48 protein-coding genes, 1 tRNA gene and 1 other RNA gene (2 of these 50 only partly in view) are annotated in these 57,671 nt (G+C 69.3%); 34 read left to right on the top strand and 16 right to left on the bottom strand.

Translation table 11 applies throughout. The features are described 5' to 3' along the window. From R3A49_06370 to nifJ, 3 genes are all read right to left on the bottom strand, one after another. Positions 1-12, bottom strand: partial view of a wax ester/triacylglycerol synthase family O-acyltransferase gene (locus R3A49_06370; GenBank protein ID MEZ5170353.1) — the 5' end (the start) only. 1,392 nt of this gene lie to the left of the window's left edge; only the first 12 of its 1,404 coding nucleotides appear in the window; it begins with the start codon at positions 10-12; the stop codon falls past the left edge of the window. A gap of 73 nt (positions 13-85) precedes the next feature. Further along, entirely contained in the window at positions 86-1,123 is a 1,038-nt protein-coding gene (locus R3A49_06365; GenBank protein MEZ5170352.1) for a dihydroorotate dehydrogenase-like protein, read from the bottom strand. Further along, on the bottom strand, positions 1,120-4,773 hold the full coding sequence (gene nifJ / locus R3A49_06360; GenBank protein ID MEZ5170351.1) for a pyruvate:ferredoxin (flavodoxin) oxidoreductase: 3,654 nt from the start codon (positions 4,771-4,773) through the stop codon (positions 1,120-1,122). The genes R3A49_06365 and nifJ overlap by 4 nt, the downstream gene beginning before the upstream one ends. Positions 4,774-5,037: 264 nt before the next feature. Here nifJ and ppsA point away from each other — a divergent pair, with 264 nt between their 5' ends. Next, positions 5,038-7,407, top strand: a complete 2,370-nt coding sequence (ppsA, locus tag R3A49_06355; protein ID MEZ5170350.1) for a phosphoenolpyruvate synthase — start codon at positions 5,038-5,040, stop codon at positions 7,405-7,407. Positions 7,408-7,414: 7 nt separating this feature from the next. Here the strand turns inward: ppsA and R3A49_06350 are convergent, their stop codons facing one another. Then, on the bottom strand, positions 7,415-8,911 hold the full coding sequence (locus R3A49_06350) for an AAA family ATPase (protein MEZ5170349.1): 1,497 nt from the start codon (positions 8,909-8,911) through the stop codon (positions 7,415-7,417). Between the two features lie 82 nt (positions 8,912-8,993). Then, entirely contained in the window at positions 8,994-9,803 is an 810-nt protein-coding gene (locus tag R3A49_06345) for a thioesterase family protein (protein ID MEZ5170348.1), read from the bottom strand. A gap of 69 nt (positions 9,804-9,872) precedes the next feature. Here R3A49_06345 and R3A49_06340 point away from each other — a divergent pair, with 69 nt between their 5' ends. Together R3A49_06340 and R3A49_06335 are read left to right on the top strand one after the other, a co-directional pair. Continuing rightward, positions 9,873-10,607, top strand: a complete 735-nt coding sequence (locus R3A49_06340) for a DsbA family protein (GenBank protein ID MEZ5170347.1) — start codon at positions 9,873-9,875, stop codon at positions 10,605-10,607. 80 nt (positions 10,608-10,687) lie between these two features. After that, on the top strand, positions 10,688-11,494 hold the full coding sequence (locus R3A49_06335; protein ID MEZ5170346.1) for a maleylpyruvate isomerase family mycothiol-dependent enzyme: 807 nt from the start codon (positions 10,688-10,690) through the stop codon (positions 11,492-11,494). Positions 11,495-11,550: 56 nt separating this feature from the next. Here the strand turns inward: R3A49_06335 and R3A49_06330 are convergent, their stop codons facing one another. Then, entirely contained in the window at positions 11,551-12,498 is a 948-nt protein-coding gene (locus R3A49_06330) for a calcium/sodium antiporter (GenBank protein ID MEZ5170345.1), read from the bottom strand. Positions 12,499-12,565: 67 nt separating this feature from the next. Between R3A49_06330 and R3A49_06325 the strand changes: the two genes are divergently transcribed. Then, positions 12,566-13,315, top strand: coding sequence for a dihydrofolate reductase family protein (locus R3A49_06325; protein MEZ5170344.1), 750 nt, complete (start codon positions 12,566-12,568; stop codon positions 13,313-13,315). Positions 13,316-13,358: 43 nt separating this feature from the next. Here the strand turns inward: R3A49_06325 and R3A49_06320 are convergent, their stop codons facing one another. Then, positions 13,359-14,588, bottom strand: a complete 1,230-nt coding sequence (locus tag R3A49_06320; GenBank protein MEZ5170343.1) for a cytochrome P450 — start codon at positions 14,586-14,588, stop codon at positions 13,359-13,361. Between the two features lie 95 nt (positions 14,589-14,683). On the opposite strand from R3A49_06320, the gene R3A49_06315 reads away from it, so the two are divergent. Both R3A49_06315 and R3A49_06310 read left to right on the top strand, forming a co-directional pair. Next, positions 14,684-15,577 carry a pirin family protein gene (locus tag R3A49_06315; protein MEZ5170342.1) on the top strand — a complete coding sequence of 298 codons (894 nt, stop codon included), beginning with the start codon at positions 14,684-14,686 and terminating at the stop codon, positions 15,575-15,577. A 58-nt stretch (positions 15,578-15,635) separates the two neighbouring features. Next, complete coding sequence (locus R3A49_06310) at positions 15,636-16,841, top strand: amidohydrolase family protein (GenBank protein ID MEZ5170341.1); 1,206 nt, start codon at positions 15,636-15,638, stop codon at positions 16,839-16,841. Here the strand turns inward: R3A49_06310 and R3A49_06305 are convergent. Further along, positions 16,838-17,668, bottom strand: coding sequence for an alpha/beta hydrolase (locus R3A49_06305; GenBank protein MEZ5170340.1), 831 nt, complete (start codon positions 17,666-17,668; stop codon positions 16,838-16,840). The two genes, R3A49_06310 and R3A49_06305, sit on opposite strands and share 4 nt — an antisense overlap. 453 nt (positions 17,669-18,121) lie before the next feature. Next, positions 18,122-18,724: a YqgE/AlgH family protein gene (locus R3A49_06300; GenBank protein MEZ5170339.1), complete on the bottom strand. Its 603-nt coding sequence runs from the start codon at positions 18,722-18,724 to the stop codon at positions 18,122-18,124. Between the two features lie 71 nt (positions 18,725-18,795). On the opposite strand from R3A49_06300, the gene R3A49_06295 reads away from it, so the two are divergent. From R3A49_06295 to R3A49_06285, 3 genes are all read left to right on the top strand, one after another. Next, positions 18,796-21,201 (top strand): AMP-binding protein, encoded by a 2,406-nt coding sequence (locus R3A49_06295; GenBank protein ID MEZ5170338.1) that lies wholly within the window; start codon positions 18,796-18,798, stop codon positions 21,199-21,201. Positions 21,202-21,223: 22 nt separating this feature from the next. Beyond that, positions 21,224-21,508 carry a hypothetical protein gene (locus R3A49_06290; protein MEZ5170337.1) on the top strand — a complete coding sequence of 95 codons (285 nt, stop codon included), beginning with the start codon at positions 21,224-21,226 and terminating at the stop codon, positions 21,506-21,508. A 168-nt stretch (positions 21,509-21,676) separates the two neighbouring features. Next, positions 21,677-21,877 carry a hypothetical protein gene (locus R3A49_06285; GenBank protein ID MEZ5170336.1) on the top strand — a complete coding sequence of 67 codons (201 nt, stop codon included), beginning with the start codon at positions 21,677-21,679 and terminating at the stop codon, positions 21,875-21,877. Positions 21,878-21,918: 41 nt separating this feature from the next. Here R3A49_06285 and R3A49_06280 read toward each other — a convergent pair whose 3' ends face one another. Further along, the gene (locus R3A49_06280; GenBank protein ID MEZ5170335.1) at positions 21,919-22,296 is read right to left on the bottom strand and encodes a hypothetical protein; all 378 of its coding nucleotides are present in this window, start codon (positions 22,294-22,296) and stop codon (positions 21,919-21,921) included. 247 nt (positions 22,297-22,543) lie between these two features. On the opposite strand from R3A49_06280, the gene R3A49_06275 reads away from it, so the two are divergent. Continuing rightward, positions 22,544-23,203 carry an SRPBCC family protein gene (locus R3A49_06275; protein MEZ5170334.1) on the top strand — a complete coding sequence of 220 codons (660 nt, stop codon included), beginning with the start codon at positions 22,544-22,546 and terminating at the stop codon, positions 23,201-23,203. 212 nt (positions 23,204-23,415) lie between these two features. Here the strand turns inward: R3A49_06275 and ssrA are convergent. Together ssrA and smpB are read right to left on the bottom strand one after the other, a co-directional pair. Further along, positions 23,416-23,771, bottom strand: a transfer-messenger RNA (tmRNA) gene (ssrA, locus tag R3A49_06270). Between the two features lie 109 nt (positions 23,772-23,880). Beyond that, a complete protein-coding gene (smpB, locus tag R3A49_06265) occupies positions 23,881-24,342 on the bottom strand; it encodes an SsrA-binding protein SmpB (protein MEZ5170333.1) in 462 nt (153 codons plus the stop codon). A 208-nt stretch (positions 24,343-24,550) separates the two neighbouring features. On the opposite strand from smpB, the gene R3A49_06260 reads away from it, so the two are divergent. The 14 genes from R3A49_06260 (at position 24,551) to R3A49_06195 (ending at position 39,161) form a co-directional block, all read left to right on the top strand. Further along, the gene (locus R3A49_06260; GenBank protein MEZ5170332.1) at positions 24,551-25,828 is read left to right on the top strand and encodes a DUF222 domain-containing protein; all 1,278 of its coding nucleotides are present in this window, start codon (positions 24,551-24,553) and stop codon (positions 25,826-25,828) included. A 108-nt stretch (positions 25,829-25,936) separates the two neighbouring features. Then, the gene (locus tag R3A49_06255) at positions 25,937-28,273 is read left to right on the top strand and encodes a xanthine dehydrogenase family protein molybdopterin-binding subunit (GenBank protein MEZ5170331.1); all 2,337 of its coding nucleotides are present in this window, start codon (positions 25,937-25,939) and stop codon (positions 28,271-28,273) included. Between the two features lie 9 nt (positions 28,274-28,282). Next, complete coding sequence (locus R3A49_06250) at positions 28,283-28,738, top strand: M67 family metallopeptidase (GenBank protein MEZ5170330.1); 456 nt, start codon at positions 28,283-28,285, stop codon at positions 28,736-28,738. A 90-nt stretch (positions 28,739-28,828) separates the two neighbouring features. After that, complete coding sequence (locus tag R3A49_06245) at positions 28,829-29,134, top strand: ubiquitin-like small modifier protein 1 (protein ID MEZ5170329.1); 306 nt, start codon at positions 28,829-28,831, stop codon at positions 29,132-29,134. 25 nt (positions 29,135-29,159) lie between these two features. Then, positions 29,160-30,095, top strand: a complete 936-nt coding sequence (locus R3A49_06240; GenBank protein MEZ5170328.1) for a cysteine synthase family protein — start codon at positions 29,160-29,162, stop codon at positions 30,093-30,095. Positions 30,096-30,097: 2 nt separating this feature from the next. Further along, positions 30,098-31,138 (top strand): L-threonylcarbamoyladenylate synthase, encoded by a 1,041-nt coding sequence (locus R3A49_06235; protein ID MEZ5170327.1) that lies wholly within the window; start codon positions 30,098-30,100, stop codon positions 31,136-31,138. Between the two features lie 32 nt (positions 31,139-31,170). Next, a complete protein-coding gene (gene murI, locus R3A49_06230; GenBank protein ID MEZ5170326.1) occupies positions 31,171-32,028 on the top strand; it encodes a glutamate racemase in 858 nt (285 codons plus the stop codon). Then, entirely contained in the window at positions 32,016-32,822 is an 807-nt protein-coding gene (locus tag R3A49_06225) for an MBL fold metallo-hydrolase (protein MEZ5170325.1), read from the top strand. The genes murI and R3A49_06225 overlap by 13 nt, the downstream gene beginning before the upstream one ends. Positions 32,823-32,901: 79 nt before the next feature. Then, complete coding sequence (gene rph / locus R3A49_06220) at positions 32,902-33,636, top strand: ribonuclease PH (GenBank protein MEZ5170324.1); 735 nt, start codon at positions 32,902-32,904, stop codon at positions 33,634-33,636. Positions 33,637-33,646: 10 nt separating this feature from the next. Next, positions 33,647-34,327, top strand: coding sequence for an RdgB/HAM1 family non-canonical purine NTP pyrophosphatase (gene rdgB, locus R3A49_06215; protein ID MEZ5170323.1), 681 nt, complete (start codon positions 33,647-33,649; stop codon positions 34,325-34,327). After that, a complete protein-coding gene (locus R3A49_06210; GenBank protein MEZ5170322.1) occupies positions 34,324-35,268 on the top strand; it encodes an alpha/beta hydrolase in 945 nt (314 codons plus the stop codon). The genes rdgB and R3A49_06210 overlap by 4 nt, the downstream gene beginning before the upstream one ends. A 1-nt stretch (position 35,269) precedes the next feature. Beyond that, complete coding sequence (locus R3A49_06205) at positions 35,270-35,827, top strand: hypothetical protein (protein MEZ5170321.1); 558 nt, start codon at positions 35,270-35,272, stop codon at positions 35,825-35,827. Between the two features lie 88 nt (positions 35,828-35,915). Then, complete coding sequence (locus R3A49_06200) at positions 35,916-36,299, top strand: hypothetical protein (GenBank protein MEZ5170320.1); 384 nt, start codon at positions 35,916-35,918, stop codon at positions 36,297-36,299. Between the two features lie 243 nt (positions 36,300-36,542). Beyond that, positions 36,543-39,161 carry a penicillin acylase family protein gene (locus R3A49_06195; GenBank protein ID MEZ5170319.1) on the top strand — a complete coding sequence of 873 codons (2,619 nt, stop codon included), beginning with the start codon at positions 36,543-36,545 and terminating at the stop codon, positions 39,159-39,161. Between the two features lie 31 nt (positions 39,162-39,192). Here the strand turns inward: R3A49_06195 and R3A49_06190 are convergent. Then, positions 39,193-39,281, bottom strand: a tRNA-Leu gene (locus R3A49_06190). Between the two features lie 173 nt (positions 39,282-39,454). Between R3A49_06190 and R3A49_06185 the strand changes: the two genes are divergently transcribed. The 5 genes from R3A49_06185 to R3A49_06165 all read left to right on the top strand — a co-directional run bounded on the left by R3A49_06185 (position 39,455) and on the right by R3A49_06165 (position 46,828). Further along, positions 39,455-41,356 carry an ATP-binding protein gene (locus R3A49_06185; GenBank protein ID MEZ5170318.1) on the top strand — a complete coding sequence of 634 codons (1,902 nt, stop codon included), beginning with the start codon at positions 39,455-39,457 and terminating at the stop codon, positions 41,354-41,356. A gap of 67 nt (positions 41,357-41,423) precedes the next feature. Further along, positions 41,424-42,302: an alpha/beta hydrolase gene (locus R3A49_06180; GenBank protein ID MEZ5170317.1), complete on the top strand. Its 879-nt coding sequence runs from the start codon at positions 41,424-41,426 to the stop codon at positions 42,300-42,302. A 62-nt stretch (positions 42,303-42,364) separates the two neighbouring features. Beyond that, on the top strand, positions 42,365-43,930 hold the full coding sequence (locus tag R3A49_06175) for a long-chain-fatty-acid--CoA ligase (protein ID MEZ5170316.1): 1,566 nt from the start codon (positions 42,365-42,367) through the stop codon (positions 43,928-43,930). A 27-nt stretch (positions 43,931-43,957) separates the two neighbouring features. Next, positions 43,958-45,106, top strand: a complete 1,149-nt coding sequence (locus R3A49_06170) for an epoxide hydrolase (protein MEZ5170315.1) — start codon at positions 43,958-43,960, stop codon at positions 45,104-45,106. 117 nt (positions 45,107-45,223) lie between these two features. Then, the gene (locus R3A49_06165; GenBank protein MEZ5170314.1) at positions 45,224-46,828 is read left to right on the top strand and encodes an MFS transporter; all 1,605 of its coding nucleotides are present in this window, start codon (positions 45,224-45,226) and stop codon (positions 46,826-46,828) included. Between the two features lie 34 nt (positions 46,829-46,862). Here the strand turns inward: R3A49_06165 and R3A49_06160 are convergent, their stop codons facing one another. Continuing rightward, positions 46,863-47,846, bottom strand: a complete 984-nt coding sequence (locus R3A49_06160; protein MEZ5170313.1) for a hypothetical protein — start codon at positions 47,844-47,846, stop codon at positions 46,863-46,865. A 204-nt stretch (positions 47,847-48,050) separates the two neighbouring features. Here R3A49_06160 and R3A49_06155 point away from each other — a divergent pair, with 204 nt between their 5' ends. Genes R3A49_06155 through R3A49_06135 form a run of 5 tightly spaced genes read left to right on the top strand, consistent with a single transcriptional unit; the run spans position 48,051 to position 54,261 of the window. After that, entirely contained in the window at positions 48,051-49,208 is a 1,158-nt protein-coding gene (locus R3A49_06155) for an FIST N-terminal domain-containing protein (GenBank protein ID MEZ5170312.1), read from the top strand. 29 nt (positions 49,209-49,237) lie between these two features. Further along, positions 49,238-51,673, top strand: coding sequence for an EAL domain-containing protein (locus tag R3A49_06150; protein ID MEZ5170311.1), 2,436 nt, complete (start codon positions 49,238-49,240; stop codon positions 51,671-51,673). A 60-nt stretch (positions 51,674-51,733) separates the two neighbouring features. After that, positions 51,734-52,915: an amidohydrolase family protein gene (locus R3A49_06145; GenBank protein ID MEZ5170310.1), complete on the top strand. Its 1,182-nt coding sequence runs from the start codon at positions 51,734-51,736 to the stop codon at positions 52,913-52,915. Positions 52,916-52,957: 42 nt separating this feature from the next. Beyond that, on the top strand, positions 52,958-53,479 hold the full coding sequence (locus R3A49_06140; protein MEZ5170309.1) for a carbonic anhydrase: 522 nt from the start codon (positions 52,958-52,960) through the stop codon (positions 53,477-53,479). 2 nt (positions 53,480-53,481) lie between these two features. Continuing rightward, positions 53,482-54,261, top strand: a complete 780-nt coding sequence (locus R3A49_06135) for an enoyl-CoA hydratase-related protein (GenBank protein ID MEZ5170308.1) — start codon at positions 53,482-53,484, stop codon at positions 54,259-54,261. On the opposite strand, the gene R3A49_06130 is transcribed toward R3A49_06135, so the two are convergent. Next, a complete protein-coding gene (locus tag R3A49_06130; protein MEZ5170307.1) occupies positions 54,258-56,291 on the bottom strand; it encodes a biotin carboxylase N-terminal domain-containing protein in 2,034 nt (677 codons plus the stop codon). The genes R3A49_06135 and R3A49_06130 overlap by 4 nt on opposite strands. A 73-nt stretch (positions 56,292-56,364) precedes the next feature. Then, positions 56,365-57,671, bottom strand: the 3' portion of a protein-coding gene (locus R3A49_06125; protein ID MEZ5170306.1) for a carboxyl transferase domain-containing protein. Its footprint extends 292 nt past the window's final position; only the last 1,307 of its 1,599 coding nucleotides appear in the window; its start codon lies beyond the right edge, outside the window; its stop codon occupies positions 56,365-56,367.

Below are 57,671 nucleotides of genomic sequence, written 5' to 3'. Positions count from 1 at the left end.
CAGGCGCTCCATCACACCGCCCCCCTCGCGGCTGCGACCGGACCTGCGATCGCACGCGCCGACGCGTCTACCACGGGGTCCGCCATCAGGTCGGTGTGGGCCGGTATCGGCCGGCGTAGTGGATCAGCGACCGGAGGTAGTTGGCCCGCGCGTAGACCGAGGGGTCCGGGACACGCGCCCGGCTCATGCTTCCCCGGAGCTGGGCCACCGACTCGTAGTCGTTCTCGGTGAGCCATGTCGAGAGCTCGTCCTCGACCTCTGCGAACGCCGACTCCCCGCGCTGGAGAACCGCCGACGTCATCATCGCGACGTCGGCGCCGACCAGGAGAGCCTTGGCGGCGTCGCAACCCGAGTGGACCCCACCCGAGACCGCCAGCTCGGCGTCGACCTCACCGAAGAGAATTCCCGTCCACCGCAGTGGAAGCCCCAGGGCCGCGGGGGTGCTCAGATCGATGGGGAGCTCGATTTCGAGCTTCTCGAGTTCCACGTCGAGGCGGGTGAACCTGTTGAAGAGCACGAGGGCCTGCGCCCCGGCGTCGGCGAGACGCCGGGCGAGATGGCCGAAGGAGGTGAAATACGGGGCGAGCTTCACGGCGACCGGGATTCCCACGCTCGAGACGACGGTCTCCACGAGCTCGACGTAGCGGTCCTCCACCACCGCAGCTGACTCGGACGGGTCGGACGCGAGCAGGTAGACGTTCAGTTCCAGTGCGTCGGCACCGGCCTGCTCGCACTGGTGCGCGTAGCGGGCCCATCCGCCGAGCGTCGTTCCGTTCAGGCTGGCGATCAGCGGAACCGACACGCGTTCACGCGCCTCTGCCAGCACCCCGAGATACCGCTCGGGACCTGTGTTGTAGTCGATGAGCTCGGGTACGACCGTCTGTGCCTCTCCGAAGCTCTCGGCCCCGGTGTCGAGGTAGGCCTGGATCTGCACCTGGTCGTGGACGAGCTGCTCCTCGAAGAGCGACGGCATCACGAGGGCGGCCGCACCCGCGTCGGCCAGGCGTTGCAGTCCTTCCACCGATCCCGTCAATGGAGATGCCGACGCCACGAGCGGAGAGCGCAGTTCGAAGCCCAGGTAGCGCGTGGTCAGGTCGGGTCGTCCGGAGGTCGTGTCGGTCACGTGTTCGTCTCCTCGTTGTCGTTGGGGTTGCCGCTACCGCGGTCCTCGCCGGGGGCCTCGGCAGCGTCGTCGGCGGACACATGGGGCACCGTACGTTCGATACCGACGAGCTGCTCGTAGAAACGCCAACGCTCGTCGACGTCGGCCTGGGCGAGCTCGGCGAGGGCGTCGGCTCGCCCCGGATCTGACCGGGCGAGCATGGCGAAGCGTGCCTCGCCGGAGGCGAAATCACGAAAGGACATCGTGGGCGCGTGGGAGTCGAGGTGGAAGGGGTGCTCATGGCCAGACGGGCCGGGGTGGAAACGGTAGAGGGGCCAGTACCCGCTCCGGACAGCGTCCTTCTGGTGCCCCATCGAGCGTGACATGTCGATGCCGTGGGCGATGCACGTCGAGTAGGCGATCACGAGCGCCGGACCCGGCCACGCATCGGCTTCCTGGAATGCCCTGACGGTCTGGATGTCACTTCCGCCGAGTGCGACCTGCGCGACGTACACGTTTCCGTACGCCATCGCGATCGCGCCGAGGTCCTTCTTCGGGGTCGTCTTGCCCGCCGCTGCAAACTTGGCGACCGCCGCACGGGGAGTCGCCTTCGACGCCTGTCCTCCTGTGTTGGAGTAGACCTCCGTGTCGAGGACGAGCATGTTGACGTCGCGGCCCGACGCGAGCGTGTGGTCGAGTCCCCCGAACCCGATGTCGTAGGCCCAGCCATCGCCACCGACGATCCAGACGCTCGTGCGCACCAGCCGATCGGCGACACTGGCGAGTCGGAACGCTGCCTCGTCACCGGCGAGGTCCGCCAAGCGCGTCCGCAACTCACAGACCCGTGCCCGTTGGGCAGCGATGCCGGCTTCGGTCGACTGGTCGGCGCCGAGAATGTCGGTTGCGAGCTCTGTTCCGACCGTCGATGCGAGGTTCCGCAGGAGACGGCGCGCCTCCGTCACGTGGCGGTCGAGGCCCAGACCCATCCCGAGGCCGAACTCGGCGTTGTCCTCGAAGAGCGAGTTGGACCACGCGGGCCCGCGGCCGTCGTCGTTCCTGGCCCACGGCGTCGTGGGGAGATTCCCGCCGTAGATCGACGAGCAGCCCGTCGCATTGGCCACGATCAGACGATCGCCGAAGAGCTGGGTGAGGAGCTTCAGGTACGGCGTTTCCCCGCATCCGGCACACGCGCCCGAGAACTCGAAGAGCGGCTCGAGAATCTGGGAGCCCTTCACCGAATCGTGTGCGAGGAGCCGCCGGTCGATCTCGGGGACTGCGAGAAAGCGCTCGAAGTGGCCGCGCTCCACGTCTCGATGGTCGGCGGCCGACCGCATGTTGATCGCCTTGTGGCGAACCTCCGACTTGCTGTGTGCGGGGCACACGTCGACACAGATCCCACATCCCGTGCAGTCGTCGGGGGCCACCTGGATCGTGAGCGATAGGCCGTCGGCCTCGCGCGAACGGAACGACTTCGTCGGGATCTCGCCGGGGAGTTCCTCGAGTGTGTCGGGTCGGTAGACCTTCATCCGGATCGCGGCATGCGGACAGACGATCGCGCACTTCCCGCAGTCGATGCAGAGGTCGGGCTCCCAGATGGGGATCTCGTGGGCGAGGCCCCGCTTCTCGTAGCACGCCGTATCCGTGGGAAAGATCCCGTCGACGGGAAGCGCGCTCACGGGAAGTAGGTCACCCTCTCCGGCCAGCAGCCGGGCGGTGACCCGGCGGACGAAGTCGGGTGCGTCGTCGGGAATGCGCTGCCGCCGCGAGATCCCGCTCGTCGCAGTCCGGGGGATCTCGACTCGACAGAGCGCCTCGAGCGACCGGTCAACCGCGTCGAGGTTCCGGCGCACCACCTCGGGTCCCGCCTTCGCGTACACCGACTCGATCGACGCCTTCACGTGTCGGATCGCCTCCTCGGTCTCGAGCGCGCTGGTGAGATCGAAGAAGCAGGTCTGCATGACCGTGTTGATTCGCCCGGCGAGCCCCAACTCGCTCGCGATCCGGTGTGCGTCGACGATCCACAGCTCGATACCGTCGTCGATCAGCCTTTCCTGGATCTCGACAGGGAGGTTGTCCCACACCTCGTCGGGCGCGTACGGGGCGTTGAGCAGGAACGTCGCCCCCGGTCGTGCCGGTGCCAGGACATCGACGTCGTTCAACATGTGGAACTGATGGCATGCGACGAAGTCGGCGTCGTCGACGAGGTATGTCGACTCGATGGGTTCCGGGCCGAATCGAAGGTGTGAGACGGTCGTCGCGCCGGCCTTGCGGGAGTCGTAGACGAAGTAGCCCTGCGCCTCCTGCCCGCCTTGCTCGCCGATGATCCGGATCGAGGACTTGTTGGCGCTCACGGTACCGTCGGAGCCCAGGGCGAAGAACACGGCACGGGTCGGCGCCTGGTTGCTGCGGAACCCGGGGTCGACCGGAAGACTGAGGCGCGTGACGTCGTCGACGATGCCGACAGTGAACCTCCGCTGCGGCTCCTCACTCGTCAGCTCGTCCAACGCCGCCTTCGCCATGGCCGGGGTGAACTCCTTGGACGAGAGCCCGTAGCGCCCACCTACGACGTGCACGGGCGCCCGGTCGCCGGTGTCGGCCGTCTCGGCGAGGACGGATATGACATCCGTGAAGAGAGGCTCGCCGACCGCTCCGGGTTCCTTCGTGCGGTCGAGGACCGCTACAGCGCGCGTCGTGTCGGGGAGTGCCTCGAGGAACGCGTCGACCGGGAAGGGACGGAACAGGCGGATCACCGCGACCCCCACGCGCTCTCCTTCTGCGGACAGCGCGCGGACGGCCTCGCGGGCGGCACCCGCCCCCGAGCCCATGAGGACCAGAACCCGCTCGGCGTCGGGTGCACCCTCGTAGTCGACCAGGCCGTAACGCCGGCCCGTCTGACCGGCGAGACGTTCCATCCGGTCGGCCACGATGGCGGGAAGTGAGTCGTAGTAGGCGTTGACCGCTTCCCGGGCCTGGAAGAACACGTCGGGGTTCTGTGCCGAGCCCCGGAGCGACGGATTCTCGGGGCTCAGGCCACGTTCGCGGTGGGCCAGCACGTCCTCGTCGTCGATGAGCGCCCGGAGATCGGACGAGTCGAGGGTGCGGATCGTGTTGATCTCGTGGGAGGTCCGGAAGCCGTCGAAGAAGTGGAGGAAGGGCACACGTCCGGCGAGTGTGGCGCCGTGTGCAACGGCCGCGAGGTCGTGTGCCTCCTGAACCGACGACGAGCACAGCATGGCGCACCCCGTCGACCGTGCGGCCATCACGTCACTGTGGTCACCGAAGATCGACAGTGCGTGGGTGGCGACCGTGCGAGCAGCCACGTGGACGACCGCCGGTGTCAGCTCACCGGCGATCTTGAACAGGTTGGGGATCATGAGAAGGAGTCCCTGGGAGGCCGTGAACGTCGTCGCGAGGGCACCTTCGGTGACGGCGCCGTGCAGCGCGCCGGCGGCGCCGCCCTCCGCCTGCATCTCGACGACCTCGGGAACCGTGCCCCAGACGTTGCTGCGTCCGGCCGCCGACCACACGTCCGCGTATTCGCCCATCGGCGATGCTGGAGTGATCGGGTAGATGGCGATCACCTCACTGAGGGCATGGGCGACCTGTGCGACCGCCTCATTCCCGTCGATGCAGACACGACCACCGTGGGGTGCAGTGTCCGGAGATGCCATCGCGACTCCCCTGTGCCTCTCCTCGAGTGCTCGCACTCCTCGGTGCACGCCGACGAGCGATCGATGGCCGCCGGATCCACCGATCCACCCGCCCCGATGATGCCGCACGACGAACCGTGCCGCACTCCGGAGGGGACCTTCGACCCTTACCGGAACCGGAGTCGACCCCTACCCTGAAGTGAGGGGCGTCGCGCCGTGTCGGCACGCGGATGCGGAGCGCGCAGAGGAAGAAGAAGAGGTGGCCGGGAAGTAGAGGTGGCCGGGATGAGCGAGTCGTTGGTCGTTCCGCTCGAGAAGGCCGGCATGGGCGATGTCGCCGTGGTCGGCGGTAAGAACGCCTCACTGGGGGAGATGATCCAGTCGCTCGAGAGCGAGGGCGTGCGTGTGCCGGGTGGCTTCGCGACGACTGCTGCCGCCTACCGCGACTTCGTGACCACCAATGGGCTCGACATCATTGTCAAGGAGCAGGTCGAGGCTCTGGGATCAGGTCGGTCGTCGCTTCGCGACGTCGGCGCTGCACTGCGGAGCGCTTTCCTGGCAGGGGACATGTCCGACGCCCTTGTGGACGACGTCGGTTCCGCGTACGTCGACCTGGCCGATGACGACGGAGCTGTCGCAGTTCGGTCGAGCGCGACGGCGGAGGATCTTCCCGATGCCAGTTTCGCAGGCCAACAGGAGACGTTCCTGAACGTTCGCGGTCGTGAGGCTCTCCTGGATGCCGTCCGGCGTTGTTTTGCCTCGTTGTTCACCGACCGGGCGATTGCATACCGCGAGGAGCACGGTTTCGACCACGGCGACGTCGCTCTCTCGGTCGGCGTGCAACAGATGGTGCGGGCCGGTACCGGCGCGTCAGGGGTCATGTTCACCCTCGACCCGGAAACGGGTTTCCCCGGAGTCGTCGTCATCGAGGGGGCGTGGGGCCTGGGCGAGAACGTGGTGCAGGGCGCGGTCGACCCCGATGCCTACTGGGTGTTCAAAGCCCCGCTCGACGATTCCTCGATCGTGCCGATCATCGACCGCCGCAAGGGCTCCAAGGAGCGACGGATGGTCGCCACCGTCGACGGAACGGCCAACGTTCCCACGTCGGGCGAGGAGCGGGCCCGTTTCGTCCTCGACGACCACGAGGTCCTCCAGCTCGCCCGTTGGGCTGTGGCGGTCGAGCGCCACTACGGGAGGCCGATGGATCTCGAGTGGGCCAAGGACGGGGTTTCCGGAGAGCTGTTCATCCTCCAGGCGCGCCCCGAGACGGTGGAGTCCCGACGCGGCAATGCGCTCGAGGTCAGCACCCTGTGCGAGGAAGGACGGGTCCTTCTCACGGGAACGGCCGTGGGTGCCCGGATCGCTTCCGGCCGCGCCCGCCGCATTGCCGGCCCCGACGATTTCGGTCGGTTCGAGGAGGGAGACGTCCTCGTGGCCGACATGACCGATCCCGACTGGGTGCCACTGATGCGCCGGGCGGGTGCGGTCGTCACCGACCACGGTGGACGCACGTGCCACGCCGCGATCGTGTGCCGGGAACTCGGCGTGCCGGCCGTGGTCGGTACCGAGCACGCGACGGCCGAGCTCACCGACGGCCAGGATGTCACCGTCTCCTGCGCGGGAGGTTCCACGGGCCAGGTGTACGACGGGCTCCTCGAGTTCGAGACCGAGGAGCTCGACGTCGGGGAGATGCCCGAGACCCGGACCCGCATCATGCTCAACATCGCGAGCCCGGACGCGGCGTTCAGATGGTGGCGGTTGCCCGCACGGGGCATCGGTCTCGCCCGGATGGAGTTCGTCATCAACGACGCCATCAAGATCCACCCGATGGCGCTCGCTCATCCCGACCGTGTCACCGATCCCTCCGTGAGGTCGGAGATCGCACACCTCACTCGCGACTACGACGACCCTGCCGAGTACTTCGTCGACCGTCTCGCCTCGGGGCTCGCCCGGCTGGCGGTGTCGCGTCATCCCGAGCCGGTGATCGTCCGGATGAGCGACTTCAAGACGAACGAGTACGCCGACCTGATCGGAGGCCGCGACTTCGAGTTCGCTGAGGACAACCCGATGATCGGGTTTCGCGGAGCGTCGCGCTACTACGACGACCGCTACCGCGACGGCTTCCTCCTCGAGTGTCGGGCCATCCGCAGGCTTCGGGAGGAGATCGGACTCCAGAACGTGTTGGTCATGATTCCGTTCTGCCGGACGATCGAGGAGGCCGACAGGGTCCTCGAGGTGATGGCAGATGCCGGTCTGCGTCGGGGCGAGAACGGCCTGGAGGTCTACGTGATGTGCGAGATCCCCTCGAACGTCGTGCTGGCCGACCAGTTCGCCGAGCGCTTCGACGGCTTCTCGATCGGCAGCAACGACCTCACGCAACTCACCCTCGGTGTCGACCGGGACTCGGAGGTCCTCGCCCACATCTTCGATGAGCGAAACGAGGCAGTCGTCCGGATGATCCGTCAGGTGATCACCGTCGCCCACGAGCACGACTGCAAGGTCGGGATCTGCGGCCAGGCACCGAGTGACCACACCGACTTCGCAGAGATGCTCGTGGAGGAGGGGATCGACTCGATCTCATTGAATCCCGACAGCGTGCTCGACGTCCTCGGCCGCGTGGCAGCTCTCGAGGCGACGCTCGAAGCCGGCCGGTGAATCCCGGCTAGGAGATCTCCGGCCGCGTGTCGACCCAACCTCCGGGGATCGCACCAACGAGAGCGCGGGCTCCCCGCTGTGTCTCAGCAGCGGATCGGAGCGTGTCGAGCACGTGCGCGTCGGGCCACGGGTCGGCGACCCGGGCGAGCTCGGAGGCGACAGCCGGCGTGGCCTGCGACTCGTCGGTGCCCTGCGCCTGGCGCTGCTCGATCCGCTCGAACGCCACCTCACGGGGAAGGTCCGTGCGGAGCGCGATGACGTCGGTCATCGTGTGCTCCGCCACCACCTCGGCCTCCTGCCGGTGCCGCCTCGCCGTCCACGAGGCGTCGAGGACCACGCTCTCACCGTTCGCGAGCAACGTACCGGCACGCCGCAGCATCTCGTCGTAGACCGAGTCCTTGCTCGAGTCGTCGTAGCTGATGCCCGACTCCCGTGCGAGCTCCCGACGGATCGTGTCCGAGCGGAGGAGCACGAAGCCGGTGTCGTCGGCCAGCCCGGAGGCCAGCGTCGTCTTCCCGGTGCCGGGGAGTCCTCCGACGAGGACCATCCGGACCCGGGCACGGTCGGCGTGGTCGGCGGCGGCCGCCAACAGCGCGACTGCCTCCGGTGACCCCTGTGTGCCTCCCCCGATCGCGCGGAGCGCGGCCACCTTCGAGCGTATGAGTGCACGGTCGCACAGCGCGTGCTCGGTCAGGGACGCCGGTGCCGTGTCGCCGCTGAACTCCCGGTAGTCGTCGAGCAGCTGCCGGGCGAGGCCGGCCCGCCCGAGCCGCTCGAGGTCCATGGCGAGGAAGGCGACGTCGGCGATGACGTCGACCGACCGGAAGTCGTCGCGGAACGCCAGGCAGTCGAGAATCCGCGGCGCGTCGTCGAGGCAGTAGATGTCGGCTGCCAGAAGATCGCCGTGCCCGTCGCAGACCGCGCCCTCCGAGATCCGGCGATCGAGGAGCGGGCCCCGCCCGGACAGGTAGCGCTGCCCGAGGGTGTCGACGGCATCCAGTTCCTCCAGCGTTGTCGGGCCGAGGACGTGCCCGACCCGACGCAGCTCGGAGATGTTCTCCTGCCACCGCCGACGAACCACGTCGGGACGGGCGCGGTCCGTCACCGCGGCGGACCGGTCCGCATCCGCGTGGAACGCGGCAACGGTGCGCGCCACCTGCCGAACGCACTCCGTCGCGTCGGCGCCACTTCGTACCAGGTGCTCGAGTGAGCGCCCGGCCGGCATCCGCTTCATGACGATCACCGGTTCCGACTCACCGCCGTCGTGTGGTTCGTAGGTGGCGACACCGAGGTAGATGTCCGGTGCGATTCGCCTGTTGAGGGCGACCTCGCGCTCGCACGCGGAGCGTCGGGCCTGGGATGTCGACAGATCGACGAACTCGAAGGCAACTGGCTTCAGGACCTTGTAGGCCTGCCCACCGACGAGGAACACCGTCGACAGGTGCGTCTCCGCGACAGCGGGTGACGTGTCCGAGCCCGGATGTCTTTCTGCGTCCGTTTCCATCCGTCCAGAATTCCCGGCATCGTCGCACTGTCGCAAGACCGTTACCGCCTGTGCCCGGATTCTGCGCGCAGTACCAAGAGTCTCAGCGGCGGGGGTCCTGGTCCTTCCAGGCCCGCACGATCGTCGACTGCGCGGCGGAGCCGAGCAGAGTGCCGTCCTCACCCCACAGGTGGACCACCCCGTGTCCGAACCCGTCGCTCAGACCCTGGACGCGGATGTCGGCCAGGACCCACTGGGAGGCGCTCCGGTTCAGGACCCGGATCGTGTTGTCGAGACTGTTGCCCCCCACGCGTTCACCGAGTGCCTGCGAGATCCCGAACGGAACGTAGTCACCGAAGACGCTGAGAACTGCTGCGCTCACGTCCATGCCGTCGAGGCGGACCCAGAGCGCGGAGCGGCCGTTCCCCTCGGTGACCGGAAAGTCCTCGAAGGGACGGGCATCGGCGAGACGCATGTCGAGCCGGTCCATCAGCGTGCCGCGGTGCCGCTCGTCCATCTCCCGAGGGGTGCACTCTCCGGGCGGGGGCACGTCGGGGCGGATGGCCCATGTGCCGTGGAACCTCTCGGGCCGCTCGCCCGTCGCGGCGTTGACCGTGAAGATCTCCTCCCCGTCCACGCTCCCGATGGCGCGGACCTGGGAGATCTGGTGGCCCCGGACGGCCTCGTTGACGCGGATCTCCACGACGGAGCCCGGCATCGCGTACGAGAGGAACTGCGCCGTGGCCCACACGAGCCTCCGACCGAGGGCGTGCTCGAGCACCTCGACGCACGCGCCGAGACCACACCCGCCGAAGAGGGCACCGATGCCCGAGCACAGATGGGGCACGACATCGAAGCGCCAGACCAGCGGGTCGCCGGTGGGCTGGAGGCCGAAGAACCCGTGCTCGTCCACGGCGGGCATCGTAGAGGCCGATACCGCCGAGTTGACCCTCGGGAGTGCCCGCCGTAGGTTCGCCGCGACGTGAGTGACACCGACGACGCCGACGACACCGACGACACCGACGCCTCGCCCACTCTCGATGGCTCGTGGCCGAGCGCGGTCGACTTCCATCTCGACCCGATGTGCCCGTGGGCGTACCAGGCGTCGCTGTGGATCCGCGAGGTCCGTGCTGCCACAGGTCTCGACATCGGGTGGCGGTTCTTCTCCCTCGAGGAGATCAACCGCCCCGACGACAGGCCCCATCCCTGGGAGCGGCCATGGGCGTGGGGTTTCTCGCAGATGCGGGTGGGCGCCCACCTCCGCCGTGAGAGCCAGGACGCGGTCGACCGGTGGTACGCGGCGATCGGCTCGGCGTTCTTCGAGCGCGCGGTCCCCACCCACGACCGCCGTGTCCATGCGGAGGTGCTCGGTGACGCCGGCTTCGACCCCGGCGTCGTCGAAGCGGCCGTCAGCGATCCCACGACCGCCGACGAGGTGCGTGCAGACCATGACCGCGCCGTGGCCCTCGGCGGATTCGGTGTTCCGATCCTCTCCTTTCCCGACGGGACCAACCTCTTCGGTCCGAGCGTCGCGCCCGCTCCCGTCGGCGACGATGCCGTTCGCCTCTGGGAGCTCGTTCTCGCGTGGAAGGACTTCCCGAATCTTCACGAGATGCAACGCCCCAAGGCTCCCGCCGACTGGGAGCGCATCAGCGCGCTCTTCGCGCCCTATCTGGAGGCGCGGGAGTGGCAGACGATCCAGAACCCGGCGCCGTAGCGGCGCGTCCCCGCCGCCCTGTTCACCACGACCACCACGATTCCCTACAACCACGATTCCGACACCACGAGGAGGCACCCGTGCCCGAGCCCGTCGTCGACCTGCTGGCCTCCGAGTTCGTAGCTCTCGACGCCCTCTGTGGGGAGCTCGATCCCGGCGACTGGGACAGGCCCACCGACCTTCCCGGCTGGAGCGTGCGCGACAACGTGGCCCACGTGATCGGGACCGAGCGGATGCTGCTCGGGCACGAGGTGCCCGAGCTGCCCCGGGGTGACTATCCCCATGTGACGAGCGCGTTGGGGGAGTTCAACGAGGCCTGGGTCGAGGCCTACCGTTCGCACACCGGCGACGAGGTTCTCGCCGCGTACCGCGATGTGGTCGGAGAACGGCTCGACGCGCTGCGGGCGATGAGCGCCGAGGACTTCGACAGGCCCGGCTTCACCCCGGTCGGGGAGGCGCCCTACCGCGTGTTCATGCGCATTCGCGCCTTCGACATCTGGATGCACGAGCAGGACATCCGTCGTGCGGTCGGCTGCCCGGGAAGCCTCGACGGACCGAACGCCGACGACGCCGTCGACTGGCTGTTGCGCAGTGCACCGATGGTCGTGGGGAAGCGTGCCGGGGCCTCCGACGGCTCGTCGGTCGTGCTCGAGCTCACCGGGGGAGTCCCGCGCACGGTCGCGATCGGAGTCGACGGTCGGGCGGCCGTGCTCGATTCCGTCCCCGAGGATCCGACGGCACGGCTCACCATGGCATCCGAGGTCTACTGCCGTCTGGCGGGCGGGCGCATGACGGCCGCGGACGCACTGGCGGACGGCCTCGTAGAGACAGAGGGTGACGCGGAGCTCGCGGTGCGGGTGTTGGAGGCGTTGAACGTCTCTCCGTGAGCGACCCTCGAACCCGCCCGGGGGCCGTGCCGCCCGGGTCGGTTCGTGGGTGCCGGTCAGATCCGCAGCAGCACCAGGCACACGACGTACACGACGATCAGCGCCGCGCCCTCACCGCGACTGATCTGCCGTCCTGTCCACATGAAGATGCCGGCGAGTGCTGTGACGAACGTGACCAGTGCCATCCCGGTGAGGGTCAGGGAGGTGTCGGCGACGGGACCCGACCCGAAGAGCATGGCGAGGCCGCCGACGGCGAGCACGTTGAAGAGGTTGCTGCCGAGCAGGTTGCCGACGATCAGGTCGACCTCGCGCCGACGCGCCGACTGCACGACCGTGACCAACTCGGGGAGTGAGGTGCCGAACGCGACGAGGCTCACGCCCACGAAGCCCTCGGACAGCCCGGCGTCCTCGGCGATGTTCGTCGCCCCGAACAACAGGGTCTGCGCCCCGACGAGCGTCCCGATGAGCCCGGCGAGCGTCCTCGCGACCTCCACCGGAACGCGGGGCGCCGGGCCGACGAACTCGTCGAGGTCGACACCCAGTTGGTCCTCCGCGTTTCCCCGGACGCCGGCGTAGAGAGTCCGACCCAGGGCGAGGGCGAGGCCGCCCAGCAGGACGAGGCCCTTCCACACAGCGGCGTCACCCTGGACGAGGACCCAGAACGTGACCGCGGCCACGAGGGCGATCGGCCCTTCGCGCCTCACGGTGTCGGACGAGACCGTGATCGTGGTGATGATCGCCCCGACCCCGAGGAGCAGTGACAGGTTGGCGAGGTTGGAGCCCACGATGTTCCCGACCGCCAGGTCGAGGTGGCCGTCGGCTGCGGCGATCGACGACACGATCATCTCGGGCGCTGACGTCCCGAACCCCATCACGACGACGCCGACGACGATGGGAGGAACCCGCAGCGCACGCGAGAGCGAGGCGCCGCCGATCACGAACTGGTCGGCGGCGAAGGCGAGGAGAACCACACCCACGAGCACGGCGAGAATGTTGACGATCATCGTTCCTGCCGGGTTGCTCGAAGGACGGGGCCGAAGCTCGGGGAGACCGCACTACGCTCCGCATCCTATGCAGCGACTCTTCCCGGACCCCGCGCACGACGTCGATGTGCTCGAGCAGTACGCCGGTGAGCGAGACCTCCATGACGACCGACCGTGGGTCGTGCTCAACATGGTGGCGTCCCTCGACGGAGCGGTCACGGTGGACGGGCGGTCGGGGGGGCTCGCCAGCGATGCCGACAAGAGGCTGTTCCGGGCGCTGCGCACGTTCCCCGACGTGATTCTCGTAGGGGCGGGCACCGTGCGTGCCGAGAGGTACGGCCCGCCCGCGACCGACTCCGCGGAGCGAGCGATGCGTGAGGCCCACGGCGCGTGGCCGATCGCGCGTGTGGCGGTCGTCACGCGCTCGGCATCGCTCGACTACGGCGGTCGACTGTTCGCGGAACCGACCTCCCGCCCACTGCTCCTGACCACGACCTCGGCACCACGCGACAGAGTGACCCACGCACGCGAGGTCGCCGACGTCGTGGAGGCGGGTGACGATGACGTCGACCTGGATGCGGCCCTGCGGGCGCTGGGTGAGCTGGGCGCCCGCGTGGCCCTGTGCGAGGGGGGCCCGCACCTCAACGGCCACCTTCTGTCTGCCGGGTTGGTCGACGAGGTCTGCCTCACGGTGTCGCCGCTGCTGGTGTCGGGTGGTGCCGACCGCATCGTGGCCGGCGACGTACTGCCCGGCCCACTCGAACTGGAGCTCCTCCACGTCCTCGAGGAGGACGGCTTCCTCTTTCTCCGCTACCGGCGCCCCGGCGGCGACGACTGACCGCCGGCGCTCCATCCCCCCGGCTCGGTCGTGGCGGGCGTGCTCACCGGAGCGTGACGGGCAGGCGGTCGAGGCCCCGGAGCACGAGCCGGCCGTTCCACGCGGGCTCGTCGGTCGCCAGGGTCATGTCGGGGAACCGCTGCACGAGTGTGCCCAGCGCCAGGCGGGCCTCCAGGCGCGCCAGGGCCGCTCCCACGCAGTGGTGGATGCCGTTGCCGAACGACACGTGATGAGGTGCCGCGTGCCGGTCGAGCCGGAGGTCGTCGGCGTCGTCGCCGAACACAGCCGGGTCGTGGTTGGCCGATCCCAGGCACGTGAGCACAAGGCTGCGCGCGGGGATCGTCACCCCGCCGACGTCGATGTCCTCCAGGGTGAAGCGCCGTGAGAACTGGACGGGGCTGTCGTAGCGCAGCAGCTCCTCCACGGCGTTCGGCCCGACGTCGGGCTCCTCGTGCCACCGGGCGAGCTGGTCCGGCGCCCGCAGCAGGGCAAGCGCTCCGTTGCCGATGAGGTTCACCGTCGTCTCGTGGCCCGCGATGTAGAGGAGGACCACCTGGTTACGGAGCTCCTGGTGGGTGAGGACGTCGCCCGCGTCCTCGGCTGCGATCAGCGCGCTCAGGAGATCGTCGCCCGGCTCCCGGCGTTTCCAGGCGATGACATCTTCGATGTGACGCCCCATGTGGTCGGAGGCCTCGATCGCCTCGCGGATGAGCTCGGGCTCCACGAGCGGATCGAGGGTCCCCGCGAGCGTGTGCGACCACGCTCGGAGCTGGTGCGTGTCGCCGTCGGGCATGCCGAGCATCTCGGAGATCACGGTGAAGGGGAGCGGAAAGGCCAGGTCGGCGATGACGTCCATGGAGCCGTCGCCCGCGGCGGCGTCGAGCGCGTCGTCGACCAGCGCCTGGATCCGGTCGGCGAGGCCCTCGATCCTGCGTGGCGTGAACGCCATCTGGAACAGCCGTCGGATACGCGTGTGGTCGGGAGGGTCCATGTCGAGGATCGACCGCCGATCGCGGTCGTCGGTGGTGTCGAGCGCCGCCTCGAACTCGGCATTGCGCCGACTCATCCCGACCTTCTCGCCCTCCACGGACAGCGTCTGGTCGCGCAGCACGTGCACGACGTCGTCGTGGCCGAGCACGAGCCACGCACCGAAGTCGGTGAAGTGCACGGGCGCCACCTCGCGGGCGGCTCGGTACTGCGGGTAGGGGTCGTCGAAGAATCCCGGAGCCAGCGGATCGAGGTGCCGCTCCGCCACGTGCGGGCTCGCCGTCATCGGGTCACACGCTACGGCACCTCGGGAAGCAACGAGGCCCCGGCGGTGTTGTGCCGCGGGAGCATCGGTGGTGTCACGACAGTCGGGAGCAGGAGATGGCGCCGGAACGGGCGGTTGCCGGCCTCGAGCCGGCCCAGCACACGGTGGAGGGGGAGGGCTTCGAGGTCCGGCGCGCGTTCCCGACACCCCGGGTCGATGCCGTCGACCCCTTTCTCCTGCTCGACCACGTCGGTCCGCGCGACTACGCGCCGGGCGAGGCGAAGGGAGCCCCCGACCACCCGCACCGCGGCTTCGAGACCGTCACGTACATCATCGAGGGCGAGGGCGAGCACGAGGACTCTGCGGGGAACCGGGGTCTACTCCGCGCCGGCGATGTCCAGTGGATGACCGCAGGCTCGGGCGTCGTGCACTCCGAGATGCCGTCGGCGAGGATCCGGCGCCATGGCGGCCGTTCACACTTCCTCCAGCTCTGGGTCAACCTTCCCGCGGCGAAGAAGATGGTCCCGCCGCGCTACCAGGACGTGCGGGCCGACGAGATTCCCACCGTGTCGCTCGCATACGGCGTGAGCGCCCGCGTCATCGCGGGCACCGTGGCGGAGGTGACCGGGCCCGTCGAAACGCACAGCCCTTTCCTGTACGCGCACGTCACCGCAAGCGGGTACGCGCCTGTCCGACTTCCGGTGCCCGACGACCACGAGGTGTTCGCCTACGTCCTCAGCGGTGCCGTGGCCGTCGGATCAGCGTTCTCGCCCCTGGGCGACGGCACACTCGCCCGCTTCACGCCGGCGCGGGAGGATGTGTCGGAAGGAGCGGTCTCGGACGTGGTCCTGGGCGGGGCGGGCCAGCCGGGGGAGTGCATCGTCGTGAGCGGTCGCCCGCTGCGGGAGCCGGTCGCGCGCTACGGCCCCTTCGTGATGAACACGCGCCAGCAGCTCGTGGAGGCCGTGGAGGACTTCCGGGCAGGCCGCATGGGCCACATCCGGCGCTGAGCCCGGGAGGCCCGTCGGCGGTGCGTAGAATCTGACGACCCGTCAGATTCGGAGAGGTATGCCCGCCGAGATCCCCCTGATCGTCAGTGTCGACGACCACGTCGTCGAGCCGCCGCACGTGTGGCAGACCTGGCTCCCGGAACGGTTCCGGGAGAAGGGCCCCCGGGTCGAACGCCACGGGCTGGGTGACCTGAGGTTCGTCGGCGGTACCCGTTACGAGTACACGCTGACCGATGACGGCCCGCCGTGCGACATCTGGTTCTACGAGGACCAGATGTACCCTCACAAGCGCCACGTCGCAGCGGTGGGCTTCGACCGCGACGAGATGACGCTGTCGGCCATCACCTACGACGAGATGCGGGACGGCTGCTACGAGCCGAAGGCCCGCGTCGACGACATGCTCGCCAACCATGTGGAGGCGTCGCTCTCGTTCCCGACGTTCCCGCGGTTCTGTGGTCAGACGTTCCTCGAAGCGAACGACCGCGAGCTCGCTTCGGCGTGCGTCACGGCCTACAACGACTGGATGGTCGACGAGTGGTGTGGTGACAGCAACGGCCACCTCATTCCGCTCTGCATCATCCCGCTGTGGGACACCGAGGAAGCGGCCGACGAAGTGCGCCGCAACGCTGCCCGCGGAGTTCGCGCCGTGTGCTTCTCCGAGATCCCCGTGCACCTCGGGCTCCCCACGATCCACGATGCTGACCGCTACTGGGACCCGTTCTTCGCGGCCTGTGAAGACACCGGCACCGTCGTGTGTATGCACATCGGGTCGTCGTCCAAGATGCCGGCCACGTCGCCCGACGCCCCTCCGGCTGTGCAGGCCACGCTGTCGTTCAACAACGCCATGGCATCGCTGTCGGACTTCCTCTTCTCGGGCGTGCTGGTGCGCTTCCCGAGCCTGACGCTCGCCTACTCCGAAGGCCAGATCGGCTGGATCCCCTACCTGCTCGAACGTGCCGACGACGTGTGGAAGGAGCACCGGGCCTGGGGTGGAGTCGCCGACACGATCCCCGAGCCACCGTCGACCTACTACCACCGGCAGGTGTACGGCTGCTTCTTCCGCGACCGCCACGGCCTCGAGTCACTCGAGTCGATGGGCGTCGACACGATCACCTTCGAGACCGACTACCCCCACACCGACTCCACCTGGCCGCACACCCTCGACGTCGCCACGGACCTCATGGGGCACCTGCCGCCCGATGTCGTCCACAAGATCGTGCGCGGCAACGCCATCCGGATGCTCGACCTGGATCTCGAGCCCTAGCGGTGGCGCCCAGGGAGGTTGTTGACATCCGCTGTCAGGTGAGCCTCCTGCGCGATCTCCCGCAGGCGATCGACGACCGCGGTGCGGTCCGTGATGCCGATCAAGTGCCCCTCACCTTCGACAATGTGCAGTACAGAGCCGGGGATGGCGTCGGCCATCCGATGCGCCCAGACCGGTGGCACGAGTTCGTCGACGCTGCCCTGCCAGATCTCCACTGGTGCGATGATCTGGTCGAGCGGGAAGCGCCACGGCTTCACCCAGGCGACGTACTCGTCGACCAGGCCACCGGGGTCTGTGGCTGCGCCCGACATCATCGCCCCGAAGAGCTCTGCGTTGGCGGCGGTGGCGGCGCGGTCGGCCTGGGCAGATTTCCGGGTGCTGAGCGTGGCCATCCGTTCGGGGAAATGACCTTCGAGCCTACCGAGGGCTCTGAACGCTGCCTTCGCGACCGCAGGCTTGTGCCGGGAAAGGTGCGTGAACCGTTTGTCCATGTCGTTGAGCTCGGCGAAGGTGGCCGGATCGTCGAGTGGGATGCACCCGGCGACGATGCCGGCGGCCGCCACCCGCTCACTGAATCGGAATGCGACCGCGAGCGCGTACTGACCCCCCATCGAGTACCCCATGGTGGCGAAGCGATCGATGCAGAGGTGAGTGAGCAGCTCATCGACGTCGTCGGTCCAGCTGAGCGTGTCTCGAGCGGGGGCCCGGGTGCTTGCACCGATGCCCGGTCGGTCGGGGGAGACGATGAGCACACCGAGCGCGTTGGCGTCGGCGGCGATCGGCTCCACCTCCAGACGGTTGATCAGGCCGCCGTGGTTGTTGAGGATCGGGAAGCCGTCGGGGTCACCGAAAAGCGAATACGACAGTGTCCGACCGTCACGCAGGGCCAGGGTGTGATCCGCCTCGGGGTCGTGAAGGAATGTCGTTCGCAGAGACTACCGCTCTCGCGGCGGTCGGATCGGCGGACGTCGGCTCGCACCCACTCGGTGCCACCCGCTGGGTGTGTGCCACAGCGCGCAGAGAGCGACGGGGTCGAAGGGTGGGAGCGAGGCGATCGGTCGAGACCCTTTCGTACTCTCGGGCACGCTGCTGGTGGCCACGTCGAAGCTGCGCCTCGCCACCGGCACGGCCAACAGCTAGTTGTTCGAGGGGCTGAGGCGAGGAATAGCGCCGCAGGTATCCTGCGGCGCCCGAGCCGGGGCCCAGCGGCCCGGCTCCGAAGGAGCCAAGAGCGGTAGAGAAGACGATCCCGACACCGCTGACACGGTGCGGGCGTTGTGTCAGTTGTTGGAGGGATCGTCGGGGGCGTTGGCGAACCAGGAGAGCCGGCCGCGCTGACGGGCGAGAACTGAATGCCAGAGGTTCTCGGGGTCGGGACTGAAGACGTCGTCGCGCCGCGCGTCGACCACGAACCATCCCCCCGCCGCGATCTCGCCCTCGAGTTGTCCCGGTGCCCACCCGGAATGGCCGCCGAACACGCGTAGGTGTTCCACCGCACCGACAGAGTCGGGCTCCCGGGACAGGTCGACACTGGCGAGACCGTGCGCGACGTCCGCCCACCCCTCGGCGGTCCCCACGCCCGACGCCGGTGTGCCCTCCACGAGGCCGATCACACTCTCGGGCGCCACGGGCCCTCCGACGAACACCACCGACGGCGGATCGGTGATCCCGGCCCACGGCGCCAGGGGCTCGTCGACGGGAAGGTCGCTCGGCCTGTTGAGGACGAGGCCGAGCGCACCCTCGGAAGCGTGCTCGAGCACGAAGACGACGGTCCGGTCGAAGTTGGGATCGCTCATGGCCGACGGTGTCGCCACGAGCAGCCGTCCTCGCGTCGAGTCGGGGAGCGGTCCCACGGGCTCGCCGGGAAGGATGTCTTCTCCCACGTGCGCAGCGTACCGGCAGCGCGTTTACCATCAACCCTGACTGCGCCGTACCGGGGGCACGGGGGAGACACGTGGCGAGCTACAACCTGTCGGAGCTGTTCGAGAGCGTGGTCGACGTCGTATCCGACCGTGAGGCGCTGGTCACCCCCACACGCCGCCTGACCTTCTCAGAGCTCGACGCGCGCGCCACCCGCCTGGCCCATCACCTCGCCGCCAACGGGCTGGGGCCCGGCGACCACGTCGGCCTGCACCTCGTCAACGGCACCGAGTACGTGGAGGGAATGCTCGCCGCTTTCAAGCTGCGAGCGGTTCCCGTCAACGTGAACTACCGCTACGTCGAGCGCGAGCTGGAGTACCTCTACGACAACGCCGACCTCGTGACCGCGATCGTCCACCGGTCGTTCGCCGCAACCGTCGGTGCCGTGACCGACTCCGTTCCCGCGCTCCGCCACGTTCTCGTCGTGGACGACGGCACCGCGGAACCCGTCCCTGACGGTTACGTCGACTACGAAGCGGCTCTCGGCACGTCTTCGGATGCCCGCGACTTCGAGGGCCGCTCCGGCGACGACCTCTATATCGCGTACACCGGCGGGACAACCGGTATGCCCAAGGGAGTGGTGTGGCGCCACGAGGACATCTTCTTCGCGTCCCTCGGTGGCGGGGACCCGTCCGGGAGCGAGGGGGCCATCACCGAGCCGGCTCAGCTCGCCGACCGCGTCGGTGAGGGAACGCTGGTTCAGCTCGTCACTCCTCCGCTCATGCACGTCAGCGCGCACTGGGGCACCCTCATGGTTCTCTACGGCGGTGGCACGGTCGTCTTCCCGGCGCCCGGGACCTTCGATCCCGGCGAGGTCGCCGCGCTCATCGAGCGGGAGAGCGTCAACATCATCGTGCTGGTCGGTGACGCCATGGCCCGGCCCCTGCTCGACGTCATGGAGACCGAGAACGACCAGCACGACTTCTCGTCGCTGTTCCTGTTCGCTTCGGGCGGCGCAGCGCTCTCACCCGGCGCCAAGAAGAGAGTGCACGACATCCTTCCCCACGCCGTCGTGCTCGACGGCTACGGCTCCACCGAGACCGGCGTCGGTGGTACGCAGGCCCGTCCTCCCGGCGCCGACCATGCGGAGGCGGGTGTGTCGTTCGCTGCCCAGCCGCAGCTCACCGTGCTCGACGACGACATGAAACCGGTCGCCCCGGGGTCGGGGGTGATCGGCCGCGTGGCGCGTAGCGGCCACATTCCCCTCGGCTACTACAAGGACGCAGCCAAGTCGGCCGAGACCTTTCTCGAGATCGCCGGCGAGCGGTGGGTGCTCCCCGGCGATCTCGCCAGCATCGACGCAGACGGCAACATCGTCGTGCACGGTTCGCGGGTCGGGGTGCATCAACACGGGCGGCGAAGGTTTCCCCGAAGAGGTCGATCCGCCGTCGTCGACTGCGACGACGTGGCCGACGTCGTGGTCGTGGGCATTCCCGACGAGCGGTGGGGCCAGCGCGGCCGCCGTGGTGGCACCCGCCCGCGCGCCGCCGACCTCGAGACCATCCAGGCGCACTGTCGCACCACATCGCCGCTACAAGGTCCCCCGCGAGCTCATCCTGGTCGACCGTCGAGCGCAGCCCCAGCGGCAAGGCCGACTACCGCTGGGCGCGCGACCAGCAGAGAGACATCGCAGGGGACAGACGTGAGACACGACGTGAGAGACGGCATCCCGGACTCATCGCCACGAGTGGGGACGCCGGTACCTACCACGACGTGTCGACGACCACAACAGGAGATGGCCGCCGCTGTCCTCGAGCAGCTTCCACTGAGGGGAGACGAGACGGTCCTCGACGCCGGGTGCGGCTCCGGTCGGATCTCGAGATGCTCGACCGGCTTCCCCACGGTGTTGTCGTCGCCGTCGACGCCTCGCAGCAGATGGTGGATCGGGCACGGGAGCACCTGGCGTCGTTCGGAGGGCGGGTCTCCGTTCGGGTGGCGGACCTCACGGAGCTGTCGGGCCCCGAGTCGCTCGGCCTGGACTCTCCCCTCGATGCCGTGCTGTCGACGGCCACGTTCCACTGGATCGCCGACCACGACGCGCTGTTCGGCGCGCTGGCGTCGGTGCTGCGGCCCGGCGGCGGCTCGTGGCGCAGTGCGGTGGGAGGGGCAACATCGACCGGGCCCGCAGAATCGTGGAAACGGTGCAGGAGCGCGTGCCCTACGCCGAGCACTTCGTGGCCTGGGAGCCGCCGTGGAACTACGCCTCCCCCGAGGAGACAGTGGCACGGCTCGAGAACGCGGATTTCGTCGATGTCGAGTGTGGCCTCCGAGCCGTGGCCCGTCGTCCCCGACGATCCGGAGGCATTTCTCCGAACAGATCGTCGGACCACACCTGGACGTTCTGCCTGCGTCCGGCGCTGCACGGCGCCTTCGTGGCCGACGTGCTGGAGTCCTTCGCTGCGACGGGAGTCGGGCGTGGAACTCGACTACGTTCGTCTGAACATCGACGCAGTCCGCGGGCCGTGACCTCACTGCGCGACGTGGGGCTGTTCCATGCCGAATTCGACCGCCATCCCGGACGACAGAATCCGGTTACCCTTCGAAGCTCTGTCGACAGCGATCGACCCCGATTCGATCCTCTATCCGGGAGCTACGTCGACATCGCTCCGTCGGTCTTCTTCGACGATGTGGAATACGTCGACACCGACAAGCGTGCCGCGGTGTTCTTTGGGGAAAGGGGCGGCATACGAGACCTCATCGCGCCCAAGCGTCAGTGCCATCGGTGGCGATCGTGCAAGCACCGATGAGTTTCGCGTCGGGTTCCAGCACAGGGACTACTCAGGGCACCTTGCGGTTGACGGCACGCCCGTGCAACTCCTCGTGTCGCTCTACGCCGGATTCGTGAGCGAGCACTGCAGCGGTACCTCGCACCCGGCGGTGGCTACTCGCCAACAACAGCCACCGGCGACGCCTCGATGGCCTCCCTCGACCCGCAGTACGACCTGACGGCCGTGGTCACCCACCGTGAGGGCAGGTACCGGATACGCACCGACGATCTGGACTCGTGTCTCGTGCCGAAGAAGGGGGAGCCTCCCACCGTCGACGAGCTCCACCAATCAGGTCGGGGTGTCGCGTACACGACGAGCCCGTTCGCGTACGTGTTCCGAAGAAGCTGAGCGCGCGATCGACAGAGGGCGACGAATCGTCGAGAGAAGGATCAGCCGAGGTTCGTGGCGGCGACGGCGATGCCGACACCGGCCAGCATCGTGGGCACGACCCAGCCGAGAATGCGGTTCGTCTGGGCGCGTAGAGCGTCGGCGAGTTCCACCCGGAGGCCCCCGATCTCTCCGCGTAGCCCGCCGATCTCCCGGTGCATCTCGCCGCGGAGCTCGGCGATCTCGCCACGGACTTCTCCCCGGAGCCCTACGATCTCTCCGCGGAGGCTCTGCTCGAGTGCTGCGAGATCCTGCTTGGTGGCGATGGCGGCCCAGCCGACGGGTGGCAGGTACTCCATCAGCGTGGAGGCGTCGTCGGTCCCGAGCACGGCATCGAGCTTGCGGGCCAACGCCAATCGTGTGCGTTCATCAACAGCCATGTTCCTCTTCCCTCGCGTGGATGGCAACACCGGGGGAAGATCGGGGGAACAACGTCACCCGATGCAACGGTAGAGCCCGGCCATGACAGCCACGTGCGCTGTCGTGCCTCGTCGACAGCATCTACTCCGACGTCGGGCAGTCGACGAGCGGGAGAGTTCAGCCGAGATTCGTGGCACCGACCACGGTTCGCTTTGAGCGACACCGGGGTGTACGAATTCTCGAAGCGAGACGAGGAGTCTGTCGGAGATGGATCTGAAGAACGACTTCACTGTGAAGCTGCCGATCGAGCAAGCATGGGATGTGCTGAACGACGTCGAATTCCTCGCTCCTTGCTTGCCGGGGGCTCAGCTACAGGAGATCGAGGACGACGAGTTCCACGGAACCGTGAAGGTGAAGGTGGGACCGGTCGTCGCGCAGTACAAGGGACAGGCCTCGTTCGTCGAACAAGATCGCGCGAACGGACGAATGGTCCTGCAGGCAAAGGGCCGTGAAACGCGCGGCCAGGGAAACGCGTCGGCCATCGTGACGGCCACGCTGAAAGACCGAGGCGGGGACACACACGTCGCGGTTGTGACAGAGCTGACCGTCACGGGAAAGGTCGCACAACTCGGCCGAGGGATGATGAGTGAGGTCAGCGACAAACTCCTCGGGCAGTTCGTCACCGAACTCGAGTCGAAGTTGGCCGAGCTCCCGGCAACTTCTGAACGCACGCAGCCGTCGGGTTCCGCTGAGGGCTCGACAGACGGTGAGATCTCACGTGAGACCGGTGCACGACGTGTCATAGCGTCACCAGAGGCGGAGCCAGTGGACCTTGTCGGGGCAGCAGGTGCTCCGGTCCTCAAGCGGCTCGTTCCGATCGTGATCGTCGTCGTCGTGATCCTGTGGTGGGCAAACCGCCGGCGATAGCGTGAGAGACGCTCACGAAGCGTCGCTTGTTCGAACCGCAACGATGCCCGACATGCATGACCTCGTTGCCGCTGTACAGCGGTGGCGCGACCTCGGGCGTGCTGTCGCACTCGCCCGGGTAGTCGGGATCGACGGCTCGGCGCCGCGCGGGCCGGGTGCTGCGATGGCACCCTCTGCGATGGCAGTCGAGGACGCGGAAAACGTGCGCCGCTTGGTGGAGGTGGCGGGAGTCGAACCCGCGTCTTTCGAGCTCTTGGGCGGGGCTTCTCCGAGCGCAGCCGGCGGTTTGTCTCGAGCTCCTCGGCGATCACCGGCGGTCTCCGAGGGCTCCAGCCCGGTTCGGTGTCCCGTCGGGTCCCGGGCGGTCCCCGACGGTGAGCCGCTCTGAATGGCGTTCCGGTTCCGACCGAACGGCTGGGCCGGGAGGAACGCGCTACCTAGGAAATCCTAAGCAGCGAGTGCGAGGTTGTCCTCGTCAGTTATTGCTGTTCCGGTTGTTTCACGACGATCCGGAGACGTCGGCTCGCTTCACCCGCTTCGATCCTCGAAATCGAAGCCACGCACCCCCTTGTCAAGTGCCGCACGGATGCGCTCGTGCGACATCACCAGTGTACCGGGCCGCTCGGACACCCGTTCCACGCGTTCCTGATGGTGGGGCAGGGGATATGGGCCGGCCGCTACCGGTTGCGGCTCTTGAGGGCCCGCTCGGCCTCTCGCTTGTCGTCACGCTCCCGGAGCGTCTGGCGCTTGTCGTACCGGCGCTTGCCTCTGGCCACGGCGAGCTCGATCTTGGCGCGGCCTCGGGAGAAGTAGAGCTTCATCGGAACGAGCGTGATCCCGGGTTGCTCGACGGCACGGGCCAGTTCCGCGATCTCGGAGCGGTGGAGCAGCAGCTTGCGCGTGCGCTCGGGATCGGAGTCCTCGACGCGTGCGTGGCTGTAGGGGGCGACGTGCATCCCCACGAGCCAGACCTCGCCGTCGGTCACCCGTGCGAAGGACTCGCGCAGTTCGGCGCGCCCGTCGCGAATCGACTTCACCTCCGGCCCCGTGAGCACGATCCCGGCCTCGTAGGACTCCAGAACCGCGTAGTCGTGGCGTGCTCTACGGTTCTGGATGGTGGGCGGGCCGTCCTTCGCCATGGCCAAGAACCTACCGGTGTTCCTTCGGGTCGATCGGCCCGCGATCCCGACGTAGGTGTCACACCCGGGGTCTATGGTGAGTTCATCGGTGCGGTGGCGCTCTGCTCCGCTCGGTCACTTCCCCCGATGGTTCCGCCTGCACGCTCCGGCGTGCCGTGCCGCCGACGGCGCGGTCTGCGGGCGGATCGAGATCGAGGGGAGGCGCGTGGTGGCTCTTGCCGAACCGGGTGATACCGACGACACCAACGACGACATCGACCGTGACGACATCGACCGTGACGACATCGACCGTGACGACATCGACCGTGACGACATCGGGCCGTTGGGTGCCGAGTACCTCCAGCGGCTGAATGAGATCAACCGGCTCGAGGGTGAGGCATCGGCACTGTTGGCCGAGTTCGACGCCTCGGGGGAGTGGGGTCTCGACGGATCCGCCACCTGCCAGGCCTGGATGCGCACGCACGCCCGGATGACCTCGGCGGCCGCGTCGGCCCGGGTGAAGACAGCGCGTCGGCTGCGCAACCTGCCCGAGATCCGTGACGCCTTCCGGACCGGGGAGATCTCCTATGACCACGCCCGGGTCCTCGCTCTGGCCACCGACCTCCTCGACGGGCTCAGCCTCTCCGGGTCGGGTGTCGATGCCGAGGTTCATCCCGAGATGTCCGCCGACGGCGTGGCCGACCAGGCGCACGGTCTCGTCCGCCGCGCCGGGTCGACCTTCCTGGAGGCGGCCCGCACGCTCGACCCCACGGCGACACGGCGGGTCGTCCAGCACTGGCGCCACGCCGTGGAGCCGGCGCTGCTCGTGAGCGAGGAAACGGCCAACGCGGGCCGCCGAACACTCCACATGTCGCAGACCATCGGGGGCCGATGGGTCATGAACGGTGAGTTCGACGCCGAGAGCGGGTCGGTGGTGGCCACCGCGCTCGATGCGCTGACGTCTCCCGACCCACCCGACGCGCCTCACCGGACCGCAGGTCGCAAGGCGGCCGACGCGATGGTCGAGGGCTGCCGGCAGCTTCTCAACGGCGGAATGCTGCCGACGGTCGGCGGGCAGCGCCCTCACGTCACCGTCACGGTGGGCCTGGAGACCCTCGAGCGTCGCGTCGGTGCACCTCCGGCGACGCTGGAGTCGGGCGGTCCACTCAGCGGTGAAGCTGCCCGACGCCTGGCCTGCGACGCCGGGGTCACCCGTGTCATCACGTGCGGCGAGAGCCTGCCGGTCGACATCGGGCGCACGACCAAGACCGTGCCCGCACACATCCGGCGCGGCCTCGTGGTCCGCGACCACGGGTGCGCCTGGCCGGGCTGCGACCGCCCGCCCGGCTGGTGCGACGCCCACCACATCGTCCACTGGGCAGACGGCGGCGACACCAGCATCGAGAACTGCGTGCTCGTGTGCCGACGGCACCACACGGCGGTCCACGAGCACGGGTGGCGGATCCGCCTCACCGATGACGGCCATCTCGAGGTGGAGCCGCCGTAGGGAACGGGCCCGGCGGCGGTCCCCGGACGGCAGGTAGATTCACGCGGCGCGCGTCGAAACGGCGCGCCCGTTCCCCGGAATCGTTCGTTCTTCGGAGTCGTCACGAACATGACATCAGCGCAGACGGATCGGGTGGCGGTCGGCAAGGCCGTGGCGCGCAGCGAGGACCCGAGCATCCTCACGGGTAGCGAGCGGTACCTCGACGATCTCACCCTTCCCGACGCGGTCGAGGTCGTGCTCGTTCGGTCGACATTGGCGCACGGGCGCATCGACAGCATCGAAACCGACGAGGCCGCCGCGATGCCGGGCGTCGTCGGCGTGTACACGGCCGCCGACCTCCGGTTGAAGCCGTTCCGGGCGCTTCCGCTGACCCCCGAGGAGATGTCGCGACCGCCGCTGGCCGAGGGGACCGTGCGCTTCGTGGGCGACGTCGTGGCTGCCGTGGTCGCACGCACACGGGCTCAGGCCGTCGACGCGGCGGAGCTCGTGTTCGCCGACATCGACCCGTTGCCGGTCGTCGTCGACGCCGAGGAGGCGCTCGCCGACGACGCGCCGCTGCTCTTCGACGGAACCGATTCCAACGTCGCCCTCGAGTTCGACTTCCGCCTCGAGGACGACGTCCTGGCCGACGCCGAGGTCGTGGTCCGCGGCCGGTTCCTCAACCAGCGCGTGGCACCCGTGCCCCTGGAGACCGACGCCTTCGCCGCGGCACCCGATCCCGACACCGGAGGGCTCGTCGCCTGGGCCGCCACCCAGAACCCGCACTCCGTTCGTGGCCAACTCGCCGACGCCCTGGGGATGGACGAGTCCTGCGTACAGGTCACCACGCCCGCTGTGGGCGGGAGCTTCGGCGCCAAGATGTTCCTCAAGGCCGAGTACGTGATCGTGTCCGAGCTGGCGCGGCGCCTCGACCGGGCCGTGCGCTGGGTGCCCGACCGCAGCGAGAGCATGGTCGGCATGACGCACGGACGCGCGCAGATCCAGGATGTCGAGCTGGGGCTCACGCGCGACGGCCTCTTCACCGGGCTCCGGGGGCGGGTGATCGCCGACGCGGGCGCGTACCCGGTCAACGGTGCGTTCCTGCCCTACAACACACGGCTGATGGCGTCGGGGGTCTACCGGATCCCCAGGATCGACTTCCTCTGCCAAAGCGTCGTCACCAACACCACGTCTGTGGCGGCCTACCGGGGGGCCGGGCGACCCGAGGCGACGTCCCTCATCGAGCGGATCGTCGACATGGCGGCCGCGGAGATCGGGATGGACCCCGTCGAGATCCGCCGCCGCAACCTCATCGGCGCCGACGAGTTCCCCTACACGACGGCAACAGGCGCGGTCTACGACGTCGGCGACTACGCGGCGTCCCTCGACAAGGCGCTCGACATCGCCGGCTACGACGTCCTGCGCGCCGACCAGGAGCAGCGGCGAGCCCGCGGCGACACCGTGCAGGTCGGTGTCGGTGTGTGCGTCTACGTCGAGATCACGGCCGGCAACATGTGGAAGGAGTACGGCGCACTCGAGATCGGTGATGACGGCACCGTGACCGCCCGCGTCGGCACGTCGTCACACGGACAGGGCCACGAGACGACCCTCGCGGCCATCGTCGCCGACCGCTTCGGCCTCCCGCCCGAGGAGGTACGCGTCGTGCAGTCCGACACCAAGGAGATTCCCCGCGGGCTGGGGACCATGGCCTCGCGCACCGTCCAGATCGTCGGGAGCGCTCTGCACCGGGCCGGTGGGGAGCTGGTCGACGACGCCCGCCTGCTCGGCGCCCACATACTCGACGTCCCGGTCGAGCAGGTGGAGGTCGTCCCCGGCGTGGGTGTGGGTGTCTCCGGAGGTGGCGACGGTGCCGCCACGGGGGCGGGAACGGTCTCCTGGGCCGAGCTCGCCGCTGCGGCCGCAGACCCCGGGAGACGCCCGCCCGGCCTGGAGGGCCTCGACAAGGGTCTGTTCCGTGAGATCGACCACGACCAGACCCGGGCCACCTACCCGTTCGGTGCACACGTGTCGGTCGTGGAGGTCGACACCGAGACGGGCGCCGTGGATCTCGTCCGCCACATCGCGGTCGACGACTGCGGCAACGTGATCAACCCGCTGCTCGCGGAGGGTCAGGTGCACGGCGGCATCGCGCAGGGCGTCGGCCAGGCGCTCTACGAGGAGTTCGTCTACGACGACGACGGCAACCCCCTCACCGGCAACCTCATGGACTACGCCGTCGGCTCGGCGGCCGAGTACCCGAGCTTCGAGGTCGACCGGACGGTGACCCCGACGCCGGCCAACGACCTGGGCGCCAAGGGGATCGGGGAGTCGGGCACGATCGGTGCCACCCCGGCGGTCCAGAACGCCGTGGTCGACGCGCTGTCGCCGTTCGGCGTCCGTCACGTCGACATGCCGACCACTCCCGTGCGGGTGTGGCGTGCGATGCGCGAGGCCGAGAGCGGGTAGACAACGGTCATGGGCTTCTCGACCCCCACCCTGTCGCTCACGCACGCGCACTACGAGACGATGGTGGCGCACTGCCTCGACGGACTCCCCGACGAGGCGTGCGGCCTGTTCGGCGGCCCGGTCGGCGACGGCTCCGGCGACCTGCCGGTGGGTGAGCCCACGGGTGAGGTCACGCACCTCTATCCCACGACCAACACCGACGCGTCGGCCCGCACCTACACCGTCGACTCCCGCGAGCTCATGCGGGCCATGCGCGACGCCGAGGAGAACGGTGGCGGCCTGATCGGCGTCTTCCACTCACACACCCACAGCGACGCTTACCCCTCCAGCACCGATGTGCGCCAGGCCACGTACCCCGAGTGGGTCTACGCCCTCGTGAGCCTGAAGCACGCAGAACCGGTGGTGCGCGCGTACCGCATCCGCGACGGCGTGATCGCCGAGGTCCGCGTCGAGATCCGCGACTGAGGGACGGGTCGCCGGCGGCGACGTGCCGTCCCGTCCGTTGCACCCGTCCGGGAATCCCGACCGCACAGGTCGGACTTGTACACTCGGGCCATGGCCGTCGACGTCAAGTTCCCCACCGTTCTACGCCCGCACGTGGGCGGTGCGGCCTCCGTGCGGGCCGAGGGCACGAGCGTGCGCGAGGTGTTCGACGGCCTCATCTCGACGAACCCGGGCCTCGACGGCCAACTCGTGGGCGACGACGGCGGCGTCCACAAGTTCGTCAACGTGTACCGCGACGACGAGGACATCCGGTACCTCGACGGCCTCGACACGCCCGTGTCCGACGGCGACGTGATCTCCATCCTTCCGGCTGTGGCAGGTGGTTGCGGGGTCGTCACGGCCGTCGCTCCGGACTGAGTGCTGCCGCCGCAGCGGCGTCTCCATGCGGTACGAGTCGATTCTGGGAACGATCGGTGAGACGCCCCTCGTCGGCCTCCACGAGCTGAGCCCGAACCCCGACGTCCGCGTCTACGCCAAGCTCGAGGGGCAGAACCCGGGAGGGTCGGTCAAGGACCGTGTGGCGCTGAAGATGGTCGAGCTCGCCGAGGCCGACGGGACGCTGAAGCCGGGCGACACGATTCTCGAGCCCACGTCGGGCAACACCGGCATCGGACTCGCCATGATCGCCAAGCTCCGCGGCTACCCGTTGCGCGTCGTGCTCCCCGAGAATGTGTCGGTCGAACGGCGACAGCTTCTCGAGATCTTCGGTGCCGAGTTCGTGCTGTCGCCCCCCGAGGAGGGCAGCAACGGCGCAATCCGTGTCGCACGTGAGCTGGCCGAGGCCGACCCGAGCCTCGTGATGCTCTTCCAGTACGGCAACGAGGCGAACCCGCTCGCCCACTACGAGGGGACGGGGCCCGAGATCTGGCGCGACTGCCCGGAAGTCGACGCCTTCGTAGCGGGCCTCGGCACCTCGGGGACGCTCATGGGGGTCGGGCGGTGGCTCAAGGAGAAGAATCCCGATGTGCAGGTGGTCGCCGTCGAGCCCCCGGCCGGTGAGCTCGTTCAGGGGCTGCGCTCGCTCGACGACGGGTTCGTCCCCCCGATCTTCGACCCCGCGATCCTCGACCGGAAGTTCATCGTGCGCCCGCGCGAGTCCATCGAGTGGACGCGGCGCCTGCTCGACGACTGCGGCGTCTTCTCCGGGATCTCGTCGGGAGCCGCGCTCCATGGCGTGGCGAAGATCGCCGAGACGATGGAGAGCGGGACGGTGGTCACGGTCCTGCCTGACGGTGGCTGGAAGTACCTGTCGTCGGGTGCGTGGACCGACGATCTCGAGGTCGTCGTCGAGCGTGCCACCCGCATCAACTACTGGTAGGGATGTCTGCCGGTAGGAGTGCACGGACGGGAGGGGCGACCGGCTCCGGGATCGACGAGGCCGTGCGCGTCCTCTGCGCCGGGGGACTCGTCGCCTTCCCGACCGAGACCGTCTACGGGCTGGGTGCCGACGCGTCGTCTCCGGAGGCCATTGCCTCGTGTTTCGCCGCGAAGGGGCGGCCGGCGGACCACCCGGTCATCGTGCACGTGGCAGAGCGCACGGCGCTCGACGAGTGGTCGTCGGAGCCGCCCGCCTCCGCACGGCGACTGGTCGAGGCGTTCTGGCCGGGTCCGCTGACCGTCGTCGTTCCCAGAGCCGACCACGTGCTCGACGACGTCACCGGCGGCCAGGAGACCGTGGCGCTTCGAATGCCCGACCAGCCCGTCGCCTCGGCGCTCCTGAGGGGCTTCGCGGCCGTCCGTGGGCGCCCGAGCGGAATCGTCGCACCGTCGGCCAACCGGTTCGGTCAGGTGAGCCCGACCACGGCCGACGCTGTCACCGAGGACCTCGGCGACGCGGTCGACATCGTGCTCGACGACGGTTTGTGCGCCGTGGGTGTGGAGTCCACGATCGTCGACTGCACCGCCGACCCTCCCCGGATCCTCCGCCCGGGCGTCATCACGGCGGAGCAGATCGGCGACGCCCTCGGAACGTCCCCGGTCGAGCGCCCGTCCCGGTCGGGCACCGCGGAGGCCACCCCGCCCCCTCGCGTCCCGGGAAGCCTCGAGACCCACTACGCGCCGCGGGCCCGCGTCCGCGTCGTCGCCACGGCCGATGAGGTGCTGTCGGCCGTGGCGAACGCCCTCGGGTCGGGCGACCGGGTCGGCGTTCTCGGAGCGCTCGGCGACACGAGCCTGCCCGAAGGGGTCGTCGACCTCCGCGTGCCGTCGGATCCCGCCGGATACGCGCGCCACCTGTACGCGCGCCTTCGCGAGGCCGACCGGCGGGGCGTCGACGTGATCGTGGCGCTGCCGCCCGAGCCCGAGGGCGTGGGTCTCGCCGTCGCGGACCGGCTGGTCCGAGCCGCGGGTGGGGCCCGGTGACCCGGGGGTCGACACCGGAGGGCGGCGCGCCGGTGCCGGACGGGCCCATCGGGGTCTTCGACTCGGGCCTCGGCGGCCTCACGGTGCTACGGGCGTTGCTCGATCTCCTCCCGGGTGAAGAGGTCGAGTACGTGGGTGACACGGCGCGATTCCCCTACGGCCCGAAGCCGGCCGACGAGGTGCGTGCGCACGCGCTCGAGATCACCGACTGGCTCGTCGAGCGTGGTTCCAAGGCGGTCGTCGTGGCGTGCAACAGTGCCACCGCCGCGGCACTGCCGGACCTGCGGGAGCATTTCGACGCTCCGGTCGTCGGCGTGATCGAGCCGGGGCTGCGTGCGGCCGCGGTGGTCACGAGGTCGCGTCGCGTGGGTGTCATCGGAACGGTGGGGACGATCGCGTCGGGCGCGTACCAGAGGGCCGCCAGTGCCCTCGCCACCTCCTCCGGAGACGGATCGGAACCGGGGGCGCCGACCGGGCCACTCGTCCTCACCTGCGCCGCGTGCCCGGGTTTCGTCGAGTTCGTGGAGAGTGGCGACGTCGACTCAGACCAGGTGCACGTGCTGGTGGAGCGCATGCTGGCACCCGTTCGTGACGCCCGCGTCGACACGCTCGTCCTCGGCTGCACGCACTATCCGCTCCTCGCCCGTACCATCGGTGACGTGATGGGTCGCGATGTCGTGCTCGTGTCCAGCGCGGACGAGACCGCCTTCGAGGTACGACGCCTGCTCACCGACCGCGGGCTGCACCGTGACCCCGGGCGCGACGAGACTCGGCGCGAGGCCCGTGCACGGTTCTTCACGAGTGGCGATGTCGACAGGTTCCGGGCCCTCGGTACGCGGTTCCTCGGTCCCGAGGTGGACGTCGTCGAGCAAGTGGCGTGGGGGGCGTGACGGTGGAGCTCACCGTGTTGGGTGTGTCGGGGTCGTACGGATCGCCCACCGCCGGCGGTGCGTGCAGCGGGTACCTCGTGCGCGTCGGGGCGACGACGGTGTGGATCGACGCCGGGAACGGCACGTTCCCGAACCTCCAGGAGCACGTCGACGTCGCAGACCTGACGGCCGTGGTCATCTCGCACGCGCATCCCGACCACTGCGTCGACCTCTTCGGCCTTCACGTGCTCGCTCGATACGGCCTCGGGCGCGCGGGTATCCCGGTCTACGCCCCGCCGGGCGTACGCGAGCATCTGGGTGGGCTGGTGCGCGGATGGGGCGACACCTTCGACTGGCATGAGGTCGGCGACGGCGACAGTGTCGACGTGTCGGGCACCGACACTCCCGATCGCGACGCGTCCGATCCCGCCCGGTCGACGCCGGACAGGGGGTTGCTGCGGCTCGCCTTCTCACGGACCGACCATCCTCCCGAGACACTCGCCGTGGAGGTGACGGCGGGCGACCGACGCATGATCTACACGTCCGACACCGGTCCGGGATGGGAGGTCGGAGCCTTCGACCCGGGCGCCGACCTCGTGCTTTCGGAGGCCAGCTACCTGCACGCGCAGCGGCACACGTCGTTCCACCTGTCGGCCCGCGAGGCGGGAGAAGGAGCCCGGGCGGCCGCCGCCCGGGAGTTGATGCTGACGCACCTCTGGCCCGACGTCGATCCCGTGGCGGCGGTGTCCGAGGCGGAGATGGCGTTCGGAGGTCCTGTGAGCCTGGCCGCTCCGCATATCGTCGTACGGGTCTGACGCGCCGCGGGCCACAGCAGCCAGTACCGATCGACCCGGCTCCGGTAGCGAGCAAGGAACGCGAGGGGAGAGCATGGGAATCCGCAACGACGGGCGCGAGCCGGGAGATCTCAGGCCTGTGCGCTTCACCCGCGACTACACCGACTTCGCCGCCGGTTCGATCCTGGTGGAGTTCGGTCGGACACGTGTCCTGTGCACGGCGTCGATCGAGGAGAGGATCCCGCCGTGGCTGCGCGGGAAGGGCAGGGGCTGGGTCACCGCCGAGTACTCGATGCTCCCCGGCTCGACGTCGGAACGCTCCGACCGCGAGGTGGCCAAGGGGCGCCCGTCGGGGCGCACCCAGGAGATCCAGCGGCTCATCGGGCGGTCGCTGCGCGCCGTCACCGACCTCGAGGCTCTCGGCGAGGTACAGCTCATCGTCGACTGCGATGCTCTCCAGGCCGACGGTGGAACGCGCACGGCGTCCATCTGCGGCGGTTACGTGGCACTGCACGACGCGTGCACCCGTCTCGTCGCCGACGGCACGATCCCGTCCCACCCGATCACGGGAACCTGCGCGGCCATCTCGGTCGGGATCGTCGACGGGCTGCCGCTTCTCGACCTCGACTACTCCGAGGACGTCAAGGCCGAGGTCGACATGAACCTCGTCATGGCCGGGGAGCGCCTCATCGAGGTGCAGGGCACGGCTGAGGGCAGTCCGTTCTCCCGCAGCGAGCTCGATGCACTTCTCGACCATGCCGAGGCCGGGATCGCGGAGATCATGGCGGCCCAGGCCGAGGTCGTCGCCGACCCGCCCACATCGCGCCGGCGGTGACCGTCGGCCCATGAGAGAGCGCGTCGTTCTCGCCACGGCGAATCCCGACAAGGCACGCGAGATCACCGACATTCTCGGCACAGCGCGCCCCGACCTCGTCTTCGTGCCTCGGCCCACCGACGTGGCCGATGTCGAGGAGACCGGCGACACCCTCGCCGAGAACGCGCGGCTCAAGGCGTCGGCGCTCGCCGATGCCACGGGACTGCCGGCGATCGCCGACGACACGGGCCTCGTGGTGGATGCGCTGGGTGGAGCCCCCGGCGTGCACTCGGCCCGCTACGCGGGCGAGGACGCCACCTACGCGGAGAACGTCGCACACCTCCTCTCGCAGCTCGCCCGTGCCGGTGCCGACGAGAAGGCCGCACGCACCGCTGTCTTCGCCACGGTCGTGCTCGTGCGCTGGCCCGATGGACGGGAGGTCGCGGCCACCGGTGAGGTGTCGGGAACGATTGCCGCCGAGGGACGGGGATCGGAGGGCTTCGGCTACGACCCGGTGTTCGTCCCCGAGGAGGGCGACGGTCGCACGTTCGCCGAGATGACACCGGCGGAGAAGAACGCGCTGTCGCATCGAGGGCGCGCCCTGCGCACTCTTGCCGAGGGGCTTCGGGTGGTTGCCGTGGCCGAGGCCCGCAACGGTGACACGGCGGACGGTGAGACACGCGACGGTGCGGGAGGGGACGACGTGCGATGAGGAGGCTCACACCCGAGGCGGAGGTGCTCGTCGACTCCCTGGGCGCCATGGCGGAGGAGTCCATCGCCGATGTCGGTGTGGACGCTGCACGTGAGCAGGAGATCGGCCTCGAGCCCGACCGTGAGCCGTCCCTCGGTTCGGTACGCGACGCGACGTTCGAGGGTTCCGGAGGTGACGTTCCCGTTCGGGTCTACCGACCGGGCGCCGGGACCGTCGGTACCGTCGTCTTCTTCCACGGAGGAGGGTGGGTGACGGGGACCCTCGACGCCGCGGAGGGATTCTGTCGGTCGGTGGCGGCGCAGGCACACGCCGATGTCGTCTCGGTCGGCTACCGGCTCGCTCCCGAGCACCGCTTCCCGGCTGCTGCCGACGACTGCTACGACAGCCTCACCTGGCTCGAGGACAACGGCGACTCTGTGGGTGTCGACGGGTCCCGCCTGGCGGTGTGCGGATCGAGCTCCGGGGGGAACCTCGCGGCCAGCGCGGCGCTCACGGCGCGAGATCGTGGCGGGCCGAGGCTGCACGCCCAGGCACTCGTGTGCCCCGCACTGGACACGCGAACGGACCGCCCGTCGCACACCGACCCCGGCACGGGGCACTTCCTCGGAACGCGGGACATGGAGTTCTTCTGGGACTGTTACCTCGGTGAGGGGCGGGCCCCGGCCACCGACCCACGTGCGGTTCCGATGACCGCCGATGATCTGTCGGGTGTCGCTCCCGCGCTCGTCGTGACAGCGGAGTGCGACATCCTCCAGAGCGAGGGCTCCGCCTACGCTGAAGGACTGAGGGAGGCGGGCGTCGAGGTCGAATCGTCGAACTACACCGGGATGTTCCACGGGTTCTACGGCTTCACGAACGACCTCGAGGACGCCCGGCGCTGTGTCTCCCACGTGGCGGGCTACCTCGCCACACAGCTGAAACGACAAGGGAGTGGTTCCTGACATGGCCGTTCTGGATGTCGCCGGATACGTCTCCGACCTGAAGGACCACGCGGTCGAGCACGGCTTCCACGTCCACGACGAGCGGCACTTCGTGGAGAGCTACTCCCTGCGCCAGAACTACGAGGTCGACCTGCACCCCGAGGAGGGCTGTGCGGGGCCCGTCGACCTCTACCTCACGCTCGAGGTGGAGCCACGCGTGCTCCTCGGTTTCGAGGACGCCGTCCTCACGACACCCGACGACGAGGAGACCGAGGACATCTACAACTTCCCGCTGAGCTTCACGTGGGCCCTGCCACCGCTCCCGAACCCGCCCGACCTCCTGCTCCTGGCCACCGAGCTCGCCGGGATCGGTGGGCCCGACCTGCCACTCGGCGTGTCGGCCATCGACTCGTTCCACGACGTCACCGACGCTCCCGAGCGGAGCCTCCGGATCGTGGCCCAGGTCGCCGTGTCGCTCCTGCGGATACGCAACAACGACGAGGAGCAGTGCGAGCTGCTCGACCGCTGCCTGGCCGTGAGCCGGCACCTCCTCGGCGCGGCACCCCAGTGGTTGGAGTAGTGGCTGGAGTGGTGAGTGGCTGGGGAACACGTGCATCGGCGGCCCGCGCGTCCCGCCCGTTCTTCGCGGCGTGGGGGATAATGGCCCCGTGGCGATGAGAACGGACTGCAAGCACTACGAGAGCCGTACCTATCCGAGCGGCGACACGGTGCGGAAGTGCCGCCTCGACCTGGCGCCGGAGGCCCCGTGGCGCTGCCCCGACGGCTGCCCGTCCTACGTCAAGCGCCGGGCCGATGCGGGCTGGCAGTACGGGAGCCTCTCGGAGGCCATGGCGCCCGGCGAGCCCGAGCCCGACGGGCTCGGCAGCGACGCCGCCGCCGTCCTCGACGAGGCCGAAGACATCCTCAACGCCGCCGGGCCCGACATCGTGGCCGAGTTCGACGAGCCGCCCAGGCGTCGTTTCACACTGGGGCGCAAGGGCGGGAAGGGCGGCCGGTCGAAGAAGCGCAAGGGCAGGCGCCCGAAGCGCTGACGGCCCGGTCGGGCACCTCGTCGCCCAATCCGCCGCCCACCCGTCGCCCAATCCGCACGTGGCGGTCCCCCGACGTCCGCTCCCCGCGTCGCCCCTTCCCGCGGCCTTCACGTGTGCCTTTCCACAGGATCTGTGGAGAACCTGTCCATACAGATGAGTAGATCCCGGCTGTGTCGGCTTGTCCGGTTGCGACCTGTTCGCTACTCTCCGTGGGTCCCCGCGCACCTCCAGGAGGATCCCACCGTGCGCCTCAAGACCGTTCTGTCAGGACTCGCCGTGGCCGTCATGGTCGTCGTGGCCACGTCGTGCATCCCGATCCCCGCCGGCCCGAAGGAGCCCACCGACCCGGTGCCTCCCGCCGGTGCCACCGAGGCCTGGACGATCATGGCGCCGGGCAACGGGAACATCCACGGCGTCACGGCGGGCGATCGCGACGACCAGCGGGTCATGTACGACTCGATCGACAATGCCGTGGCGGGCGGGATCCTCGGCACGGACGGCCACGACCTCGGTCGCTACTACAAGGACGCCAACTTCGGGATCGCCGACGAGGACATCAAGCGGTCGCAGGCGCCCCGGGAGGGCGTGGAGATCTTCTGGGACACCTACGGCGTCCCCCACATCTACGGTGACACCGAGACGGACGCGGCGTTCGGCGCCGGGTTCGCCGTGGCCGAGGGCCGACTCGTCATCGCGGAGCTGGCGCGCATCCTCGGGCGCACCGGTCTCATCGAGCTCGCCCCCGGCGGCATCACCGACATCTTCGACGTCATCGGCACGGCGACACCGGAAATCAGCTATTCCGAGGAGGAGCTCCAGGCGCAGATCGACCGCACGATCGAGCGGCTCGGTCCCGACGAGGGCCGCCAGATGCTCGACTCACTGAATGCCTTCACCGACGGCATCAACCGCTGGCTCGCCGGACAGGGGTTCGTCCCCCAGGACGTGCAGGGGATGTGGGACCAGCTCGGTATCCCGTACCCGGGCTGGAAGCCGACCGACGTGGTCGCCGCCGCGATCCTCGTGGGCGACATCTTCGGCAACGGTGGTGGAGGAGAGGTCTGCAACAGTCACGCGCTCAACGCCCTGGAGAAGATCACCGGCGACGCCGGCACCGCCCGGGCCCTCTACGACAACTTCAGCTACTCCGAGGACCCGACCGCCACACACCACACCGACACCACGTTCCCGTACCCGAAGTTCGACGCCGGCGACACCGGCACCGACCCGGCGGCGGTCGCCACCCTCGACCTCGCCAGCTCGGCGGAGATGTGCGGTGCCGACGCATCGATCGCCTCACAGCCGTCGATGAGCAACTTCCTCACGGTGGCGGGCTCGCGAACCGACACAGGTCAACCCATTCAGGTGGGCGGACCGCAGTCGGGGTACTTCGCTCCGCAGCTCCTCTTCGAGATGGAGATCCACGGCGGCGACCAGCACGCCAGCGGCATCACGTTCCCCGGAGTGGGCCCGTGGGTGGTCATCGGCCACAACGACCACTCCTCCTGGACAGCGACAGCCGGCGGCTCCGACAACACCGACCAGGTCGTCGAGCGCCTGTGCGAGCCCGACGGCTCCACCCCGACCGTGGAGTCGATGCACTACCTCCACGACGGGGTGTGCAAAGCCATGACGTACCCCGACGCCAGAACGGCCAACACCGTTCCGCGCACCGTGCACGGCCCCGTCACCGACCGCGGCACCGCGGTCGACGGATCGCCGGTCGCGGTCACCCGCCAGCGGCTGAACCGGGGCTACGAAGCGGTCGCGGCGATCTCCTTCCGGCGACTCAACGTGGGTGCGGTGGAGTCGGCCGACCAGTTCGACGACGTCATGGAGGACACGAGCTGGTCCTTCAACTGGGGTTACGCAGATGCCCACGACATCGCCTTCGTGCACTCGGGCTGGTACCCGGTGCGCAGGAGCGGTGCACCGTTCGACTTCCCCGTGTGGGGAACCGGCGAGTGGGACTGGCCCACCAATCCCGACGGGTCGATGATGATCCTTCCCGTCGCGCAGCGTCCCCACGAGGTGAACCCGGCGAAGGGATACATCCCGTCGTGGAACAACCGCATCGCCCCGGGCTGGACCTGGAACGACTCGGCGTGGGGTGAGGGTGGCGTGCACCGTGTCGATCTCATCGACAGCCGCGTCGCCGATGCCACGAACCTCGACGCCGCCGGCGTCGTGTCGATCGTGCAGGACGCCGGTACCTCCGACCTGCGGGGCGATCAGGTCATGGAGTACGTCCTGCGCATCCTCGACGGCACCGAGGCACCCAATGCCGTCGTCGGCAAGGCCCGCGGCGTGCTCGGCGACTGGATCGCCACCGGCGCGCACCGGCGCGACCGTAACTACAACAACGTCTACGACGATCCGGCCGTCCCGATCATGGACGAGAGCTGGGCACCCATCGTCCATGCCGTTTTCGGTGCCGCAACCGACGCCGAGCGCAACGCCGGGATCGCCGATGGCGCCCTCACGGGGCTCTACGACGACGTGAGACCCCACAAGCTCGACGACCACCCGGGGCCGTTCGGGTCCGCCTTCCAGACAGGCTGGTACTCCAACGTCCAGCGCGACCTACGCGCGATCCTCGGCGAGGGGCCCGTCCCGTCGGGTGGGATCCAGTGTGGTGGCGGAGACCTCGATGCGTGCCGGGAGCAACTGTGGGCGGCGCTTCGGATCGGAACCTGGCGTGCCCAACAGGCGCAGTTCCCCTGGGTGCGCGACAACCCGTCCGCGTGGGGCAAGCTCACGCTGGCCGAGCGCATCACGTTCCTGCCCTACGTCACGAACTTCAACACGATGCGTTGGGTGAACAAGACGACCTACCAGCACGTCACCTCATTCCGGGACTGAGCCGGGCCCGGCAACGCCGGGAGCTGCGGGGTGGTGCGAGCGGAGGGACTCGAACCCCCAAGACCCGTGAGGGTCACCGGGACCTAAACCCGGCGCGTCTGCCAGTTCCGCCACGCTCGCCTGCGGCGCATGATGGCACCTTCGGGCCTTCGCGCACCGACGGTGTGCCGGCGCGCCGGGGTGCCCGCTGTTCCGGGCGAACCGGACACAGTCCCCTAAACAGGAACGTAGACTGGATGGCCGGTACTGAAGGACGCGACCGGAGAGCCCGGTCGGGGAGCAGGGGATCTCGGGTGACGGACACCAGGCCCGGAGCAGGCGAGAGCCGACAGCACGCCCCGACGTCGCGCCGGTACGCGATGTTCCGGAACCTGGCCGTCACGTTCGGCGACCCGGGCCCGGAGTCACCCAGCCTGGCCTTCTACCGCCAGTCGGTCCGTCTCCGGGCGCTTATCGGCCTCGTTCTCGCTGCCGTGTCGCTCATCGCGCCCGGGCTCGAACCGCGCGAGAACCTGATCGTCGGCGGCGCGGTGCTTGCCTACGTCGTGTTCGCCACGATCGTCGACCTTCTCCTCGCCCGCCGGTCTGTGACGGTCGCGGTCGCGATCAACATCGTCGTCGGGATGGCCGCCGTGTTCGCCGTGTCGGTGGCGGTGCCGGCCGCGCTCTACCCCGCGCTGTTCACGTACATCCTCGCGCTGGTCTTCTTCACCGTCGTGGGTGGAGCCGCTCTCGGGGTTCCTGTCGCTGTGCTCGCAACGGTATGTGGCCTGATCGGGCAGTGGGCGGCACCGACCGAGGATCAGGCGTCGACGTTCGTGCTCGCGACCTACCTGCCGTTCATGCTGGCGATCGTCTTCGTCATCGACGGGCTCACGCGCAAGCGGCGTCGTACGACCCGCAAGTTCGAACGCCTCTACGACGCGCTCCGCGAGCTGTCGCCCGACCCGGACTTCGACTCGACGCTCGAGTCGGTCACCCGCGCCCTTGGGGAGGCCGTGGGTGCCTCCGAAACCCAGCTGCTGCTCGTCGACGAGGACCGGTTGGTGCTCGCGACACGAGTCGACCAGGACGAGCTCGTCGGGCGTCGGCACTCGTTTCCGATCGACAGCTCCCTGGCAGAGCCCCTGCGTGACGTCTTCCGGTACGGCAAGCCGATCGTCGTTCCGGACGTCGAGGACGTGCCCGATGCCGACGCCACGTTTCCCGAGTGGTCCGACCGGTGGCTTCCTCTCCTGCGCGAAGGAGGGCACCGCTCGCTCCTGTTCGTTCCACTGCGCGTCACCGACGAGACGATCGGGCTCCTCGTCACGTGCTTCCCCTGGAAGGGCGCTCTCGACGACGAGGAGCTCTCACTGCTCCGGAGCTACGCCGACCAGGTGGCGATCGTGATCGTGCGAGCGGAGGCCTACGACCGGGAGCGTCGGGCAGCTCGCCGTCTCGAGGAGATCGACCGGCTGCGCTCGGAGTTCCTGGCGATGGTCGCCCATGAACTGCGCACACCGCTCACGGCGAGCAAGGGATTCATCGGCACCGTCCTCACGTACTGGGACCGTCTCTCCGAGGCCGAGCGCAGGGAGCTGCTCGAGAAGGCCGATCGCAACCAGGACGAGCTGTCGCGCCTCACGGACCAGCTCCTCGACTTCACGCGCCTGGAGGCCGGTGCGGTCACGCCACACGTCGCGATCGGAAAGGTCGACGCCAGCGTCGACGACGCGGTCACCGGTCTGGCCGAGACGCTCTCCGCCCACACGGTTGTGACCGATCTCCGGGCCACCCGCCTCGTCGACGCCGATTTCGAGGCGTTGCGACGAGTCACCGCCAATCTGCTGTCCAACGCGGCGAAGTTCTCACCGCAGGGCACCACGGTCACGGTCGGAACGCGCGACGAAGGAGACAGCGTCGTCGTCAGTGTCGTCGACGAGGGGCCAGGAATCCCGGAGGTAGAACGCGAGCGGGTCTTCGAGCCCTACTACCAGGTGGAGCGGTCCCGGCACTCGCGGATGGGGACGGGGATCGGCCTGGCCATCGCACGGCAGTTCGTGGAGATGCACAACGGGCGGATCACCCTCGACGATGCGCCCGGCGGCGGTACGTGCGCCAGCTTCTCGATTCCGGCGTCGGCGTCCGCGACAGCCTGGAGCCCCGATCCCCATCCCGAGCCCGATCCGGAGCCCAGTCCGGCCGACGTGTGACCGTCGGCGTCTCGGGTCACCGCCGACGGCATGAGCCGACGGGGTCGCGACGGATATCGTCCGAACGATGACGGCGGGTGCATTCACGACATCAACGGTCGATCTCGACGGGCCGGTGCACTACGCCGACTTCGGCGGGAGCGGACCGCCGATCGTTCTCGTGCACGGACTCGGTGGCTCACACGTCAACTGGGTCCGGGTCGGGCCGGCTCTGAGCGCGTTCGGTCACGTGTTGGCGCCCGACCTGATCGGCTTCGGCCGGACGGTTCCCGACCGGAGGTCGCCGGCTGTCCTGTCGAACCGGGTGCTCGTCGACCGCTTCATCGCCGAGGTCGCCGGCGGTGAGGCGATCCTCGTCGGGAACTCCATGGGCGGTCTCATCTCGATCCTCCAGGCGGCACGTCGCCCCCACCGGGTCAACGGCCTCGTTCTCGTCGACCCGGCGCTGTTCGGGTCGCCCGGGCACAGGCCCGATCCCACGTTCATGCTCCGCGGTGCGCTCCTGGCCACCCCTGTTCTCGGAGGGCTCCTGGCTCGGACCCACGAAGCCCGCACCACGCCGGAGCAACGCGTTCGCGAGGTCCTCGAACTGTGCTGCGTCGACCCGGGCAAGGTGCCCGACGACGTCGTCGCGGCCCACGTCGAGCTGACAGCCGAGCGCGAGCTGATGCCGTGGGCACTCCCCGCGCACGTCGAGGCCGCTCGCTCGATCGCCGGGGCCCTGATCCCGCCGGTGTTCACCCGGACACTCCGCAACGTCGTGGCACCCACACTGCTCGTGCACGGGACCGAGGACAGGCTCGTGCCCGTCGATGCCGCCCGTCACGTCGCCGCGCGCCGACCCGACTGGGGCTACACCGAGCTCGACGGTGTCGGGCACGCCCCGATGCTCGACGAGGCGGAGCGGCTTCTCGACACCATCGTGCCGTTCATCCGGGACAACTGAGGCGTCTCCCGCACCGGCGTGCCCGGCTGCGGGAGATGGTCCGACTGGGTACGCTGCATGCCATGAAAGAGCTGGTCTACCACCGACTCCTCCTTCCCTCCCTGGAGAACAACGCCGACAAGGTGGCGTTCATCGACGGCGACTACCACGGCACGTACGCCCAGCACGGTGAGCGCGTCATGCGGCTGTGCAGCGCCCTGAAGAGCGAGCTCGGGCTGGATCCCGGCGATCGTTTCGCCGTCATGTCGATGAACAACCACGAGTACCTCGAGGCGTACCACGCGGCGTTCCTCGGGGCCGGTGCCGTCAACCCGCTGAACCTGCGGCTCGCCGGCAAGGAGCTCGCCTACATCGTGCAGAACTCGGGATGCAAGGTCGCGTTCGTCGACGCCGCGTTCGCCGACCACTTCCACCGCTCACTCGACGAGATCGAGGGGCCCAATCCCGTGGAGCACACGGTGCTCATCGGCGACGGCGACGTTCCCCACGATGTCACCTACGACGAGTTGCTCGCAGCCGGCGAGCCGACGGTGCCCGACGAGCCCGAGGAGGACGACCCGGTCGTCCTCATGTACACGGGAGGCACGACCGGGCTTCCCAAGGGGGTGCTGCTCGACCACCGCGCCGAGATGCTCAACCTCTACCACATCGGGGTCGAGCTCGACTTCCGCCCCGAGTCGGTCTTCCTTCACCAGACACCGATGTTCCACGCCGCGTCGATGGGCGGGATCATCGGGACACCCGCGGTGGGCGGGACGTCCGTGTTCATCCCGATGTTCGATCCCGGTGCCGTTCTCGAGCTCATCGAGACCGAGAACGTCACACAGACCGTCATGGTCCCGACCATGATCGGAATGCTGCTCAACCACCCGGACTTCGAGCCGGAGCGCCTCGCCTCCCTCGAGCAGCTGGCGTACGGCGCATCCCCCATGCCGAGGGCGACACTCGACCGGCTTCGCGAGCTCTACCCCGACCTCGAGCTCGCTCAGGCCTACGGCATGACCGAGGCCTCGGCGGTGGTCACCTGGCTGGGACCCGAGGGCCACGGGAACAAGGGTCTGCTCGGGTCCGCGGGCCGGCCTGTGTTCGGCGTCACGATCCAGATCCAGGATCCGGAAGGAAACGAAGTTCCACGGGGGGAGAACGGAGAGGTGTGCATCCGTGCCGGGAACCTCATGCGGGAGTACTGGAGGAATCCCGAGGCCACCGAGGAGGTCTTCCGCGGCGGGTGGTACCACTCGGGCGACGCCGGGTACCTCAACGACGACGGCTACCTGTTCCTCGTCGACCGCGTGAAGGACATGATCGTGACGGGCGGGGAGAACGTCTACTCGGCGGAGGTCGAGAACGCCATCTCCTCCATGCCCGAGGTCGATCAGGTGGCGGTCATCGGCATCCCGAGCGAGCAGTGGGGAGAAGCAGTTCTGGCCATCGTCGTGCTCCACGAGGAGGGCAGCGTCACCGAGGACGACGTCCGCGCGTGGGCCAAGGAACGCATCGCCGGCTACAAGGTCCCGAAGTCGGTGGAGTTCCGAACGGAGCCGCTCCCGCTCTCGGGCGCGCTGAAGGTGCTGAAGAAGGATCTCCGCAAGCCGTACTGGGAGGGCCAGGAGCGCGCCGTCGGCTGACCCGGCCGCCGCTGCCGACGACCAACCATGCCCCCCGACGACATCACGCCCTTCGCCGTCGACGTCCCCGACGAGGTCCTCGATGACCTGCGCGCCCGGCTCCACCGCACGCGCTGGCCCGACGGCGCGCCGGGCGACCCCTGGGAGTACGGCGCCGATCTCGCGTACGTGCGCGACGTGTGCGCCACCTGGGCCGATGCCTTCGACTGGCGCGCCGCCGAGGAGCGGATCAACAGGTTCGACCAGTTCACCACCGAGATCGACGGCCAGAACGTCCACTTCATCCATGCCCGTTCGGCCGAGGAGAACGCGCTTCCTCTCCTGATGACCCATGGTTGGCCCGATTCGATCGTTTCCTTCCTGCCGGTCATCGATCCGTTGCGTGATCCGGCCGCACACGGTGGTGACGCCACGGACGCCTTCCACGTCGTGTGTCCGTCGCTTCCCGGCTACACGTGGTCCGGCCCCACGACCGAGCGGGGCTGGGACACGCGACGTGTGGCGGAGGCGTGGGCCGCTCTCATGGGCCGCCTCGGCTATTCGCGCTACGGCGCGCAGGGTGGCGACTGGGGCTCACTCGTCACGACGCAGCTCGCGGAGGTCGACGCCGGCCATCTCGCCGGCATACACCTCAACATGCCGGTGTGCGGGCCTCCGCCCGACGGGGGAGAGATGACCGAGGAGGAGGCCGAGAGCTTCGCCCGGGTTTCCGACTACCTCGAGAACGGCGCGGGGTACGCCGACATCCAGGGCACGAAGCCCCAGACGCTCGCCTACGGCCTCACCGACTCGCCCGCCGGGCTCGCCGGGTGGATCCTCGAGAAGTACCACGCCTGGACCGACCACGACGGCGACCTCGAGACGGCCGTGGACCGTGACGCGCTGCTCACCAACCTCACGGCCTACTGGGTGACGGGAACGATCAACTCCTCGACCCGCCTCTACTACGAGTCGAAGAAGACCGGGCGCTTCGGGCCCACGGGGAGCCGGATTCGGGTCCCCACAGCCGTCGCCCTCTATCCGGAGGAGATCCTCACGGCGCCGAGATCGTGGCTGGAGGCCGCCTTCGACCTGCAGCGGGTCGCCGAGATGCCTCGCGGCGGGCACTTCGCGGCGCTCGAGGAGCCCGAACTCTTCGTCGACGACCTGCGGGAGGCGTTCCGCCTCTTCCGCTGAGGGCGGGATCACGATCGCGCGGCACGCTCGTCGTGGCCGGTCGGGTGGGTTTCGCCGGTAGATGACCGGCGGGCCGTCGCTGCCGGTGGCCACACACGCGGGCTAGCGTCGCCGACGATGGCCGGTTCGGGGAAGGCCCCCAACAAGTGGGCGGCGCTCGCCACGGTGTGCATGGCGCTGTGGGTGATCGCGCTCAACACGACGGCGATCAACACCGCGATCGGTGCGATCGCCGACGACCTCGACCTGTCGACATCGATGCTGTCGTGGTCGGTGAACGCCTACGTCCTGGCCGCGGCCGCCTTCGTGGTCATCGGAGGCCAGATCGGGGACGTGATCGGGCGGCGCAACGCCTTTCTCGTGGGGATCGCGGTGTTCGCCCTGGGCTCGGGGCTGGTGGCCGGGTCGCAGGGTGGGGCGATGCTGATCGGCGGCCGTACCTGTCAGGGCCTCGGCTCCGCTGTGATGATGCCGTCCACGATGGCAATCATCTCGGCCGTGTTCCCGCCCGAGGAGCGCGGAACGGCGCTCGGCGTGTGGGGAGCCGTCGGCGGGCTCGGCTTCGCGATCGGCCCCCTGTACGGTGGGTTCTTCTCCGACGAGCTCTCCTGGCGCGGCATCTTCGTGTCGGACTTCCTGTGGCTGGGTCTCGGCGCCTACCTCACGATCACGGTTCTGAAGCACCTTCCCCACGAACCGGCGGACACGCGGATCGACAAGGCCGGAGCGCCGCTTCTCGTCGTGGGGCTCTTCAGCGCTGTTCTCGGCGTTCAACAGGCGGGAACCTGGGGCTGGACGTCTCCGGCCATCCTCGGGTCACTTGCCGTCGCGGCCGTCTCGCTCGCTGCGTTCTGGATCGTCGAGCACCGTGTCGACCAGCCGATGGTCCACTTCGAGCTGTTCCGGATCGGTCGCTTCGTGGCGGGCAACGTCGCGACCTTCGTGAACGCCATCGGCCTCTTCGGGATCCTGTACTTCTTCAACCTGTGGGCACAGGCGCCCGTGCTCCTCGATGAGTCCGCCATCGGTGCCAGCCTCCTGCTCGTCCCGTACGGCGTCGCCATGTTCATCTTCTCGTTCTACGGCGGGCGCATCGCCGACCGGGTCGGCTACGCCCTCCCGATGACCCTCGGGTTCCTCTCGATGGCCGGCGGCTATGCGCTCCTCGCAACCGTGTCGGAGTCGACGACAGCGGGCGATCTCTGGCCCGCCCTGACTCTCGGGGGTGTGGGCGTGGGCGTGACGTTCTCCACGTCGTCGGCGGCCGGGATGGTGGCCGTTCCCGACGAGAGCGCCGGTGAGGCGTCGGGCGTCATCAACATGTTCCGCTACATGGGCGGTGTGTTCATCGTGGCGGTGGGAACGCTCCTCTACGTGGGTGCCGGGACCGCCGCCCTCAACGGGAGCCTTGCTGCGGCAGGTGTCGATCAGCAGTCCGAGGCAACGCTCGACGCCGCCCTCACGGCATCAGCCGAGGACTTCGACACGATCGAGCAGGAGCAGGGCACGAAGACCCGTGAAGCCTTCGAGGAGGGTGCGAGGAAGGGAATCACCGACGGCTTCCGGCGGACGTCGGTCCTGAGCGGCGCCGCCGCGCTCGTCGCCGCCGTGGTCAGTGCCGTCCTGCTCCGCAGGAAGGTGCCGGCGAAGCGCCGGGTCGAGGCGGAAGCGCGCGAAGAGGTGGCCGGCCTCGCCGACCCGGACCCGCCGCGTTCGCGCTGAGCGCCGTGGTGGGCTCGCGTCGCCCCGACCCCCGTCAGGCGTCGGTGGCGGACACGGCCCAGGCGATCCCCCGCTGCGGGTCCTCGACGGCGAGGTGGAGGGACCATCCGGTGGCGGGGGCGCCGGCGTCCCAGGCGTACCACCGCAGACGGCCCGCCGAGGCGGCCAGCGTGTCGCCGTCGACGGGCCAGTCGTCGAGGTGCCCCGTGAGCGCCGCGAGCGCCCACCACGCCCCGAACCGGCCGGTCGCCGCGCCGGGCCGACGACCGTGCGTTCCCCCGCTCGCAGCGGCCCACCCCATCACGGCCATCGCATCGGCGAGCCCGATCCCGGCCGTCCGCACGGTCGTGGGACCGAGAGCACCGATTGCGTTCTCGACGTCCCCGTGGACGGCCACGGCATCGACGCGTCCGTTCGAGCCCGTTGTCCACACCGACACCAGGTCCCGCAGTGCTCCGAGAGCGTGGTCGTCGGCGTGCGGTGTTCCCCCCGCTGCGGCGGTGGCCCCACTCATCCGGACCGGTGGGGGCGCGGGGAAGTCCCCGCGGTGGGCTTCGTAGGTGGCGAGGGGGTAGGCGGGCTCCCACCTCTGCAGGGCACGCGGGATGTCGAGCACCTCGGGCCCGCGGAGCTCGGCTCCCGTGAGATTCTCGCCGCGCACGACGCGCTCGTGGGCGACGAGGACGGCTCCGGGGCCTTCGGGAAGGTGCCCGGCCAGCTCCTCCCACGCGTGGGTCGACGCCGCCACCTCCGGAAGGGGTCCGGGCGTGAATCGTCCGGCGCCCTCGGTGACGACCGGCCCGGCCCAGCGCCCGGGCGCCTCGAGAGCGAGGCGGTAGTCGACGTGGTCGGCGACAGCCCAGAGTTGGAGCCCCCGGTCGACGGCACGGCGGCACATCCCGGCGAGCCGCACGAGGCCGTCCCAGTCCCGTGCCTCACAGCGCCGGTCGACCTCCCGCAGGAGCTCGTCGTGGTCGCCCGTGCTGACGAGCGACGCGGGATCGGGGCCGTCGGGCATCGGGAAGGGGCTCCGGGTCGTGTGTGCCCACTCTGCCACCTTGCGTGGCGCACCCTCGGGATGTCCGGGTTAATACCACGGATAGTGGTCAGTCGTTCACGCGAATCTCGACGAACGCCGCCCGCGCCATCAAGGTGCCGGCGGGCGATCCGATGGGACCACGAGCGCCCCACGGCGCGACAGGTGGAGCGGGGAGAGGCGCGGGTGCAGGCGTCGGCGACGACATGGTCTCCGGGCACCGGCTGGGACGACCCAGGCCTGTTCGACCTCGACGCGGCGCGAACCCTCGTCGTGGCCTTCGGCGATGCCCGCCTCCGGGACTTTTCCGAGCCGCTCGACCAGCTCCGGGAGGCGTTCACGCGAAGCTCGCTCCTCGGTTGCTCGACGGCAGGGCAGATCTCGGGGGACACCCTGAGCGACGCAACGGTGAGCGTGGCGGTCGCGCACTTCGACGACGTCGACCTGCGGACAGCGGCGGCCCCGGTGACCACGTCCGCTGACTCGGTCGTGGCCGGGCGCCGGATCGCCTCGGAGCTGCTCGACGGTGGCTTGCGACACGTGTTCGTCCTCTCCGACGGTGTTCTCGTCAACGGGAGCGAGCTGGTACGCGGCCTGACCGAGGTTCTTCCCGACGACGTCGCGGTCACGGGCGGCTTGGCCGGTGACGGCGAGCGGTTCGGCGAGACCTGGATTCTCGACGAGAACGGCCTGGAGCCCGGTCTGGTCCGCGCTGTGGGCCTGTACGGCGACGCGCTGTGCGTGGGCTACGGGTCCCTCGGTGGGTGGGACATCTTCGGTCCCGAGCGCCTGATCACCCGTGCCGAGGGGAACGTCCTCTTCGAGATCGACGGCCGACCGGCCCTGTCCCTCTACAAGGAGTACCTCGGCGACAAGGCGTCCGGACTCCCCGCCACCGCTCTTCTCTTCCCGTTGGCCATCCGTCCCGAACGCGGAGGTGACCAGGTGGTTCGGACCGTGCTGGGGGTGGACGAGGCGACAGACTCGATGCGCTTCGCCGGCGACGTCCCCGCCGGGTGGACGGCCCAGCTCATGATGGCCAACTTCGACCGACTCGTCGACGGAGCCCTCGCCGCCGCCGGCAGCGCTGCGGAGATGGCGACCCGACACACGAGACCCGCCGCTGCACCCGGCGACACGCTGGCCCTGGCGATCAGTTGTGTCGGGCGCCGCCTGGTGCTGGGGGAGCGGACCGAGGAGGAGTTGGAGGCGACCCTCGGAGTCCTGCCCGACGGCACGGTGCTGGCGGGCTTCTACTCGTACGGGGAGATCGCGCCGCAGGCCGGGGGGACGTGCGATCTGCACAACCAGACCATGACGCTGACGACCCTCGGTGAGAAATGACGGGCGGGGACGGCACCGAGGTGACCACCATGCCGGACGGGGCAGGTGCGCCGGAGGAGGCCGGAGACGGTGCTTTCCACCCGCTCCTGGTTCGCCAGCTGACCCGTCACGGCCTCCACCCGGATGCGATTCCGGACAAGGGAGCCTGGATACACCTCCTCGAACGCGTGAGCACGGCCTACCGCGACGCTGACGAGAGCCGCTACCTCCTCGAGCGCGCGATGGAGATCTCGAGTGTCGAGATGGCAAACCTCTACGAGCGGTTGCGCGAGGCGTCCGAGAGCCGGCTCCGGCGTGAGCGCGACCGCCTCCGTACGGTCACGGACCACTCACCGGTGGCGATCCTGGAGCTCGACACCGACGGTCGGGTCCAGTACGCCAACCCGCGCGCCGACGACCTCGCCGGCCGCTCCCTCCTCGACACGGACCGGTCCCTGCTCTTCTGGGTGCACCGCGACGACCGTCGGCCCCTGTTGAAGAGGATCGGCCAGGCCATGGAGCACAGCGGCGACTTCGACCTGACGATCCGCTTCCGGGCCGCCGACGGGCCGCTTCGCTGGTTGCGCCTCCACGGCCGCGCCCTGGCCGGATCGGGCGACCAACCCGACAACCTGTTCATCGCGGCGACCGACGTGACGACCGAGGTCGAGGCCTGGGAGGTCAGTGACCGCTTCAACGCCCTGCTCGAGACCACGTCCGACGTGGTGGCCGTGTTCCAGCCCGACGGGGCGCTCTTCCACCTCAACCCCGTTGCCGCTGAGTTCCTGGGTGTGCCCGCCGAGGGCGACCCGTCGGGTCACCGCATCGAGGAGTTCCTCGACGAGCGGAGCCGGGCGCTGCTGCGCGACCAGGCGATGGTCGGTGCGCGACGAGACGGCACCTGGCGCGGTGAGGCGACCTTCGTCGACACCCACGGCCGTCGTCACGCCATGTCGCTGGTCGTGGTGGCTCACGTCGGCCGCGAGCCCGGCGGCGACCACTACTCCGCCATCGCACGCGACATCACGGAGCTCAAAGCCGCTGAACAGGCGCTCGTGGAGCAGGCGACACACGACGGCCTCACCGGGCTCCCCAACCGGGTCCTCCTCCTCGACCGCCTGCGCCACGCACTCGAGGGCGCCCGGCGTCGTGACAGCGGGTTGGCGGTCCTCTACATCGACCTCGACCGTTTCAAGGTCGTGAACGACTCGCAGGGCCACGTCGCCGGTGACCGTCTCCTGGTCAAAGCCGCACAACGACTGCGCGAGACGGTCCGCGCCGGAGACACCGTCGCCCGCATCGGTGGCGACGAGTTCGTGGTCCTGTGCGAGGACATCGGTGATCCCTCGCAGGTACCGGCCACGGCGCGTCGGATCGTCGAGGCCTTCCTGCGCCCGTTCGAGGTGTCCGGCGAGGATGCCTTCGTGACCGCGAGCGTCGGGGTCGCCACGAACCTGTCGGCTCACGACACCGCTGAGTCCCTGTTGCGCGACGCCGACGTCGCCATGTACCGCGCGAAGGACGCGGGCCGCTCCCGGCTCGAGGTCTTCGACGAGGACATGCGGTCCTGGATCACGGAGCGCTACGACATGGAGGCGGCCCTGCGCCAGGCCGTCGACAACGAGGAGCTCTGGGTCGCGTACCAGCCGAGCCTCGATCTCGTCACGGGCGAGTGGAGCATCGTGGAGGCGCTGGCCCGCTGGGACCGCGCGGAGCACGGTGCGGTCCCTCCCGGCCGCTTCATCCCCCTGGCCGAGGAGACGGGCCTCATCGGGGCGCTCGGCGAGCTGATCATGCGCAAGGCGTGCACGCAGCTGGCGCACTGGAACTGGGCGCGTCGCGGCAGGGAGCCGGTGTCGGTGGCCGTGAACGTGTCGGGTCGCCAGCTCACGCAACCCGGTCTCGTCGAGATGATCACGGACGTTCTCGAGGAGACGAATGCGCAAGCATCATGGCTCGTTCTCGAGGTCACGGAGTCGGCGCTCGTCGAGGACCCCGCCCCTGTCCGTGAGCACCTTCGGGAGCTCTCCGCCCTGGGGATCCGGATCGCCATCGACGACTTCGGAACCGGCTACTCCGGTCTGTCCTACCTCCAGCAGTTCCCGTTCGATCTCGTGAAGGTCGACCGGCGTTTCGTCGACGGGCTCGGACCCGGACCCGACAGTGACCCCACGGATCACGCCATCGTCGAGTCGGTCATCAGCCTCGCGCATCAACTCGGCTACGACGTCGTCGCGGAGGGTGTCGAGAACGCGGCGCAGCTCGCGGCTCTCACGGAGCTCGGATGCGACCTCGCGCAGGGCTTCCATCTCGCCCATCCCGTTCCCGCCGACGAGCTCGAGAGGACGCTCAGCGGTGAAGCAGACCCACGCCCGGGAATCCCGGGAAGTCCGCGAGGGCTCGACGGCCTCGCGCCCGGCGACGGTGGGGTCCCGCCCGGCGACAGCGACGCCCCCGGCCACGACGGCGAGGCTGCGGGCTCGTAGGCGCCGACCGCGTTCGACGTAGCGTCGTTGGTACCGTCGACGACCGACGAGGGGGCACCGATGGCGACACTCGCTTTCCGACCGTTCGACGCCGACAACCACTACTACGAGGCCACCGACGCGTTCACGCGCCACATCCCGAAGGAATTCGCCAAGCGGGGGGTCCAGTGGGCCGAGGTGAACGGGCGGCAGCGGCTGCTCGTCGGAGGAAGGCTCAACCGGTTCATCCCGAACCCGACGTTCGACCCCGTCGCCCGACCGGGCGCTCTGGACGACTACTTCCGCGGCAAGGTCCCCGGTGACGACATCCGCGCCGCATTCGGCGATCTTGAGCCCATCCACCCCGGCTACCGCGAACCGGCAGCACGTGTCGCCATGCTCGACGACCTCGGTCTGGACGGGGCGTTCCTCTTCCCGACGCTCGGCGTCGGCATGGAGGACGCCCTGGAGTCCGATCCGCCCGCCGCGCACGCTGTGTTCCACGCCTTCAACCAGTGGCTCCTCGACGACTGGAGCTTCGACTTCGAGGATCGTCTGTTCGCAGCACCCATGATCTCGCTTCTCGACCCCGAGTCGGCGGTTGCCGAGGTGGAGTGGGTGCTCGAGCGGGGGGCCCGCGTCGTGGTGATGCGCTCGGGCCCGGTGCGCGCGCCGGAGGGCCACCGCTCACCGGGCGACGCGGTCTACGACCCCGTGTGGGCACGTCTGGCGGAGGCCGGGGTGCTCGTGGCCTACCACTCCGGCGAGTCGGGGTACGGCTTCATGGCGGAGGCGTGGGGGCAGTCGGCCGAGTTCGAGGCGTTCCGACACGACAGCTTCAAGCAGATCATCACGGGGCACCGGCCGATTCACGACACGTTGGCCGCTCTGGTGTGTCACGGCGTGCTCGCGCGTTTCCCGAACCTACGGGTGGCGACGATCGAGTCGGGAAGCGACTGGGTGCAGCCGTTGCTCCGGTCGCTCGGGCGGGCGCACAGGCAACGTCCGGGCCAGTTCGCCGAGGATCCCATCGACGTCTTCAAGCGTCAGGTGTGGGTGGCGCCGTTCTACGAGGACGACCTCGTCGGCCTTCGGGACGCCATCGGGGCCGACCACGTTCTGTTCGGGTCCGACTACCCGCACGCCGAGGGCCTCGCCGACCCGCTGAGCTTCGTGGACGACCTCGACGGCTACACCGACGACGAGATCCGCCTCGTGATGCGTGAGAACGCCCTCGCGCTCTCCCGACCGGCCCCGGCATAGGGCGGTCGAGGTGACCCACGGGTCGGTGTCTACCATGCGGCGATGACATCACCCGCAGATGAGCACCAGCCGGTCGCCGACCGACTCCTCGCCGGCAACGCCGTGTTCGCGGCATCGTTCGACGCCGGCGACCTCCCGGTGGCACCCGGTCTCCACCTCGCTGTCGTGGCGTGCATGGACTCCCGCATGGACATCTTCGAGATCCTCGGGCTCGGCAACGGCGAGGCGCACATCATCCGCAACGCCGGAGGTGTCGTCACCGACGACGTCGTCCGGTCGTTGTGCCTGTCGCAACGGGCGCTCGGGACACGCGAGATCGTTCTCGTGCACCACACCGACTGCGGCCTCCAGAAGGTCAGCGACGACTCATTCCGCGCGGAGCTCGTCGAGGAGCTCGGCGTTGCGCCCCCCTGGGCTCTCGACGCCTTCTCCGACCCCTACGCCGACGTGCGCCAGTCGATCAAGCGGCTGGAGCTCACACCGTTCGTCCCGCACACCGACCACGTCCGCGGCTTCGTCTACGACGTGTCGACCGGTGAGCTCCACGACGTTGCAGGAGACTGACGATGCAGAAGGTCACGACGGAGCTGCGCGACGGGGTGCTCACCGTCACCCTGACGGATCCCGAGAAGCGCAACGTGCTCAGCCGCCAACTGTCGGCCGAGTTCGTGGAGGCACTCGACCGGGCCGAGAGCGACGACGAGGTCCGTGTCGTCGTGGTCACGAACGAGGGCCACGTGTTCTGCGCCGGCGCCGACCTGTCGGAACGGTCGTCGGGTGATGACGACGGGAGCGGCGATGCTCCCACGCCTGTTGATCCCGCACAGCTCTTTCGCCGTATCACGAACTCACGGAAGCCCTTCGTGGGCAGGATCGCGGGCCACGCGGTCGCGGGTGGCATGGGTCTCGCAGCCGCCATGGACCTCTCGGTGGCTGTCGACGACGCCAAGTTCGGATTCACCGAGGTCCGGATCGGCGTCGCGCCGGCCGTCATCTCGGTGGTCTGTCTCCCGAAGATGCGCCGGGCCGACGCTGCGGCCGCCTTTCTCCGGGGAAACCGGTTCCTCGCGCCCGACGCTGCACGTATCGGGATCATCAACGAGGCGGTTCCGGCCGACGAACTCGACGCCACCGTCGACCGGATCGTCGCCGACCTGCTCGAGGGCTCGCCGCAGGGGCTGGCGGCCGCGAAGGAGCTCATGAACCGGGTGCCGACGATGGCCGCCGCCGACGCGTTCGCATGGACGGCCGAGCTGTCTTCCGAGCTCTTCACGAGCGACGAGGCGCAGGCCGGTATGACGTCGTACCTGGAGAAGAAGCCGCCACCCTGGTCGCCGCGCTCCTAGCGCCCGCCCGCCTCCTCGACGACGGCGAGAACTGTTCCCGCGCCGACCGTGGCGCCCACCTCCACCGGCACGGAGGTCACCACCCCCGAGGTCGTGGCCGTCACCGCCAGTTCCATCTTCATGGCCTCCATGACGACCAACACGTCACCGACCTCCACGGCGTCACCCTCGACCACGTGCACGGCGACGACCGTTCCCGGCATCGACGCCACCGTCGAGCCCGGATCGAGCGTGTCCTCGGGCTCGACGAAACGCGGGACGACGCCGAAGACAGAGCCACCCCCGGGCCCGGTCACCGACACGGATCCGGGGGTGATCCGGACGTCGACCAGGCGACGGATGCCCCCGACCGACAGATCGACACAGTGCGGTGTGATGTCGTGGGCAACGGCACCGTCCAGCGCCTCGCCGTCGACGCTGAGGTGTGTCAAACGGTTGCGGGTGAACCGGTACTCGACGGCGTGCTCGCCCGCGTCGTCGCTTCCGGCTGCCCCGTCGCTCCCGCCGGCGTCGCGATCGACGAGCGAGACCCGCTGGGGGGCACTCGGGACGTTCCGGAATCCGGTCGAGACGCTGCCGGTGTGGTCGTCGGAACCCCTGTGCAGCGCCTGGAGTGCCAGGGCGGCTGCGGCGGCGTGGCAGGCTCGTTCGGCCCCTTCCACGAGTGGGCGACCCAGCTCGGAAGGGGAGTGGCGTTCGAGGAAGCTGCTGTCACCCCGCCCGGTGAGGAACTCCGGGTGGCGCAGGGTGCGCACGAGGAGGTCCCGGTTGGTGCGTATCCCGTCGACCGTGGCACCGGCGAGGGACGCGGCGAGCTTTCGTGCCGCGTCCTCCCGTGTGGGGGCGTGGGCGATGACCTTGGCGATCATCGGGTCGTAGAAGCGCGGAACCACGCCCGCCGTCTCCGCAGCGGGGCCGGTAACGACTTCGTCGGAGGCCGCACCCGACGGGTTGTCGAGGATGCTGTCGACGCGGACATCCCCGGGGACGGAGAACGCGTGGACGATGCCGTTCGAGGGGAGGAAGTCGGCTGTCGGGTCCTCCGCGTACAGCCGGGCCTCGACCGCGTGGCCGTTCGGTGACCCGATCTCGTCCTGCGGGGGAACGTCCTTGCCCGCAGCGACACGGAGTTGGAGCTCCACGAGATCGACGCCGAGGACGGCCTCTGTCACGGGGTGCTCGACCTGGAGCCGGGTGTTGACCTCGAGGAAGTAGAACTCCTCGGGCCCACCGCCGGGGCTCGGGGCGAGCAGGAACTCGACGGTTCCGGCGTTGGTGTAGCCGATGGCCTCGCCGGCGCGTACCGCAGCCCCGTGCAGCGCGGTACGTGTCGCATCGCTGATCGTCGGAGCAGGTGCCTCCTCGATGATCTTCTGGTGACGCCGCTGGATCGAGCAGTCGCGCTCGTGGAGATGCACGACCCGGCCCGAGTCGTCACCCAGGATCTGCACCTCGACGTGGCGGGACGGCGCGACGTGGCGCTCGGCAAAGACCGTTCCGTCGCCGAAGGCCGACGCGGCCTCCCGTGACGCCGACTCCACGGCGTCCGGTAGCTGATCGGCCGACCCCACGACCCGCATACCCCGCCCACCACCGCCGGCGGACGCCTTCACGAGCAGCGGGTAGCCGACCTCGGCGGCCGCTGCGGCGCAGGCATCGTCGTCGAGGCCGGTCAGCACCGCCGACGGGAGCAGGGGGACGCCCGCGGCCGCCATGAGGCGCTTGGCCTCGAGCTTCGAGCCCATGGCGGCGATGACGTCGGCTCGCGGGCCCACGAAGACCAACCCGGCGTCCGACACCGCACGGGCGAAAGGCGCACTCTCGGCCAGGAAGCCGTAGCCGGGGTGGACGGCATCGGCACCGGTGCGATGGGCGGCGTCGATGACGGCGTCGACCCGGAGGTACGACTCGGATGGCGAGTCACCACCCAGGCCGACGGACATGTCGGCGTCGCGTACGAGGGCGGCGTCGGCGTCGGCGTCGGAGTAGACCGCCACGGTCTCGATCCCGAGGTGGCGGCACGTGCGCATGATGCGTCGGGCGATCTCGCCCCGGTTGGCCACGAGGAGTCGTTCGATCACGGGATACGCCGCCTCGCTCCGCTCACGTCCGGAAGACGCCGTAGCCGCGCTGACCGCGGCACTCGGTGGTGAGGGCAGCCGACAGGGCCACTCCGAGCACGTCGCGGGTGTCGCGGGGGTCGATGATGCCGTCGTCGTTGAGCAGACCCGACATGACCTCCGCCCTCTCCTCCCGGGTGATCTGCTCCTCGATGGTGCGCCGCCTTTCGGCGTCGGCTTTCTCGTCGAATGGAAGGCCGCGGTCCTCGGCCGAGGAGCGGGCGACGATCGACAGGGTCCCGGCGAGTTGCTCGGCTCCCATCACCGCCGTCTTGGCGTTCGGCCACACGAACAGGAACCGCGGGTTGTAGGGCCGCCCTGCCATGCCGTAGTTGCCCGCGCCGTAGGACCCCCCGATCTGGACCGTGAGGTGGGGCACGGTGGAGTTGGCGACGGCGTTGATCTGGTGGGACCCGTGCTTGACCATCCCGCGCTGCTCGTACTCGGTGCCGACGACGTAGCCCGTGACGTTCTGGACGAAGAGGAGCGGGGTGTCGGCCTGGTTGGCGAGCTGGATGAACTGGGCGGCCTTGTTGGCCTCCTCGTTGAGAAGGACCCCGCGGTCGTTGGCGAGGATCCCGACGGACCGACCGTGCAGAAACGCGAAGCCGGTGACGAGGTTGGCGCCGAAATCGGGCTTGAACTCGTCCAACTCCGAGTCATCGACGACCCGCGCCAGCACCTCCCGTACCGGGAACGGGACCTTGAGGTCGGCCGACACCACCCCCAGGATCTCCTCGGGGTCGTAGCGCGGGGGTAGGGCCGGGCGGTCCGGGTCCGGCCCGAGCTTGCGGTACGTGAGGTCGCGCACGATGGAGCGACCGATCCGGAGTGCGTCGCGTTCGTCGACGGCGAAGTAGTCGGACACGCCCGATGTGCGCGAGTGCATGGCCGCCCCGCCGAGATCCTCCTCGTCGGCGTCCTCACCCGTGGCCATCTTCACGAGAGGGGTGCCGCCGAGGAACACCTTGGCCTGCCGGTCGACCATCACCGTGTAGTCGCTGACGCCGGGGAGGTACGCCCCACCGGCCGTCGAGCTCCCGAACACGAGCGAGATGGTGGGAATGGCCTGCGCCGACAGTTCCGTGATCTTGCGGAACATCTCGCCGGCGGGCAGGTAGAGGTCGAGCTGGTGGGGGAGATCCGCGCCGCCGGACTCCACGAGGAAGACCATCGGCAGGCGGTTCTCGGCGCAGATGTCGAGCGCCCGGAGGATCTTGCGGACGGTGATCGGGTTCATGGAGCCGCCGCGCACGGTGGGGTCGTTGGCGAGGATGACGCACTCGGTGC

This window comes from Acidimicrobiia bacterium (assembly GCA_041394025.1).
GTDB lineage: Bacteria > Actinomycetota > Acidimicrobiia > IMCC26256 > JAOSJL01 > JAOSJL01.
Note: the sequence above shows the minus strand (reverse complement) of the source record. Positions and strands in the feature narration are given on the sequence as shown.

What these genes read in the sequence shown, in the direction of transcription:
- R3A49_06280 (MEZ5170335.1), bottom strand. Translation starts at nt 22,296, where the DNA reads ATGGCTGTTGATGAACGCACACGATTGGCGTTGGCCCGCAAGCTCGAT.
- R3A49_06135 (MEZ5170308.1), top strand. Translation starts at nt 53,482, where the DNA reads ATGCAGAAGGTCACGACGGAGCTGCGCGACGGGGTGCTCACCGTCACC.
- rdgB (MEZ5170323.1), top strand. Translation starts at nt 33,647, where the DNA reads ATGAGAGAGCGCGTCGTTCTCGCCACGGCGAATCCCGACAAGGCACGC.
- R3A49_06140 (MEZ5170309.1), top strand. Translation starts at nt 52,958, where the DNA reads ATGACATCACCCGCAGATGAGCACCAGCCGGTCGCCGACCGACTCCTC.
- R3A49_06330 (MEZ5170345.1), bottom strand. Translation starts at nt 12,498, where the DNA reads ATGATCGTCAACATTCTCGCCGTGCTCGTGGGTGTGGTTCTCCTCGCC.
- R3A49_06310 (MEZ5170341.1), top strand. Translation starts at nt 15,636, where the DNA reads ATGCCCGCCGAGATCCCCCTGATCGTCAGTGTCGACGACCACGTCGTC.
- ppsA (MEZ5170350.1), top strand. Translation starts at nt 5,038, where the DNA reads ATGAGCGAGTCGTTGGTCGTTCCGCTCGAGAAGGCCGGCATGGGCGAT.
- R3A49_06325 (MEZ5170344.1), top strand. Translation starts at nt 12,566, where the DNA reads ATGCAGCGACTCTTCCCGGACCCCGCGCACGACGTCGATGTGCTCGAG.
- R3A49_06175 (MEZ5170316.1), top strand. Translation starts at nt 42,365, where the DNA reads ATGAAAGAGCTGGTCTACCACCGACTCCTCCTTCCCTCCCTGGAGAAC.
- R3A49_06210 (MEZ5170322.1), top strand. Translation starts at nt 34,324, where the DNA reads ATGAGGAGGCTCACACCCGAGGCGGAGGTGCTCGTCGACTCCCTGGGC.
- R3A49_06150 (MEZ5170311.1), top strand. Translation starts at nt 49,238, where the DNA reads ATGCCGGACGGGGCAGGTGCGCCGGAGGAGGCCGGAGACGGTGCTTTC.
- R3A49_06240 (MEZ5170328.1), top strand. Translation starts at nt 29,160, where the DNA reads ATGCGGTACGAGTCGATTCTGGGAACGATCGGTGAGACGCCCCTCGTC.
- smpB (MEZ5170333.1), bottom strand. Translation starts at nt 24,342, where the DNA reads ATGGCGAAGGACGGCCCGCCCACCATCCAGAACCGTAGAGCACGCCAC.
- R3A49_06285 (MEZ5170336.1), top strand. Translation starts at nt 21,677, where the DNA reads ATGGCCTCCCTCGACCCGCAGTACGACCTGACGGCCGTGGTCACCCAC.
- R3A49_06160 (MEZ5170313.1), bottom strand. Translation starts at nt 47,846, where the DNA reads ATGCCCGACGGCCCCGATCCCGCGTCGCTCGTCAGCACGGGCGACCAC.
- R3A49_06170 (MEZ5170315.1), top strand. Translation starts at nt 43,958, where the DNA reads ATGCCCCCCGACGACATCACGCCCTTCGCCGTCGACGTCCCCGACGAG.
- R3A49_06320 (MEZ5170343.1), bottom strand. Translation starts at nt 14,588, where the DNA reads ATGACGGCGAGCCCGCACGTGGCGGAGCGGCACCTCGATCCGCTGGCT.
- R3A49_06205 (MEZ5170321.1), top strand. Translation starts at nt 35,270, where the DNA reads ATGGCCGTTCTGGATGTCGCCGGATACGTCTCCGACCTGAAGGACCAC.
- R3A49_06315 (MEZ5170342.1), top strand. Translation starts at nt 14,684, where the DNA reads ATGGCGCCGGAACGGGCGGTTGCCGGCCTCGAGCCGGCCCAGCACACG.
- R3A49_06275 (MEZ5170334.1), top strand. Translation starts at nt 22,544, where the DNA reads ATGGATCTGAAGAACGACTTCACTGTGAAGCTGCCGATCGAGCAAGCA.
- R3A49_06165 (MEZ5170314.1), top strand. Translation starts at nt 45,224, where the DNA reads ATGGCCGGTTCGGGGAAGGCCCCCAACAAGTGGGCGGCGCTCGCCACG.
- R3A49_06250 (MEZ5170330.1), top strand. Translation starts at nt 28,283, where the DNA reads ATGGGCTTCTCGACCCCCACCCTGTCGCTCACGCACGCGCACTACGAG.
- R3A49_06255 (MEZ5170331.1), top strand. Translation starts at nt 25,937, where the DNA reads ATGACATCAGCGCAGACGGATCGGGTGGCGGTCGGCAAGGCCGTGGCG.
- R3A49_06130 (MEZ5170307.1), bottom strand. Translation starts at nt 56,291, where the DNA reads ATGCGCACGTGCCGCCACCTCGGGATCGAGACCGTGGCGGTCTACTCC.
- nifJ (MEZ5170351.1), bottom strand. Translation starts at nt 4,773, where the DNA reads ATGGCATCTCCGGACACTGCACCCCACGGTGGTCGTGTCTGCATCGAC.
- R3A49_06245 (MEZ5170329.1), top strand. Translation starts at nt 28,829, where the DNA reads ATGGCCGTCGACGTCAAGTTCCCCACCGTTCTACGCCCGCACGTGGGC.
- R3A49_06145 (MEZ5170310.1), top strand. Translation starts at nt 51,734, where the DNA reads ATGGCGACACTCGCTTTCCGACCGTTCGACGCCGACAACCACTACTAC.
- R3A49_06350 (MEZ5170349.1), bottom strand. Translation starts at nt 8,911, where the DNA reads ATGGAAACGGACGCAGAAAGACATCCGGGCTCGGACACGTCACCCGCT.
- R3A49_06180 (MEZ5170317.1), top strand. Translation starts at nt 41,424, where the DNA reads ATGACGGCGGGTGCATTCACGACATCAACGGTCGATCTCGACGGGCCG.
- R3A49_06235 (MEZ5170327.1), top strand. Translation starts at nt 30,098, where the DNA reads ATGTCTGCCGGTAGGAGTGCACGGACGGGAGGGGCGACCGGCTCCGGG.